The following is a 57,155-nucleotide window of genomic DNA, read 5'->3' as shown; positions in this document are numbered from 1 at the left end:
CGTTCGCTCTCTTTATCGATCACACCTTCAGAAATATACACCTGTTCAACTTGAGCAAAGATAAGGCTTTGCGGTACTTCACCGACTTCTTTAACTTCATACAATGTGCAGCCAAAAGCCACAGCACACTCCTTCACTCTAGGTAAAGAAAAGCCTTCAAACTCAACCAACTCGATATTATTCGCGGTTACTTCAGACTCACCATGATCGAGCGTGGCTGCTGTCGCTGTCATCACCTCGGCAGAACTGGCTGACGCGATATGAATGACCAACTTACCGGTTTCAAGGGCATTACGAGTGGTATCTTTGATTTCGCCCGATGGCTTTTTCCCAACTGATAACATCAGTAGCGGCGGATTGCTAGAAACAGGCGTGAAATAAGAGAAAGGCGCTAGGTTGTACTCTTGCTCAGAAGATTCCGTCAATGCCCATGCAATAGGTCGAGGCACGACAGTCTGTGTCATTAGATGGTAGATCTGAGTAGGAGCAAGAGTATCAAGCTTGAGGTTCATAGCACGTCCTTGGTCTATGTGAATTACGACTCAGTTTACGTGTTAAGCAACCCGGTATCTATGGTTATGTAACAGAAACGCAGAGAGTGTTCTTAATTTAAACAGTTCAGCTTCTTTTCTGAACAAAACAATCACAAAACATAAAATTCATGCCAACTAACCGCAAATCTCAATCGCTTACCTTTGTCACTTTTATCTCTGATACAAACAGCTCGCATGAATCATAATATCTCTATTAATAAGCACTCTATAAATAAGCTCGAGATTAATAAAAGCTCACACCTTAACTCCCGGCAGTCTTTTGGCTTTCTATCTCACCACATTTTTTAAAATCTGGTTTACTTATTAAGCAACCTTCAAAAACTATCTTTAAATTTTATTCGCTTAAAATTAAAACACTGTTTATATTAAACAAGCACTTGCAAGCAGGTTAAGGATAGCTATGAGCATTTCTGGAGACAAAACATCGGTCGTTGTAGCTGGCGCTACAGGGCTAATCGGCCGTCATGTAATGAGCTTGCTCATCGATGAACCCGCGGTTGACCATATCTATGCCTTATCCCGAAGAGCATTAGATTCACAGTATAACTCCGACAAACTTCACACACTCATTCACAGTGATCTGCAAGTCACGAGTTGGGACGATACCAAAGCAACGCCTAATCTCGGGGTTATCTGCTTAGGTACGACCAATAAAAAGGCAGGTTCAAAAGAAGCACTACGCAAAGTCGATGTTGAACTTGTCAGCCAAGTAGCCCAATCCATGAAGTTTCTCGGCGTCCAACGAGTTGCAGTGGTGTCAAGTTACGGCGCGTCGCCAGATTCTTATTCACATTACCTTCGCTGCAAAGGGCAAATGGAGCAAAACCTAAAACGTATCGGTTTCAAACAACTTTTTATAGCGCGCCCGGGGCCACTGGTTGGTGATAGAGATGAACCAAGGGCCGATGAAAAACTCCTACACAGTGTCTTTCCTCTGCTGTTGCCATTGATGTTTGGCAAATTCAAAAACCTTCGCCCGATTCAATCAAAAGATGTGGCACAAACCATGTTGTTCCGATTATTCGATAATAACTTCCAAAATGTCGAAATTTATTCTTCAAGTGACATGCTCAATTTATTAGCAAAATATCGCTAAAAAGCTCATCTATTAATCACAATGTTGGATATCCATGCTCCCTAATGTGTGGATATTACTTATCGTTCTAATAAATTACTTTTCCTTATTTTACGTTTTGTTACAGAACGTTATCTTACCCTGCAGTATTCGCGCTAATACCTTAGCGCTCTATTAATTTGAAGTTATTCATAAGGAAATTAAATGTCATTCCCAGCTATCGCTGCCCTAGCGATATTCATTGGTATTCTCTTCTTTCTATATGGACAGCAGAAAAAAGAAAACACTCTTTCTCGACTTGTTTTACTCGGCTTAGTTTTTGGTAGTGTATTCGGCTTAGGCCTACAGCTATTATTTGGTGAAGGTAACCCTATCATCAAAGAGACGTTAGACTGGGTAAATATTGTTGGTCGTGGCTACGTTGGCCTACTAAAAATGGTGATCATGCCGTTAGTGTTGGTATCAATGATTGCCGCTGTTGTGAAGCTTGAAAAAGGCGGTTCACTCGGTAAAATTTCTAGCATCACAATTTCAGTATTGTTAGCAACAACTGCGATTTCTGCAATCGTTGGTATCGCAGTGACTCAAGCATTTGGGCTTTCAGCGGAAGGCTTGACTGAAGGTGCTCGTGAAACTGCACGTATTGCAACACTAGAAAGTCGCATTGGCAGTGTAGCTGATCTGACGATTCCACAAATGCTGGTTAGTTTCATTCCAACAAATCCATTTGCAGACTTAACGGGCGCTCGATCTACTTCTATTATCGCGGTAGTTATCTTTGGTGTGCTAACCGGTATTGCAGCACGTAAAGTGATGGTAGAAAAGGAAGAGCTAGAATCACCAATCCGTACATTTGTTGAAGCTGCTCAGTCTATCGTTATGCGTTTAGTTAAGATGATCATGGCGCTAACGCCTTACGGCATCGCAGCGTTAATGGCGAAGGTTGTTGCAACGTCTAGCGCGTCTGACATTCTAAGCTTACTAGGTTTCATCGTAGCGTCTTACGTAGCGATCCTATTGATGTTCGTGGTTCACGGCGTGTTAGTTTCTTTTGTTGGTGTCAACCCGAAAGAGTACTTCCAAAAAATTTGGCCTGTACTGACTTTTGCTTTCACATCGCGTAGCTCTGCTGCATCGATCCCACTGAACGTAGAAGCTCAAATTACTAAGCTAAACGTACCACCAGCGATTGCAAACCTATCTGCGTCTTTTGGTGCAACGATTGGTCAGAATGGTTGTGCGGGTATCTACCCTGCAATGCTAGCAGTCATGGTTGCGCCAACAGTCGGCATCAACCCTATGGATATCAACTTCATTCTGTCTCTGGTTGCGATTATCACAGTAAGCTCATTCGGTATTGCCGGTGTGGGTGGCGGTGCTACTTTCGCGGCACTTATCGTACTGCCAGCGATGGGCCTTCCGGTAACTATCGCAGCATTGCTTATCTCTATCGAACCACTTATCGATATGGCACGTACGGCACTTAACGTTTCAGGTGCGATGACGGCAGGTACCATTACAAGCCGTCTATTGGGTAAGAAAGACAAAAAACAGGATTTAGAACAAGCGAACGCTTAATAAATGACTGTCTGATTCTCCACTCTGAAACAGAATAAATAAAAAGACCGATGTTCGTACATCGGTTTTTTGTTTACCCCTATAAGCATAATTTCCTACCTAGTTCACTAAACAGCTCATCAACGACAATATTAGACTTACCCTTGAAACGAATTACCCTTAAAACAAATTTGCGAACAGTGCTCAACTGGTAACGAACAACAAAGGTTTCTTCTAGTTGATTAATACCAACAAAAAATGCAGCGACAACCTAAGGTTGTTCGCTGCATTTTACTGTACTTTCTTCTTTACTATAGCGGCTCTTGACGAAAGCTATGTAAAAGAACTACCACATTAGATCATCAGGGATAACGAAGTCTTTATACGGGTCATCTTCGTCCACTTCATCAGAGCTTGCTGCTTGAGTATCAACAATAGATTCTTCATCACGCATCGCAATCTTGTTCGCTACCGATGTGGGAATCACAACATAACTTTCGCCTTGACGAGCAATACTCAGGATACCTTTACTTAGTTGCTTTTGAGTCAGCTCTTCTACGTATAAGTATTTGACCAAAGTACCGTCAGTGAAGTTGTATTTGATATCACCATCTTTTTGTTCGATCTTGTTCATCTCAATCAGTTGCTTTACCTGAGCTTTAATCTCTTTGCTCAGTTGCTGTTCTTTCAACTGTTGGTTTAACTCTTTGTCTTTCGTTTGCTGCGCCAGTTTCGTTTCTTCTGCTGCCGCTTTTGCTTCACGAGCTTGAACGCGAGATTTTTTAGAGCCTTTCTTCGCCTTCTTTAATTTTTTCTCATTTACCAAGCCAGCTTTAAGCATCTGTTCTTGGAGTGTTAACTTTGCCATGACTTTCCCAGTTAAGGATTAAAAACGGCACTATCATACCTGTTTTTATGGTTTCTGTTTACTGAACAATCGCAAAATATACGCCTATCACTCACACACTTCTATATCGCAGTCCAAACCTCATCATACATACACCGTCTAGATCAAGACCGCCGCTCATTGATCATACGAATAGCACATGGTAAACAACGAACCATAGACACATATCTACATCTGATTACCATACTCAGTTTCAACCAATAAACTTAACAAACAGAAGTTTGGCATATCTCTCATATTTGAACAAACGCCTAGAGTTATCACTCCAATGTCATAAGTTTTGACTACGTTATTCTAAACATCAATCAGTAAGGATAACGTAACACATGAAAACTCAATGGACTTGGTTAGCTGCACTAATGGCATCAACATCAATCGCCTCGACGTCCGCAATGGCAGATACAGACGTATACCTCACCAACAACACCAATCAAATCATGACCATTCAAGCTCGTCACAGTGGTACAGACTTACTTGAACTCGGTAACGAGTGGCAGCAGCATGTCGAACAAATAGGGCCTTGGGAGACCAAAAAATTGATCAGTTTCAATCGTTGGACTGGCGTAAAATCTGGGGAAACGTATGAGTTTGACACTGTGGTTTCAAATTCCATTGGCGAAAGCGTCACGTTCAATCAAACCATGAAGGGGCACTGGTACAACTCCACCCTGCAACACGGTTTGAGCGCGGCAGACGTGAATTTAACACTGCATGATGATCGCAATATTCATCGTAGCTCGACTAACGCTTTTGATGTGAATACTGAACTCGCGCTTAAAGCCGATTCAACCGCCCGCTACGATGATATTTACTACACCATCACCCCACAGAAAGTGGACGAACAGCCAGAGCCAGACGCCAACACGCTGAAAGTCATGACCTACAATATTTGGGCCCTGCCCGCTATCGCTTCCCATATTGGAGACCGTTATGATCTCATCCCCCAATACGTTAAAGGCTACGACGTGTTGGCGCTTCAAGAAGTCTTTGCCAACGGACGAGGCGAGTTTTTGCGTGAACTCGCGAAAGAGTATCCTTATCAAACCAAAATGCTCGACAAAGATGGTATCAACATCTATGACGGTGGCGTGATCATCGTTAGCCGCTATCCAATTGTTAATGAAGCACAATACGTTTTCCCGGATTGCACGGGAACGGATTGTTTCGCGGATAAAGGCGTGAATTACGCTGAGGTCATTAAGAACGGTCAGGCCTACCATGTGTTTGGCACTCATACTGCTTCGTTCGATACGGACACAGCTCGTGATTACCGACAGCGCCAGTTTAGACAGATGCGAGAGCTTGCACAATCACTGGAGATACCAACATCAGAAACGGTGATTTACAGCGGTGATTTCAACGTGAACAAGCTTAAGTTCCCTGGCGACTACCAACAGATGTTCGCTAACCTGCAAGCCGTTGAGCCAGAATATTCAGGTTATACCGCTTCAACCTTTGATCCTCGCATCAATAACTTTGCTGGCGAGCCTATGTCTGGCGGGGAAAACGTTGAATACTTGGATTACGTGGTGGTGAGTTCAGAGTACGCGCAAAAAGCTCACAACAATAACCGCGTTGATATTCCTCGCTCGACCAGCAGTGAATTATGGAAGCACTACAACCTTTCAGATCACTTCCCTGTTAGTGCTGTCATCAAGTAACGCGGTGAACAGATAATGCATCGAGTTATATTAATCCTAATGCTCGTCGTTGTGACGAGCATTGTTGGCTATTCATGGTCATCAAAATCGATTGAAACACCGCAACCTTCTGTCCAACACACAGAAGAAAAACAGCACGTTTCTAAAGCGACTGATGGCAATCGTCCCATATCCAATACAGCAGGCCGTTCAAACAATTCGGTCTCGCGAGGTAAACAAATCCAAGCGAAAAAATCACACGAAAAAGCGTATGCAGAGAACTTAACTGAACTTAAAGGTAAGGCACTGGTGAATCAACTCGATGAATTTTGGAAACTTTGCCAACAAGTTGATAACTGCACTGAACAACTCGCCCAGTTGAAATCTGACTTACCAGAAAAATGGCTGAAGTTATTGAGTGACTACCCGCAACTTTCTGCCGACTGGCAAGTAGCAGAAAGCGCGATTCCACTCGAATCCATCGACTCTCTGGAAGATCGTGTTGAGCTGTTTAAGCAGTCTGCAGAACAGATTTGGGGAGAGCTAGCCCAGCAGATATTTGCTGATCAATTTACGCATTTGGACTTTACGCTCAGTGCAAGCACACTAAAGGAAGTTGAAGCGACTGATTTTGTGTTGCACTACCAAAAGCTAATCGCTGAATGGGAGAATGAAACAGAAACATTAAACGTAGAGACTCGGTCTCAAAAATACGAACTTGCTGTCTCCTTGCTACCAAACAGCTACAGCTCTAGCGAGTTAGCAACTATCAAGTCAAAACTTCAAGAGACATATTTAGATGAGGCACAAGCCGATAATATTGCCGTGCGCGAACAGCAAATGGCGCAACAACACCAGGCTGTGAGGGCTTATCACGAGCAGCTTGATCAGCTCAAAGCGACCTTAGACTCTCAACGCTCATCAAATTATGCAACTTGGACTCAACAAGAATGGGACAGTTACTATCAACAGCAAGTCACCAATTTCCGGGAGCAGTTTTTTAGTAAGTAACGCTTTAACTTAAACCGTCACGAAACTGCGTGGGCGTTTTGTGCAGCCAGCCTTTAAACGCCCTTCTGAAGTTTGCAGGATCACTATAACCGAGCCTTTCACCGATATCGTCGATGCTCATGGTTGTACCGAGCAGTAGTTCTTTGGCTAACTCAACTCGAACTTCGGTAAGTAAGCCTTGATAGCTCGAACCATGATTTGTCAACTCTCGCCTTAAAGTACGGGAACTACAGCCAAACTCATCCGCGAGTTGTTCAATGTTTGGGAAGTTGCCTGCGGTTTGATAGAAGATCGTTTTGATCTGACTCGTCAGCAGATGCTTTGAATCGAGAGTTTCTACTATCGACTGACAAGAAGCGAGGTAGCGTTTGAGCGTTGTGGTATCACGCGTGGCTAATGTTTGTAATAAAACCGAGGCGTCAAAGTGCAGCTCACAGGTGGTATGCCCGAACGTCACCGGACACTGAAAGCATTCATCATAGAGCTTGGCATAACTTGGTTCAGCATAAGGGAAAGACAATGTTTGAATGGCTAATTGGTCCCCCGTTAACTCCTTGAACAATGAAACAATCGAACTAAGGAAATACTCGTTACAGAATGGAAGTAGCTCTCCTACCTCCAAGGTGTTTTCAATTTGAATTACCGCGTGTTCAGTATCAACAATCAGCTTAACCGAGAATATAGGCCCATTTAATCGCAGGTATTTAAAGCCAGACTTAATAGCTTCGCCTACGTTGTGGCAGGTCGATAATGCATAGCCCAACACACCAAAATGGCTCAAGCTGGCATGTTCTCCCAACCATAGCCCCAAACCATCATGTGGAAAGCTTTGGCTAGCCACACTGAAGATAGACAGTTTATCCGCGTAAGTCAGCTTCCCATTTGGGTTTTGCCAATCTAGGCTTTCTAACCCAGCACTAGCAAGCAGCGTGTCAATGTCGGCGCCTCTTTGCGCTAGTGTATTCAGCAACAACGCAACATCCAATGTGCCTAATTGGTGGCGATGCTCCGTTGGCATGTATTCAACGATAATTTCCAATTGTCCCTCCTTATCAGAACGTGCGCATCACTAATGTGTCGTTGCAAAGTCGTGATTCACCGCAATTTTTGTCCGAATATGACCTCCAAATTTTACGTTACCCGTCGCACAATGCTGTTAATTGTTAAATTTATGTGAACCATCGCAATGATAAAAACGAATCCAGCCCCACACAGTTTGATTGATTTTAATGGTCAGCCGACAATTGGACATTTTGATGGTATCCCTAAACAACTGAATATCGATAACTTTGACTACCGAAATACAATGGATGCAAAAGCAACCCCTTGGCAGAAGCACTTCCATTACAAGCAATTTCAATTTGTAAGCATTGTTACCGAGACACACATCATCGGTGTTGCTATTGCAGATATTCGCTACTTGGGCTCGGCATTTTGTTATCTGTACGACATCGAAAATAACCACCTAGAAGAGTGCTCTTGGTTAAGGCCGTTAGGGTTTGATAAACAGGTGGCTACTTCGCCATTTGACGGTACAACGTCCATTGCAAACCAACGCATCACCTTTGATATTGCAGAAGGACAATGGAAAGTTCGCTTGAGTACCAAGCACATCAAGGCCGATATCACTTTAGAACCTGAGACGAATAGCTTACCCATAGCGATGTGTAGCCCAACGGGTTACTCGGGTTGGACCTACACCCAAAAGCATAACGCATTAAAAGTAATGGGCAGCCTTGAGATTAACCAACAACCTCTTTCCCTAGAGCAAGCTCGTGCTGGTTATGATTTCTCTGCGGGATACATGAGGCGCGAAACCAGTTGGCGGTGGGCGAGCATCAACACACAATCCAATAATGCCGACATTGGCCTCAACCTCGCGGCAGGTGTCAATGAAACTGGAGGATGCGAAAACGTATTGTGGGTGAATGGAACCAGACATCTGCTTAACTCAGTACAGTTTACGTTCAATCGCCAATATGCGGATTTACCTTGGCAGATAACATCACAAGATGGACGCATTAACCTGACCTTTACGCCCCTTAATAACCGCAGCGAAAAGCTCAACTTATGGCTGCTCAAAAGTAACTTCCGCCAGTTTATCGGTCACTTTTCTGGCTCAATTAAAGACAGCGACGGTATAACCCATGAGATCGACAGTGTAATCGGCCTAACGGAAGATCATTTTGCTCGCTGGTAGAAGCAACACTCCAGCTCTGATTCTCAAACACGAGTATACGAATAGGACCCAGAAATGAATTTCGACGCATTGACCAATCACCCGGAATGGCTACTGCTAGTATTAGCCCCTCTATTCGGAATCTGTATGCTGGCCGAATATTTTATTGGTCAGAAGCAAGGTCAATTACCAGACAATTCGAGTTACAAGCTATCGGAAGTCATGTGTAACTTCACGTTAGCAGGCATGCATCAGCTATCCGATTTGTTAACCGGGTTGCTGATCGTTCAGCTCTATCTTTGGCTATTTGGTTGGCGCTTAATGGATATTGAAATGGGAGTGTTGAGTTTCGTTGTATTGATGGTTCTACAAGACTTTTTTTACTACTGGTTTCACAGAGCAAGCCATCGAGTTCGCTGGATGTGGGCTGCACACGTAGCGCACCACAGTTCAGAACGCATGAATTTCAGTACCGCATTTCGTCAGAGTTTCATGTACCCAATCGCGGGAATGTGGTTATTTTGGGTGCCACTAGTCATCATAGGTTTTGATCCTAAATGGGTGGTGTTTGTGGTGCTGCTTAACCTTGGACTGCAGTTCTTTGTGCATACCCAGTGGATACGAAGCTTAGGCCCGATGGAACATCTCTTCAACACGCCATCACATCACCGGGTTCATCACGGCAGAAACCCGCAATACATCGATAAGAACTATGCTGGCGTGCTTATTATCTGGGACAAATTATTTGGTACGTTTGAGCCGGAAGTTGAAACGGTTCGTTACGGCGTCACCAAACCGATAGAGAGTTTCAACCCCATAACGGTGACCTTTCAAGAATGGAAAGCCATATTCAAAGATTTGAGGAACCGAGAGTTAACCATGAAACAGAAAGTCAAATTGATACTATCCCCTCCGTCGGATTAAACGAACAATAGACAGATTGTGTTGACTAAGAAACGGTCTCAACGGAACTCAAAAGCATACCCACGCGACTCGATTGAAGAGTAAAGCACCGTTTTCCGGCAATTTATTTGTGATCTGGGTTGCACGCGTACCACATCCTGTCAGATACTGAGCAAAACTAACCTTTAGCCACAGTAAACGGCCCCCGCTTGCTGTTCAGGAAATTCAATGAGTTCAGATAATCAGCCAACCTACTTCTTTTTCGATTACGAAACATGGGGCGTGAGCCCGGCAAAAGACCGTCCAAGTCAGTTTGCGGGTGTTCGTACCGACCAAGATTTCAATGTTATCGGAGAGCCTTTGGTTATCTATTGCCAGCCTCCTGCTGATTATTTGCCTGCACCTGAGGCCGCATTGATCACTGGTATCACGCCACAAAAAGCAATGACTCAAGGCCTACCTGAACCTGAGTTTATCGCTAAGATTCATGCCGAACTTGCTAAGCCAAACACCACAAGCCTTGGCTACAACAGCATCCGATTCGATGACGAAGTAACGAGATACACCTGTTACCGTAACTTCATTGATCCGTATGCATGGAGTTGGCAAAACGGTAACTCACGCTGGGATCTACTCGACGTAATGCGCGCCGTACATGCACTTCGCCCTGAAGGTATTGTTTGGCCAGAGAATGACGAAGGCTTCCCAAGTTTCAAACTGGAACACCTCTCTGTGGCAAATGGCATTGAACACGAAAACGCGCACGATGCGATGGCCGATGTTATCGCGACTATCGAATTAGCGAAAAAGCTGAAAGCCGCACAACCTAAGATGTTTGATTACCTCTACAACATGCGCCACAAACGTAAATTGAACGAGTTAGTCGACATCGTAAACATGACACCTCTAATGCACGTATCAGGCATGTTCGGCCGTGATTGTAATTACACCAGCTGGATTGTGCCTATGGCTTGGCACCCAACCAACCAAAATGCCGTTATCGTGGTGGATTTAGCAAAAGATCCAACACCTTTATTTGACCTAGATTCAGAAGCTTTACGTGACAGGCTCTATACTAAGCGCACTGAACTTGCCGAAGACGAGTTACCAGTACCAATCAAATTGGTTCATTTAAACAAGTGCCCTATTCTTGCGCCAGCAAAAACGCTGACCGCAGAAAACGCGGAAACTATTGGTATCGACCGTCAGCAATGTTTGAAAAACTTGGCACTGTTACGCGAACATCCAGAAATCCGTGAAAAATTGATTGGTTTGTACTCACACGAAAGAGAGTACGAGAAGAGTGACGATGTCGACACTCACCTTTACGATGGTTTCTTCTCACCAGCCGATAAAACAGCGATGAACATCATTCGTGAAACAGACCCAAACAACTTGGCGGCTTTAGATATTACTTTTAGTGACGAACGAATTAAGCCTTTGTTGTTCCGTTATCGCGCTCGCCACTTTCCATGGACGCTCGACGAATCTGAACAATTGAAATGGGCGAACCATTGTCGTGAGTTTTATGAGAGCCGCTTAGAAGAGTACATGCTGAATCTAGAAAATCTCGCGCACGAACATGAAAGTGACGAGAAGAAAATGGTGATCTTAAAGGCGGTTTATCAGTACGTTGAAAAGTTAGCTAGCTAATTCCATTATCAAGGGGCATGACACTTTGAAAGAAAGATTGATCCAACTGGTTTACTGCTTAATCTCCTTCACCTTAATCATAGGTGCTCTCACAGCAGGAAACGCATTACAGCAATTTTTGGAAACCTCAATTCCCGGTAGTATTTTTGGCATGTTGATTCTGTTTTCCGCCATGGTGATTGGTATTGTCCCTCCACACTGGGTACAGCCCGGTGCCAGCTTGATTATTCGTTTGATGATCTTGTTGTTCGTTCCAATCAGTGTTGGGTTAATGGATCACTTCGAATTGCTTATCGCCAATGCACTGCCAATCATGGCCAGTGCCGTTGGTGGAACGCTCATCGTCTTGGTTTCGTTATCTTGGTTCTTAGACCGCTTACTTTCGAGAGGTAAATAGTCATGTGGATTCTACTGACTATTGTGGTATTTCTTTTTGCTCGTTGGGTAAGCCAAAAAGTGAACTCTCCGCTGTGTAATCCTTTGTTAATCAGCATTGGCATCATTATCCCAGTTCTAATGTTCTTCAAAGTCCCCTTTGAAGCCTATTACGCAGACAACACTTGGATTACTTACATGCTTCAACCTGCAGTTGTTGCACTTGCTTACCCTTTGTATGAACAGTTACCTCAAATCAGAGCTAACTGGCGTATTATTACCTTTGCCTGCACATTGGGCAGTGTGATGTCGATGACTACAACCGCATTAATTGCTGTGGCTTTCAAAGCGGATTTAAGCTTGATTGCGAGTTTATTGGGTAAATCAGTCACCACACCTATCGCGATGGAAGTATCGAGCCATTTAGGTGGTGAAGCAGCCATTGCGGCAATTTTGGTCTTGATTGTCGGCCTATTCGGGGCGATTTTTGCTTACCCTATTTACAACCTGATTGGCATTAAGAGCCCAGTTGCCAGAGGTTTAACCATGGGTACGGTTTCTCACGCGTTGGGCACCGCGACTTGTGCAGAAAAGAACCAAGAAGATGCCGCATTCAGTTCATTGGCATTGGTACTTTGCGGGGTTATCACTTCAATCATTGCCCCTAGCGTGTTTTCCGTCGTGGTTTGGCTCTATTCTTAACGAGCCAGATGACAAGATACGAGCATAAGCCTCCACCAAACAACACTTGCAAGCTCTTTTAATCGCTTACAAGTGTTTTCAAGACCAAATCAGCCCAAGCAGTACTCTGTTTATTTCAGAGTCTGTTTGGGCTTCTTATTTTGGACAATAAATGCGATATCACGTGTTGTTTTCAATCTTGCAATCGATTTCATTTGTGACCTCACTCTAATTATGCAAGGCAATGTAACAATGGGATTCAAATAGTGATAATAATCACAGAAATATCCTGAACATTGCATAAAATTAAAGTCTAAGGTCAATTAAGGATTCAACATGAACAGTCGTATTACCCTGGCGCTGGAAAGTGCTCCCTCTTCAATTCAAGTACTTTTAAGCGACATCGTATTAGCAGACAACTTTGACGCAACATTCTCTCCAGAACAATTTGCCAGCCTACTACAAGCAAGTGGATTAGCGGATGACGAACTGCGTATTGCGTTGCTTCCTTTTGCTGCAGCCTATGCTTACGTACCGCTCTCAAACTTCTATGTTGGCGCAATCGTGCGTGGTTTGTCTGGTACTTTGTATTTTGGTGCAAACCTTGAAATCGCCGGAGCTCAACTTGGCCAAACCGTACACGCTGAGCAATCTGCGATCAGCCATGCTTGGATGAAAGGTGAAGAAGGTATCTCGGATATCACAATCAACTTCAGCCCTTGTGGACACTGCCGCCAATTCATGAACGAACTGACGACAGCAAAAGAGCTCAAAGTTCAGCTTCCACAACGTGATGAAATGTCACTACAAGAATACCTGCCAGATTCATTCGGCCCAGCAGATCTAGGCATCACAACGGGATTAATGGCTAAACTGAATCATGAATATCAGTCGGATGAAACGACCCCGCTTGTCGTCCGTGCCTTAGAAGCGTTAAACCGCAGCCACGCACCTTACACGAAGAACCTAAGTGGTGTTTCACTACAACTGACAACGGGTGAGATCTTCACCGGTGCTTACGCAGAAAACGCGGCATTCAACCCAAGTCTACCGCCGCTACAAGTAGCCTTGGTTCAACTTAAGATGGCTGGCTTCGATTTCGAACAAATTGCAAACGCTGCCTTAGTTGAGATTGCTGATGGTAGCATCAGTCACCTAGCCGATACTCAGTCTACGTTAGAAGCAGTTAACCCCGATATTCCAGTGACTTACTTAGCAATCTAAGTACATCTGGTTAACATTATTTTAAATAAGCAGCCCTACTTTTCGGAGCTGCTTTTTTTATGCCTGTAATGAACGGAACAACCAAAGCAAACGTTTGCTTTTGTCATGCAAATCAGTATGATCACCCCGTTTTCAATCAATCGTTCATAAGGTCGGAAGGAATTTCTATGTTTGGTACTGCTACTCGTGAAAATGCTACTCGTGTACTTCTATTAGGTTCAGGTGAACTCGGCAAAGAAGTTGCTATCGAGTGCCAACGTTTAGGTTTGGAAGTTATTGCATGTGACCGTTACGCTGATGCACCCGCAATGCAAATTGCACATCGTAGCCATGTATTAGACATGTTAGATGGCGATGCACTGCAAGCAGTCATTGAACTCGAAAAACCAGATTATGTGGTTCCAGAAATAGAAGCTATTGCCACCAGCAAATTGGTAGAGCTAGAAGCACAAGGCTTGAATGTTGTTCCAACGGCTAATGCGACGAAACTGACAATGAACCGAGAAGGTATCCGTCGTCTTGCAGCTGAAGAGCTAAAACTGAGCACTTCACCTTACCGCTTTGCAGACACCTTCGAAGACTTCGCCGCTGCTGTTGAATTCGTGGGTATGCCTTGCGTTGTTAAGCCTGTAATGAGTTCTTCAGGCAAAGGCCAAAGCATTATCAGAACTGAAGAAGACATCCAGAAATCTTGGGACTACGCACAAGAAGGTGGTCGTACTGGCGCAGGTCGTGTGATTGTTGAAGGCTTCATCGACTTTGATTATGAGATCACTCTGTTAACCGTTCGCGCTGTTGATGGTGTTCACTTCTGTGCCCCTATCGGTCACCGCCAAGAAGACGGTGATTACCGTGAATCATGGCAACCACAAGTGATGTCAGACAATGCCTTGAAAGCGGCGCAATACACGGCAGAACAAGTGGTTAACGCACTAGGCGGTCACGGTATATTTGGTGTTGAACTGTTCGTTAAAGGCGATCACGTGATCTTCAATGAAGTCTCCCCTCGCCCACACGATACTGGCTTGGTGACTTTGATGTCTCAAGACTCATCAGAATTTGCACTGCACGTTCGTGCCTTTACTGGTTTACCGATCAAAACAATCACTCAGTATGGTCCTTGTGCCTCTGCGGTTGTCCTAGGGCAAGGCACTTCAACGAATATCCGCTTTGAAGGCCTTGCAGAAGCGCTAGACGCACCACAAACGCAAGTTCGTCTGTTTGGTAAGCCTGACATTGATGGTCGTCGTCGTCTTGGTGTGGCGTTAACTCGTCGTAGCAGCACAGAAGCAGCAATCGAAGATGCCATTAAAAGCGCTGCTAAAGTAAAAGTGATTTATTAACCCGCTATTCAATTCTGAACAATAAAAAAGACGGGCTATCGAGCCTGTCTTTTTGTTGGTGTTATCTTTTTATTTGAGCGCTCTTTTCGCTTGAAAGCCCATTGAAATTAAGCATCTGACTCAATCAAATACACTTCTTCACAGAAGCGAGACAAACCTTTCTTCGCAATCTTAGGATGTTCATCATCTGCGATGTCCTGATTCAACAATGTGATCTTATAACCTGCAAACAACTGATCGATTTCTAGCTTAGGCACGCTAAACGGAGGCCCTGCCATCTCGTTTTGATCATAATCCAGAGTCACCAGAAGAATCTTACCACCTGGCTCCAGTAGTTGTTTCAAACGCTCTACATACTGCACTCGCATCTCAGCAGGCAGAGCCACTAAAGAAGCGCGGTCATAAATAATGTCGACAGGCTGAATTGGCGCTGTGAAGTAATCACCCGTGTAAACATTCAGTTCGTCGAACTGGTAGAGCTCATGCTGGCCATTAATTTGAGTCACAGTCGGTGTGTAAAAATGCTCTGAGAAAAATGCGCGAACCGCGATCTGGCTTAATTCAACCCCTTGAACCTCTTCATGCTTAGACGCTAACCAGATCAGATCTTCGCTTTTACCACAAAGTGGAACAAACACACTCTTCTCGTAATTAGGGTTAGTTTTTTCCCAAAATTCAATCAGAAGTGGATTTACATCTTCAAGGTGGAAACCAATTTGGTTGGCTGCCCATTTATTGTGCCAAAATTCAGGATTATTCATCTTTCGTTCATGTTAAACAGTCATACTGCAAGGGTACAGTATAGAGAAGTAAGAGCAACCTTCGCTTGGTTTAAAATTACCAGTTAGACTCGTTAAAAATTAAACACTGACTGAGTTCAACATTCTTAAACAGAAGGGGCAAATGCTTGAATTATTTGTCTATATGTTCACATTTTAAAGCAATATTAAACGTTAGAGTTGGTTTCTACCTTAACTAGCCCCATTTAATACATAGTGAGTTTAGTTAGGCTGTTTTCACTCTTATGCGTTACTGGTTACCCCTTTAGACTATCCGTTTTTGTAACCTTGTATTTTGGAGTTTGAATGAGTGTATTTCTCCGTACGACGGCCCTAATGCTTCTAGTATTGAGCCGAGCGCCTGCATTCGCAGCAGCACCTGTTTCAACGAGTTCAACTGATCAATCGCGCACACCTGCGCAAAACCAAGTTTCATCTAACGTATTCCGCCATAGCCTAAGTGGCCTGTACGGCATTAAAGCATTCGACTCACGTCCGACTCAGCCTTACACTGACTTCGACATTCTTTACAGCAAAGCTCACCAAGCACAAGCTGAGCTAGAAACGATCTGTAAAAGTACTGCCCTACTTACTAATTCAGAAGCCCTATTCGCAGGCGTTAAATCTCAATCTCGCGCCCAAGAAAAGATTGACCTTGAGCTTGATGGCGATGTAACAAGAATTACCGACCTAGCTCGTGCAACGATCATTGCAAACGACGTAGAGAGTTTGGTTGAAGTGTACGAATCACTAAGCCGTGAAGCGGACGTAGTGAAATTGAAAAACAAGTTTAAGTCTCCTGCTGATTCTGGCTACCGTGACCTTAACCTGTTAGTTCGTTTGCCTAAAACCAACATCATTGCTGAAGTTCAGCTTCACTTAAAAGCAATTGCTGATGTGAAAAGCGGCCCTGAGCATGAACTATATGAAATCATCCAAGGCATTGAGCGTCACGCGATTGCAGAAAAACGCCCGATCAATGACATCGAAGCAGCACAAATCAATAACTTGAGACGCCAGTCTCTGGAGCTTTACCAACAAGCATGGCAGCCGTATATCACAACTCACATCAAAGCGGCATAACGCGTCTACAACTGTAATCTAATAGATACTAATAAGGGCTGAAGTCACAGCCCTTTATTTTCTCTTTGTTCTAGATACAAAAAGACCACGCTTGGCGTGGTCTATTGCTTGGCTACTTTTCGATTTTAATATTCTCGACTCGGGCCTTTAGTTTTTGTCCCGGTCTAAAAGTAACAACACGTCGAGCAGAAATTGGAATGTCTTCACCAGTTTTCGGGTTACGACCTGGTCGCTCGTTTTTTTCGCGAAGATCAAAATTACCAAAACCAGACAGTTTTACCTGTTCGCCATTTTCAAGTGCTTTACGAACTTCCTCGAAAAACACTTCAACCGTTTCCTTGGCATCCCGCTTGCTGTATCCGAGTGTTTCAAACAGGTTCTCAGCCAAATCGGCCTTCGTGAGTGCCATAAAACTTTCCTCAAAGCTGTGTTATACATTGCTACCATCACCAGTAGCGCCAAAGCATTTACCCTATTCAATCAAAGAGATAAGGTCATTTACAAGGAAAGTGTATGCCAAGCTTCTGATTTTCGCCAACTTTTTTATTTGAACAATTGATTTATTCTTTCCAATCAGAAAGATAACCCACTTCGAAACTCACACATATAGCTAAAAACACGCTACTCCCGACAAACAAAATAGCACTTAAACCCAACAAAACACAATATAACAGAGTTTAATACTTTAGTTTTCTAAATGTTAATATCTGAGACTTTTATCGTATATCCAATTAAATCAGCCACTTGATTTGATATCAAACTCAACAAAGCACAGTAAACAATCACCATTCAATATGAGATTAGTATCATCTCAGTATTTTATTCGTTCAACAATCTAGAACTTTACAACCATTGCTTACGTATCAATATTGGTTATTCGATCGAAGGGCAAGTAAAGCAGTAATTAGACGACTTAATCGGAATTACCCGTCAATGTGTAAACTGAATTTATGATTTCATGTCCTTTGCTTATGACTATTAAGTCACCAAGTTGTTCATCGCTTTTTGTCATAAAAACACTGACTATTATGCTCATTACAACGAGCGTAGTTCCCCGGGACTGTAAGGAAAAACACTTACCTTAAAACCCTGAAATGCTGAGTTTGCAAGGGGGCGCTAAATTATGCAACTCGGCCAATGACAGCTCATTTATTTTTTCTAAGTATATACCCGTCAGCGCTGGCGTTTTCCTGTATTCGAAGAGAACTTATTATGAGTGATAAATTTGAAAATAAACCCTTACCTTCCTTTATCGAAGAACGCTTGAACTTTTATGTTCAAGACCTCATTACCCCAAACAAAAACCAAAGGCACTTGGTATTAGGGAAACGCCCCAAGTCGAACGCCGTGGTTATGCAGAGTAATGACTACCTATCACTATCGCATAACGTGAACATCCAAAAAGCACATAGGGATGCGATCTCAAAGCACGATGATAATTTAGTGATGTCTGCCATATTTTTGCAAGATGAACAATCTAAGCCAGCGTTTGAAACCGAACTCGCAGACTATGTTGGGATGGAAAGCTGTTTGCTGTCCCAGTCTGGTTGGGCTGCGAATATTGGGCTGTTGCAAACTATCTGCCCACCTAATACTCCGGTGTATATCGATTTTTTTGCACACATGTCCCTATGGGAAGGAATTCGTGCTGCTGGAGCTCATGCTTACCCGTTTATGCACAACAACATGAATCACCTACGTAAACAGATCCAACGTAATGGATCAGGCGTGATTGTGGTCGACTCTGTTTATAGCACCATTGGCACTATTGCCCCACTACGCGACATCTACGAAATGGCGCAAGAGTTTGACTGTGCTTTGGTCGTTGATGAGTCGCACTCGTTAGGTACTCATGGTAAAAATGGGGCGGGTTTGGTTCAAGCTTTAGGGCTGACCAACAAAGTGGATTTCATTACCGTGAGTTTAGCCAAGACTTTCGCTTATCGTGCCGGTGCCATTCTTGGACCTAAACGGCTGTCAGAGACGCTTCCATTTGTCGCTTACCCCGCGATTTTCAGCTCTACCGTGCTGCCACAAGAAGTCATTCGCTTAGAAAAAACGTTAGAGGTAATCAAAAACTCTGATGATAAGCGAGACACCTTATTCAAACGAGTCAAAACGCTCACAACAGGCCTAAAACAAATAGGCTTTAACATTCGTAGCGAGTCACAAATCGTGGCCTTAGAATGCGGTAGCGAAAGAAACACGGAGCATGTGCGTGACTTCCTCGAAGAACGGAATGTGTTTGGTGCTGTATTTTGTCGCCCTGCCACGGGAAAAAACAAGAACATCATCCGATTCTCAGTGAATGCTGACATGACTTCGCAAGATATAGACCATGTTCTCAGGGTGTGCGATGAAGCATTCAATCACCCTGAATTAGAGTTCATTTAATAATACCGTTCATGTAATCAATAAAGACGATTGAACGAAACGCACTCTATCATGTCGCAATATAAAAGAGCCCAGCATTTAACTGAGCTCTTTCTTGTCGCCTGTTATGTATGAAAAACAGCAAACAGCCTTGTAACGATAAACTAAATCCAATGTGCAATTTTATCGAATAATCGGTTCTTGTCCGCCGGCTTAACAATAAAATCAGACATGCCTGAAAGATCCATCTTCTCCAGAGTGACAGGAGAGCTATCCCCCGTATGCGCAATAATAGGTACAGATGAGAACGCTTTGTTTGCACTTCGGATACGACGAGAGGCTTCAACACCATCCATAATTGGCATCTCGATGTCCATCAGAATTAAATCGATATGATCAGTATCCAAAGCATCGAGTGCCTGCTGACCATTTTCTTTCTGAATAACATCAAAGCCTTGTTTTTCCAACAGCATAGCGGTAAAACGACGTAAGGATTCATTGTCATCGACGACCATAATTGTACGCTTGTTAGTCGTGTTTAACGGTTTCACGGACGTGGTAGTTATCGCATAACTGGAGTCAAATAGCAGGCGATCAACTGTCGTTTGGGTATTCAAAAGCCACACTTGAGTTTCAACCCAAATAGGTTCAAAAGATACATTGTGGACACGTTTTAGCGGGGAATGTTCATACAAATAGACGATTCGAGATTCCGTGAATGACAGTAAAGATTCCATTCTCTCCAGGCAATTCGCTTTTAAATCTAAGCTCTCTATATCAACAAAGATCAGATCGAACTCAAATTGGTACTCTTTTCTGTTGAGTGTTGAGGCAACGTCTAGAACCGTTAATTCAAACCCCCTAGTGCGAGCTAATTCCCTAACTTTAGCAGTGAGTATGTTTTGTTCACTCACCATCAACACATTCTTTAATTTTGTCAGTTCACTCTTGATCTCTTTTACTGCGTTCGAAGTAAGCTGCGGGAAAGTCATTGTAAACTGTGTCCACTCATTGATTTCAGACTGGCATTTTATTTCGCCACCAAATGACTTCATGACCTTTTGGCAAAATGGCAATCCCAAGCCATAGCTTCCCGATTTACCCGTCGTATAGAAGTCTTGGAATATGCGTCGAATAACATCACTTGAAATACCAGAACCGTTATCGGAAACCACTATTTGATTAGCGATATCATCACTTTGTATAGAAACATGAATATGGAAGTCTTCTGGGCTACGGTGATGGAACGCATTTTTTAACAAATTGTACATCACATACTTCAATAAAGTATCACTGCCTAAGAAACTGAACTCCCCCTGTATGTCCAGAGATATTGCTTGCTTATCTGACGCACGTTTATAATTAAAACTATCTATCGCATCACCGACCACCGTTTTCGCCGAATGCTTTTTAAAGGTAGAACGAGATACACGGTTTTCATCAATTGAGGTCAGCAACAGATCAATGGTTTCGTTGCCTGAATGAATGATATTCATCGCCTCATCACTCACTTCTCGTAGCTGTCTCACTTCTTCATCGCTCAGAACATATTGCCCTTGGTGATGACCAGCTTTTGGATTCGGCAATATAGACTGCATGACATCAATTGAGGTCAATAGGCCACTAAGAGGATTTCTCATCTCGTGTGCAATACCTGCACCAAACGACTTAGCCAAAGACACCTTCGCTTCATGCTCTAGCTGATTACGGAAATAGAATAAATTACCAAACAAGTAAATGAACAAAAAGATAGGCACGTGCGTCCAGTTCATTGTGAGTTCAAGATAAAAGCCCTGCGCCGCCCATGCACCTATTGTAGCAATGCTGATTCCAGCAAAGGTCTGCGCGAACATAACCCTCGTTACATGCACTAGTAAAATATGAAGAAATATAGCGGACATGAACGACATAACCCAAACATTGGACCAATTGTTCATTAGCAACATGAAGAAAAAGAAGCACGGTAGACAGAGTGTGATTGCCACTTGATAATAAACTGGAAGGTATTTTCTCCACTCACTCGGGATGTGATTACGATAAATGATCCCGAAGAACAATACAGAGCATAACAAGCGCAACGTTAAGTTTTCATAAGGTTGGGGGAACAGAAACTCCCAAACAATATAATAGATTGGGAAGCCGACAAAACCCATCCAACCAACGAGGGAAAGGTTTGGTTCTGCATACTGATAAACTTTACGAATAGCGTTCATACGAAATTATTTGCACTCTAAGCCCTGACATTGACTAATTATATGGTTGTTTTTATATGGTCCTTATTGAGTATATTATACATCATTCATGAGCAGTGAGGTTTCAATCATATAAGTAATAAGACTTTGTACTCGATTAAGCATATTTGGCTCGCAAATATACATGATTTACCCGTTAGGAACACTCACTGACAAAGAACTTAATATCGTAAATTGACACATATATAGCCCAAACACATACACGCTACCCGTCATACCAATTCTTATGCAACGACTATTTCATGATTGGCACTATCATCTATCAACTCAACCGTCGTCGCTCCAGTTTTGACTGCATGATCAAATACAAAACCGCACGCTCAGGAAACAAAAAATGCCCCTAAATAGGAGCACTTATGTTACTTACTGTATCAATAAAATTTATTTTAATGCCACTGCATCTCGCCGCTAAGAACCTTAGCACCAAGCTCAAGATCACCTTCAGTTGTCGAAAACTGCGGGTAAGCCTTTTTCATATAACGACTGATATCACCGGATGTTGGGTTGTTTTTACTTTCCAGAGCCTTTTCAATGTCAGCCACGTAATCAATCGTAAATTGAACACCGTTAACGCCTGATGGCATCTTACCAAGGTAATGACCTGGAATCACAACCTCTGGTTCAAGTACCTTCATTCGTTCTAAAGATTGTGACCATTGATGACGAATCTCTTTCGACTGCGTGTCTGCCATCCATACATGCACTCCGCTATATACCGAAACCCCACCAAACACCGTTTTTTCCGACGGCACCCATAGGTAAGCTTGATGCGTGTTTATTTCTTTCACTTCGATGGTTTCGCCTTCAATACTAATCGTTGTGTCGTTTAATACTGTCGGAACAATCACTTTAGAGGGTGAGTTTTCACCTAAGATTGGGCCCCAATATTCTAGTTTCGCATCTTTAGTTCGTTTGATATGCGCAACTACCGCCTCACTGGCAACGACATCAACACCTGGGAATGCATCCATCAGAGGCTCTAAACCAAAGTAAAAGTCTGGGTCACCACTGCTGATGTAAATCATCGACAATTCTTTACCCGTTGCTTCGATCTGTTCCACCAATTTCTGTCCATCAGCGACGCTAAATTGAGCATCGAACAGAACCACTTCCTTTTCACCAGAGACAAGTACTGAGCTTGCTGGGAATATCGCATTTTCACCCGGATTATAGTGAGTGATGTTTAAATCAGCAGCAGAAGCAAAACTCGATACTGCCGTTGTTGCTAAAAATAGTGCAGTTGTTGAAAAAACGTTTGATGACTTGTTCATTACTTTATTCCGTAGTTAAGAGCTGAAACTATATAGGCTCGTTGAATATGTAACGCATCTTATTTGATTAAATTTAGATTAAATAGATATCAAATTAACTTTCACTGTTGCGATTTTCGGACATATACTGTGATTCACTCGCTTTCTTTAGGTGGTAAATACAATGGATAGACTTGAGGCCATGAATGTCTTCGTCACAATAGTTGAGCGTGGCAGCTTAAGCGCGGCCGCAGAGCATCTTGAGCTCTCTCGAACCAAAGTGACACGTTATCTAGGAGAGCTGGAAGGTTGGATGGACACACGCTTGCTTCACAGAACCACTCGCAGCCTGAGCCTAACCAATGCGGGCAAAGAAACTCTTGAAATAGCCAGAGAACTGCTCGCACTTGAAGAGTCTTTAAGCGGTATCAGAAATCAGAATCGTCAGCAGTTAAAAGGACAACTACGCATTACAGCAAGTTACTCCATTGTTGATAGCTTTTTAATTGATGCTATTAGTCGCTTTATCGATCAGTGGCCTGAAGTCTCTATTGATATCATCTCGACAGACGAAACCGTCAACCTTGTGGCATCACGGATTGACCTTGCCCTTCGAATCACCAATGAACTGACACCGAATATCGTTGCCAGACAGCTCGGTGAATGTCGCTCCGTGATTTGCGTGTCACCACAGTACTTACAAAACAAAGGGACACCGTTAGACGCACAAGATTTAGCTCACCATAATTGTTTATCGTTCAGTTACTTTGGTCGAACGACATGGACATTCGATGGCCCTAACGGCCCTGAATCCGTGCCAATTAAAGGGAGCATCAGCGCTAATACACCCGAAGTTTTATTGTCTGCAACGCTCAAAGGCAATGGCATTAGTTTACAACCCTTCCCCATGGTTGAAACCTTATTGCGTGACGGTCAATTGATTCAACTACTACCAGAATGGAACCCTAAAACATTAGGAGTTCACGCCATTTATGGAACAAGGAAACAAGTGACTCCGCTCTTAAGAGCTTTTATTGACCACTTATCCAGCGAAATGGAAAATTCAACGAGTTGGTGAACAAACGCTCTCTCCCTCACGAGTCAAGTGCTCGCAGCACTCCATTAATCAAACTGATGTGGAATAAGTATTGTTCATTTTACTTATGACACATTAGTTCCTATCGTAGTTCACACCGTTCAAACTAAGCAAAGCAAAGCATGATAATCGAAACAATGTTGACTCAAATAGGACAATAAAGCATGACTGCCATTACTGATTTAGACATTCTGTTGACATCCATGTCACCAGAATTGATTGAAGGGAACTACGTATTTTGCACTGTAAAAGGGGCGCAATCGGATTACGTTCAACTTAACCCGATAGCGACTTTTCGAGAACAAGAGGGCTTAACTTTAGTTCTTGAAGAATTCGTAGCTACCAAATTTCAACTAGATTTCGATGGTGTATTTAGCCTCATCACACTCTCCGTACACTCTAGCCTCGAAGCTGTCGGATTAACCGCTGCTTTTGCTACTAAGCTTGGATCATATGGCATTAGCGCCAACGTTATTGCAGGCTACTATCACGACCATATTTTTGTGCAAAAAGAGAAAGCTGCAACCGCGATGAAAGCGCTACAAGAATTCTCAGAGTAAAAATAACGAACCCGTTAAGGGGCTAAGTACAAAAAAAGCGACGTAATCTACGTCGCTTTGGGTTATTGCTCACCGCTCTCTAACTGATCAGGCATCAGCTAGCTAGCCAGTTAAGCAAGTTTAAATGTCGCTACTTTGTCACTTAAGCTAGCGGCTTGATTCTTAAGTTCATTCGACTCAGTTAAGCTATCTTGTGAGCCTACCACCAACTGATCGGTCACATCTTTAATAGACGTAATGTTTTGAGTGATTTCACCCGTCACATGAGTTTGCTCTTCAGCTGCAGTCGCGATTTGCGTCGCCATGTCACTAATTAAAGCGACGGCAGTGTTGATTTCTTCTAACGCATGAGAAGCTCTGTCGGCATCTTCCACAGAATGTAATGCCAGCTTAGAACTGCTCTCCATAAGCTCAACAGCTTGACCCGTTGTACGCTGTAGAATATCAATCGTTGATTTTATTTCTTCTGTTGAAGAGTGTGTGCGCTGTGATAGAACACGTACTTCATCGGCAACCACCGCGAAACCACGCCCCTGCTCACCAGCGCGAGCTGCTTCAATCGCAGCGTTCAAAGCAAGTAAATTCGTTTGCTCTGCAATGCCTTGGATTGTCGCTAATACGGTTGAAATCTCTTGAGCGTGCTTGTTTAGCGCACTAATCACATTACCCGCTTCGTTAACTTCATTTGCTAAATTATTGATTGAACCTTTAGTATCAACCACTAACGCGTGGCCATTATTCGTGCTTGTTGCTGAATCTTGTGCCGCTTTTGCGGTTTGCTCTGCATGCGATGCAATTTCTCGTGTTGCGCTGGCCATTTCGGTTACAGCCGTCGCCACCATAGTGATTTCTTGTTGCTGATGATTAAGCTCGCTCACCGAAAGGTTAGCTCGCTGTGCGCTTTGTTCTGATTGGCTATTCAGTTGTTCTGATTGCCCACGAATATGCCCAATTAACTGCTGTAAGCTGCCAACAAACGTATTGAAATTCTGCGCTAACTCGCCGACTTCATCTTGGTTCTCTACATGAATACGTTGAGTTAAGTCACCACTACCATTCGCAATTTGTGCCAAAGCGTTAGAAACATGATTAAGTGGACGGAATAGAATGGTACATAACAGGTTAAACAGCACCGTACATACAATCACTACAAATAACGTCACTAAAATTTGGCCAATCACAGCATCAAATAACGGTGCAACCAAAGAGTCATGATTAACAACGCTGACGGTAATCAGGTTCGTCCCATCAATAGAACGCGCGTAAAGAACATAATCGCTTCCGTTCAACTCTATTGTTGTGTTTTTTCCGCTAGCTAGCGCTTTCTGGACATCAGAAAAGTCCAATCCAAGTGAACTGATATTCTTATTCAATAGCTTAGTATCAGCGTGTGTGTAAACCGTACCCTTACCAGTCGCGATAAACATGTAGCCTTCCCCAGGAAGGATCACTTTCTCTAAACTATTTAAAATATCGGTAATCTCAACATCTGCCCCTAGGACAACCTGATCGCCATGCAATTGCATCGCTTTACCTAACGATACAACGTTTGCACCAGTGGCAGCCGCAACCGTTGGGTTATCCATAAACACTTTGCTTGGATTCGCTACCGCATTGGTGTACCAACCCCATTGGCGAGGGTCATCATTACCTGCAGGAAGTACAACTCCGTTCGCGTTCTTTTGCGAACCATCAGGAAACGCCAAGAAGACATTATCAAACGAAGCTGAATCACGAACTTGTTTAAGGTGAGTAACCAAACTTTCTTTTTTGGACTCTTTCGACAGAGACGTCAACGCACGCTCTTTAGATAAAATCCAATCCGATACGTATTGGTTATAAGAAGCCGATGTCCCTTCTAAACGTTGTTCAACTTCAGTATCTAATCGTTGCAATGAAGCTCGGAAAGAAAGAGCTTCGACCAAAATCCCCCCCAGGATAATGGCCATGCTGGCAGAGATAGCCAATTTATTTTTAAGCGAGAGTTTCTTTAACATAGGAAACCTATAATTTGTAAGTAAAAACCGAGGCGAACAAATTCGTTGCCAAGACGGTTGCAAGCTGAATATATTTTACGCTTTAAAATAAATTAAAAAAACTAACCAACCAGTTGTATTACCAATATCTGTGAACTAGAAATTAGATCCAGATCAACTCACAAACTAGAACGACATACGTTAAGAATAAATGACAATGTTCAGATGATTAAAGGCCAAGCCTTTTGCTTCATTGATAATAATCTACTCAACAAAAAAGGCTTTAAAATTACGAGGCCTCTGATTAACATCCTCCCCCTGAAGAATGATTCACATTAACGACATGAGTTGAGGTATCACTTAACAACAGCTAGCGACTTTTAGCTAAAGTTTGATTGATAAACAATGCGGACAAAATGACCACCAACGCTAGCCACGTTGTTGTTTGAACAGACTCATCCGCAAGTAGTACACCAATCAAAACACCCACTGCAGGTACAAGGTAGTTAGTCATCGAAGTGAATACCGCTCCCGCATTTTTTATACTCATCATATAAAGATAATAAACAACACCTGCACACAGAACTCCCAAATAAATCAATATTGCTCGAAGCGTCCCTACCCAAACAGGAGAAAAACCCTCAAGAGAAATTTCCTGAAAAACAAACTGTGAGCCCCAAATAAGCCCTATTGCGATTAACGTTAAGTAATTTTTTAGCATGTTTATATTGCCTAAAAGATTAAAGCTCAATGTTTTACATGACATTCTGTGACCTATTAAGTTGTGTTTTTTGAACGTTTTAGAGTGTAAAACTTCAAGCTAACTTTAAGTCAATGGACATTTTCAACTATCTAAAGCTAAATCCATAATATCTTTTTAATCAGGATATTAAGTATAAAATTCGCCCCTCTGAGTCAGAGCCCACGCCTACTCACTAGCTAATTATTAAGGCACTCTAGCGTTCACATTTTCAATACATTAATCTTATAAGTTGTTATTTCACCAGAGTGTCCTTATGTCCCGAAGCCAACGCCTCTTCGACCTGCTCCAATTATTGCGCTGTCATAAACACCCAGTGTCTGCCGATCACCTCGCTAAAGAGCTAAACGTGAGTACTCGCACCATTTATCGCGATATCGTGACATTACAAGCGCAGGGCGCTGAAGTTGATGGTGAAGCCGGAGTGGGTTATCAATTGAAACCCACCTTCACTCTCCCACCGATGATGTTTTCAATGGAAGAGTTGGAAGCGCTGCGGCTTGGCGCAGAATGGGTAGCCAAGCAAGCCAATGGAGAATTCAGTAAATCGGCTAGAAATGCCATCGCCAAGATTTCTGCCGTGTTACCTGCCGACCACCACGCCAAACGCAATGAAGACATTGTGCGTGTTGCTTCAATCATTGAGGTTGCAGAGTTAGCCATCGAACTGTCAGATATCAAGTTAGCAATTAAGCAGCAGAACAAAGCTGAGATTCATTACACAGACGCAAAAGCTAATGTGAGTTTAAGAATCGTTTGGCCAATGTTGATTGGTTTATTCGAACAGCACTATGTTTTGGTCGCTTGGTGTGAAGCGCGAAATGCGTATCGTAATTTCAGGCTAGATAGAATGGCTGAATGGAAAATGCTTGAAGAGAAATATCAGCTCCCGCGTCATGACTTGATCAAAAATTGGCAGAACATAGAAGGCATTGCAGATAAAGTGATTCGCTACTGACAAAAACTGTCACTGGTACACGCTATAGTTCTCTCAACCCAATCGAACTCGATGCAAATCGAATTGACCAGCCTAGGAGCTATTATGTTTACCATTGATTCATTTGTTCTTTATGTCGCAGACATTCATCGCAGCATGGACTTTTACGCCAAAGCATTTGATTGCGAGCCAAAGCTTCTATCACCGACCTTTGCTGCCCTAGACTTTGCAGACAACGTTAAAATCACACTCAAACAGGCTGACTTTCTAACACCAGCAAGTACTGTTAAGGGCGGCGGTACTGAGATCTCTATGCCTCTCGCAGACAAAGAAACACTGGAAAACCTCTATGAAGCATGGACAGAAAAAGGAATCCAGTTTGAGCAAGCGCCAAAAGAGTCCGTTTACGGCATCAACTTCCTTGCGGTTGACCCAGACGGACACCGTATCCGCATCTTCGCTTAAATTGAGACGAGCAAGCTGCACCTAGCAGCTTGCTCATCTCATCAAAAAAGCTTACTAGCCGAAATCTAACGTCAGCAATAATCGAGTCTCGTCAGATGAAGTAACGGGAGAGCGATGCACAAGGCCCGCATTTTCATTGCCACTCCAACTCTCTCCTTTCAATAACGCCACATCACCACTCGCCATTTGCTGAATATCAGGTTCATGAGCGTATAAGCCTGAAGCCGAATCTGGCTGTCCGTTGCTTCCGCGACCAAGCTTCGAACGATCGACCACGTAATTTGGCAACCATTGAGTCGCGACACCATGATAGGTAGTCACTAAGCGGCAAGGTACTTGGTCAACATGAAAACGGGGGCACATCGCTTTATTCAGAACCGCTAGACGCAGCCCTACTTCTTCAAGATCGAACAAACAACAGAACATATCCACCAACTCCGCCATGTTTTCTAATAGCGCTTTAGAAGCCGTTCCGTCGGTCGCGAATTCCAATTTCTCATAAGCGTTGTTGGGTGAAAGGCTAATAGACTTACTAAAGTTGGGGTTAGACGCGATAAACTCACCGATGGCACCTGTTAAATCAGCATCAAATGTACGCTGCCAAATTGTAATATTAATATCGTTTTGATAGATATCTGCCAGTACCGTTGGCTGCTCAGAAGCACGAAAGCATGGCTTGTGACTCACCTGGTCCTTGATACTCACGGCGGAACTAATGTTAAGTGGCTGATTACTATTGGTCGCCAAAGGCTTCGTTAACACGGCATTCATTACGTCATCTCCTTGATACATGCTTATCGTCTTCCTCTTACCGATACGATCGTTAGTCACAGCAAGAGTGATTTTTGGTTATGTTATAACATAACCAAAAATACACAAGTAACTTAGCCGATCATGGTTCCAATAATATGTCGATGCTCTACTTTCCTCAGGTAATTTGGTGGATGCTAAACTAAGCTTTTATCGATCTTTCTTTTCCAAAAGATGTGTCAAAGAAGTTCTTCAAGCGAACAGCTCAATAACGTTAAATCTATAAATTAATCAACATGGTGACAACTTATGAAAAAACGAATACCTACGCTCGGTCTTTTTTGCATTCTCATTTCTGCGCCATCTTTTGCAGAAACGGGCTACACGTTAGATCCGAAGTTATCGAACGTTACATTCGCAACCATTAAGAAGCAGTTTGTTGTCGAGTCCGCATCCATAAAACCTCTATCGGGCGGGCTTACAAAAGAGGGTCAGTTTTCCATTTTATTAGATTTGAAGACCGTCAACACCGGAGTCTCGATTCGCGACCAGCGACTTAATGAGCTCTACTTTGAATCGATGACTTTCCCTGAAGTGAAGATTTCAGGAAAGGTTGACCCTTCAATGCTATCTGGCAACCCGAAAAATACGACCATCGAAACTGAAGTCACCTTACACGGCGTAACCAAAACCATCGACTTCCCGGTTATGGTTGTTCCGTCTGAAGGTTTTGTTATGGTCAATTCAACATCAACCATCATCGTCAATGGCGCTGATTTTGGGATATCGACTGAGAACCTAAACAAGCTTTCAGCAACTGTCGGCGGGCTAGCGATTTCTGACAAGGTTCCGCTAAACTTCAATCTACTCTTCGATAGATAGTGGAATCGCACCTCCCCTATTGGTGGGCCGTATCTGAACCTAAGCATTCAAACACATGAGCTATTATGCCTGGCTAATGGACGCTTTAGATTCAGATTGGTATGACTAACAGCGTAATGATATTGATAGGAAATCATGTCAGTATTAAGCGTAATACAAAGCCTAAACTGAAAATCAAAGGCATACCAAAAACCTTAACTCGTTGCTAAAACACCTAACGTTACCAAAGAGAACTTCTTTTCTATGCTGAATAAAAACATTGTTAATCAAGACAGTTTAGCCGGAATGGGAGCTACCCTGATAGGCAATGGAATCGGTAGGTTCGCGTACATAGCCTTAATGCCAGCTTTGATCCAAAGCGGTTGGTTTAGCGAAAGTGATGCGTCTTATCTTGGTGTGGCAACGCTTTTGGGATACATATTAGGGGCTCCTGCTGCCAACATATTATTGCGTTACTTTAGCGCAGGTCAGTTGATTCGTGCAGCCATGTTAGTAAGCAGTTTTAGTTATCTTAGCTGTGCAATGCAGGATGCACCTTTATCATGGTTTTATGCTTGGCGCACTTTAGCTGGTGTAGCCGGTGCTATGTTAATGGTTGTCGCCCCACCGGTTATTGTTCGTAAATTCAGTTCCGATGTAAAAACTAGAGTCAGCGGCGTCATATTTTCGGGCATCGGTATCGGCGCGATGTTATCGGGTACATTAATCCCAATACTGATTTATTTCAGCCTAATATCTGCTTGGATCGGAATGGGAGTCATAGCACTAGTAACGACTATGCTCACTTGGAATGCATGGAAAACCCAGCTTAGCTCTTCAAAAGCGCACTATATTGACGCGTCTTTCTCTCAACTTTCGAGACCTAAATTAGTGAGCGTATTGCTTATTCTAATCGCGTATACCTTCGACGCCGTTGGGTATCTTCCTCACACCCTGTTTTGGGTCGATTACATTGTACGAGAACTAAACATGTCGTTTACTAGTGGCGGCTTGTTCTGGGCAACCTTCGGGATAGGCGCAGCCATTGGCCCACTGATTACCGGCATCCTAGGAGATAAGCTCGGCGTTAAAACCTCGCTCTGCATAGCATTTAGCTTAAAAGCACTAGGCGTAGCACTACCGCTATTAAGCTCCCACCCGGTTACCCTTGCTATTTCTTCATTATTGGTTGGTATTTTCACTCCGGGAACCGTAACACTGATATCGACTTACACATTGGAAACCGTGGGTTATGAACTGCACACAAAAGCATGGGCTGGGATGACCCTATCTTTTGCGATATCACAAGGAGTGATTGGCCTGTTAATGGCGTACTATCTGAACCACGCAGCGTCATACAATTTGCTGTTTGCGATAAGTGCGCTCGCTTTAACGTTGTCTGTGGTTTGTATTTTGTCGACATCAACTTGCCCTACTTCTAAATCAAGGTTTCAGTCGGTCAAGTAACTCATTAAATAAGGGATTATCATGCAACTTTACCTCAACGAAACGTCGCCTTTTTCACGCGTCGTAGTAGCAACGGCACTGCTATCACGCAGCTCACCACTATCATTTGTTTGGGTTGACCCATGGAGTTCTCCAGAGAACCTAAAAAGAGTCAACCCGTTTTGTCTAATCCCTGCGTTAGAGCTTGAAGACGGCACATCGCTCACCGAAAGTTTGTGTATTTGCCAGTACCTCATTGAAACCTATCAACCTCAAACACTACGCCAAGTGACGTTCGGTGATACCAATGAAATGCAACAATTGGGAACAGCCAAAACATTAATGGAGATAGCGTTTCGAACCGCAGCGATCACTCGCTATTCAGACAACGATAATCCACTTATACAAAGAGGAAAAGAAGGCATTCTTGGTTCATTAAAGCAACTTGACCAAATGATAGAACAACACGGACTAGACGCTCACCTTACTAATAACCTCTCTACTCTGTACCTCCATGTTGCTCTAGATTATGTGAAATTCCGTCATGCTACATTGTTTGGTGAAGTTGATAGCCGCAACATAATCGATTTCATGCGACAGTCCCCCTTTGGGAGCATATTGTCTCAAATCAATATCGACGCTTTAGCTCAAAAGCCCACCTATGATCAATTATTTGTGGCCTGTAGCCTGTAGCCATAAAATAACAAGTATGACTAACGTAGAGAAAAGCACAGTTAGAATGGGTTATACTTAGGCTGACATTAATATATTTCCATTAGTGTCACATGTCGTTACATAGCATGAAGCCTTAGTGCTTTACATCTAGGACTGGGTAAAGAACAATCCCAGAGAATAAATCCATAACATAATGTATTTAGAATTATGAGTAACACAGAAAACAAACAATCGAGCCCTCTATTCGAGATTCTTTTTAACGTATTTCTCCCTTCTTTCATCCTAATGAAGTTCAGTGGAGATGAACACCTTGGAACGGGTTTAGCATTACTTGTCGCGCTAGCCTTCCCTATCGCTTATGGTGGTATGGAGCTCATACGTAACAAAAAGTTTAACTTCATCGCGGCCCTTGGCTTTGTTAGCGTACTATTAACGGGCGGCATCGGTTTCTTCGAGCTGGACACTCGTTGGTTAGCGTTAAAAGAAGCCCTGATCCCAGGCTTAATAGGTTTAGCGGTTCTTGGATCGACGTTCACTCGATTCCCATTTATCCAAAAAGTCATCTTCACGCCTGCGCTACTAAACACTCCTCTGATTGAAGAGCGCTTAAGGCAGTTCGGCAACCAAGCGCAGTTTTACCGTTGTCTGATGACATCAAATTACCTGTTCGCCAGCACTTTCGCATTCTCTTCTGCGATGAACTATTTTCTAGCAACTTGGATTGTAACAAGCCCTACAGGAACACCAGCCTTTAATGAAGAACTTGGTAAGTTGACACTTTACAGCTACCCAGCGATTGCCATACCAAGCCTTTTAATGATGCTTGGTATTTTCTATTACATCTGGCGCCAAGTCCGCTCCATGACCTCGCTAGAAACAGAACAAATTTTTGTTACTAAATAGTCTAGACACTGTTCCTCACTGTATGACTGAAAGCCCAGCTTATCGCTGGGCTTTCAGTCTCTGTCGCCTCGTTAGGCTGCGGCTTACGATTGAACTTATGAACCAAACGATAAGTTTGAGGTCACATTTCTCGAATAAACTTAGATAACCAAACTTTAAGCGACTACTAATTAAAGGGTTGCAATTAATCGAACTGAAAAGGGTTTTATCATCAATCTTGTTGATTACTTTACAAAAACCCTACTCAAGCGTTAACACCATTTCAGTCCCTATTGCTAAGATAGAACAAGCTCGGTGTAAGAATAAGCACCTGCCGTACTCAATAAGGAATATAGAATATGAACAAATCTCAATTAGTTGAACACATCGCTACTTCTGCTGATATCTCAAAAGAGCAAGCGGGTTCAGTGTTAAGTGCTCTCGTTGAAGGTATCTCTGGTACACTAGCTAAAGGTGATGACGTAGCGATACTAGGATTTGGTAGCTTTAAAGTTAACACCCGTGCCGCCCGTACTGGCCGTAACCCACGCACAGGAGAAGAAATTCAAATATCCGCATCAAAAGCGCCAGCCTTTAAAGCAGGAAAAGCACTAAAAGAGGCGTGTAACCTTTAACGAAGCAAACAAACAAGGAAATTTACGATGACTACGCCAAAGGAAAAAGCGAAAACCAGTCGTAGTAAGAAAGCAGGCAAGTCAACCAAAGCACCCGCTGAAACGCCTAAAGTCCGTCAACGCATTGAAGTGCTTCTTGAAGAGCGTGAATTAGCCAAACTGTTAGCGTTATAGTTTATTCTACTTTTAATGCCACTGCAGTCTTGCAGTGGCATTATTCGTTAGAAAACAATGCTTATAAACTGGCTAAATGATGCTTATTAAAATCGCGCTACCCCTTTTCTTAACTCATTCAAACTGGACACACTTTGCTCATATTGCTTTTTACTGTCTTCCATTAGAGTGTGCGAAGCTTCTGCTTTACTGTGAATAGAAAGAATATTCTGGTTAATCTCTTCTGATACATTGACTTGCTCTTCAATAGCTACGGCTATCTGATTATTCCTATCAACCACTCCCTGTACTTTTTCACTCAATGAAGTGAGACTTTCTAGGGTTGATTGAATCGTACTTTGAGTGCGCTTCGCTTTTTCAGTACCATTGTTAACGGCAATGACTGACTGGCCACTTCCCGCGCATAACTTTTCAATAACAGCTTGGATCTCTGTTGTTGCTTCTTGCGTTTTTTGAGCAAGCACTCTTACCTCATCTGCCACTACCGAGAACCCTCTTCCTGAATCGCCCGCACGTGCGGCTTCTATCGCGGCATTAAGTGCTAACAGATTGGTTTGGTTTGCAATCGCGTTGATCATCTCTATAACGGAACTAATTTGCTGCGTCTCCCTTTCTACAGAAAGAGATATTGTCGATATGTTATCTAATTCATTAGTGAGGTCGACAAAATTTTCTTCGACTTGGTTTAACTCTTTCTGACAAGATAAAAGCTCTTGCTGCGTACTAAAAGTGGAATCCAACGTACCTTGCGCATTTTGAGAGATTTCACTTGAAGCCGCCTGCATTTCGTTGATAGCAGTAGCTGCCATATCAATTTCTGTCTTTTGGTTTTCCAGGTTTTCAGACACAGTAGCGTTCGATTCTGCCGTTTTATTCGCTTGCTTGAGGGTCATTTCGCATGAGTCACTCACCGAAATCCGTATTCTACCCAGCAATGCTTTTGTATATTGCTTCCGCGCTTTCATTCCCAAAGCAATTTCAGATAGATCATCCACCTTACCAAAATAAATATGCTCCATCAGAGGGTTGTTAAATTCCTCTTTTGCTATTTTACAAATACTTTCTAAACGGCGCGTCAAAATATAAATTGAGATTGCCCCCGCCAAAAATAATATAAAGAAACTTTGCAGTACCGTTATGGCTTGATTAAGGTGAAGCGCATAAACACCTCCCATTAACAATATCGAAATGAAAGTTTGACGCTGCCAAAGCCTTGTTTTAGGTAATATAAGCTTAAGCGGTGTTTTTCCCTTATTCAAAGTACTATATGCTTTATCTGCTCGTGCAACATATTCTCTTTTTGGTTTAAACCGAACAGACTGATACTCAACAATCTCATTGTCTTCTTTTAAAGGAGAAGCAAAAGCATCAACCCAATAATAACCGCCGCCTTTTCGTTGGTTTTTTACCATACCCATCCAGTTATTGCCTGACTGAATGTGCCCCCACAAGTCCTTAAATGCGGCTTTAGGCATATCACTATGACGAACCACATTGTGATACTCACCTATTAGCTCTCCTTCTTTATAGCCTGCAACTTCATTAAAATGGGGGCTTGCATACTTGATTTTGCTAGAAGGGTCCGTCACTGAAATTAAATTATACGAATCGGGGTAATCATACTCTTGCTCTGCCATAAATATTTCCCTATTTAAACGAGATAACAGCCAATTTATTGTGCGACCCGTCCATGTCACACTGTGCTAAAATAGAGCGTGATTCACCACCTCACCCTAGCAAAAACCACTAGCCATTGATTTGATATGATTTTTCATTGAGTAAAGTCGATATCAGAGCAGCCCAAAGGTTACTTAACAAATCCAAACGGCATACTCACTCACATTAATTCAATCTATTTCATATCAATATGAAATAAGGTTAGCTTATGGAAAATAAAACGGGATTGCTCAACATCACATTCCGCAAGGTCATAGCGTATCGCCCCAAACATTTCGCTATCTTCAATTTTTATCACTAAAAACCAATAAGATTATACAATTAAAGTCTAATATAAACTTGAAATAAAAATATCATCTTAAAATGGCTTAATAGATCCCAAAGATAACCACTTTCCCGAAAATCAAGGCACTGTTTTTATCTCGTTAGTAATAAGCAAATATACTGGCGTAAAAATTTTGGTTCTTTTGGCACTCTTATTTATTTCTTAAGCTAACTCCACCTTGCAGTACAACCCACTTCCAAAAACGAAACTTTAGCTTACTGGTTTTCAACTGATATCGCGTTGACGGTTACGTTTGAGAAGCGCATGCTTTTATTTCCGAGCAAGGCCGTTCTTGGTGGCATTAATAACTTAACCCGCCGATAACTGGTTCTGTGTAACGTACCTAATGAAATGGCAGGTCACATGAATAAAGTTATTATGTTAGTGATGGGGCTGCTTTTCACCAGTCGATTGTTTGCTAGTATCGTGCCTCACGTTAGCCAACTTGAGCATGATGCGCCGATTCTCCTTCGCTCAGCATTGATTGTGGGTGTTGCCGCTTATGTTGTTTGGACAGCGTTCAAATACTTCAAGAAAAACAAAGCCTCTGGTTCAGACCAGCAGTAACGAAACACCACCAAAAATCCTTGGCGTATGTCGCAGATGTCGATTGCTTGTCCGCAAAGTATTCGACTAAGATTTTACGTCACTTCCAATACTCCCGAATTTGCAGCAGTGCGCGGTTTATCTCTTCTTCATACGGGTTATATTCCGTGATGATGAAACCGTAGTTGGACTTTTATAGCTGATAAAGCAACACCGTTATGCCAAGCTTAAGCTTGATAGCTAGAAACTGACATAAACTGGCTTTGTGCTGACGAACACAGCCTCCCATTCTGAGTGATTTTACTCTCTAAGAAATGAATGTTGCGTCTGCTTTTGACCCAATGTGCGCGAACTTCTAGCTCCTGTCCAATCGCTATTGGGTGATGAAAGCGAGACGCTAAACTCACCGTCATCGCATTGATACTGTTTTGGAACAGGCAATGCAGCATCGCGCAATCGTGTAACGTAGAGACTATGCCGCCCTGCATAATGCCATCGTAGCCCTCAGCTTTATCTGTTGGTACAATCTTGGCGATAGCTTGATACTTAATTAACGTTTCATATTTAGCTAAAAGTTCTTTCATAGCTAAAGGTTCATTCTTTGCTAAGGACTCGTGCTCGCTAACTGCTTCAAAGCAAATTGGGCTGTCTGAAAAGAAGTTTTGGCTGCATACTTGGCAGCGCCGATGGTTGTGAGGAATGAAAACTTTCATACTTACCCTTATTCCTTTTACCCTTAGATTCCTAGAGATTGATATGGCTCGACCAAAAAAACATCGCCAGTTATGTACCCGTGCGGCTTACTCTTGTTTCAAGCCCAATGGTGTTCCTATGGATGAGCTTCATAAGGAAGAACTGCTGTTAGAAGAATTGGAAGCCTTGCGCTTAGCGGATCAAGAAGGTCTGAGCCAACTTGAAGCCGCCGAGCAAATGCAGGTGTCTCGCCAAACGTTCGGCAACATCATTAAACGTGCACGAACCAAAGTTGCTAAGTGCATCGTCAACGGCTATGCATTAGTGATTCAAGGCTCATAATCCGAAGCTTTAACTTTGTTTATCTCGAGGCTCTCAAAGAATATTAATGTGATGGCTCAGTAATCTGATACAGCTTTCGGCTTGGTCCTTCACACACATCTTTGCAATTGCATTCGCGCTCGATATCTAAATGCGCGAGTCCTCCACAACTGCCTTTGATTGGCTTACGTGAAAAAATCACGCCTGTCGCCATCAAAAAAATGATTCCAACAAAACCCAATAGTGTCAGTAAGAAAGTCATTTACGGACACCTCGAATTACACTGAACCTGTTCAACTGGGGCGTGAGAATCGAGGCTTTGTTCTTGTGTCCTTTATCACCGCACGTTCTATGACCGCACCCGCCATTTCGCGGCTCTCGACCATAATCGATATCGGTGACTTCTTGCAGATTGTTGAAGTCCAAAGTCGCCACTTCCGCCTTTCCTTTAGACGAAAAAACACGAATATCGTTATTGAATAAGTGCGCCAACATCTTCTTCCCAATGTGTCGAACCACCACAGCGTTCACATCGTAAGATTTAACGACAGACATCCATTGCTTCTTCTTATTACACGTGCTGTCGGACTCACCCAAAGGGATAAGATGCTTTATTTGTTGTTGCTCATCGACAATCGCTATCTGCGGAGAACGAGCAAAGTGGTTGCCGACATGGAGATCGCGACAAGGTACTGCGTATAACATGGTTACTTCCTGTTATTGATGATTAGGAGTTCAGAATACGCCTCATTATTAGCATATGCCAATAACTATTGTGTGAAAAATTAGATTGCATACCTAGCGTCGTGTATTTATCTCAACGAGTAATCCACTACGGTATTATTGATTTACAAAATAGAATCAAAACCGCTAAAGAAAAGCACCGAGAAACGATACAATGCTCGAGTTGCGAGAGCACGGTGTAGAATACCCATTTACAGAAAGCCCATTCACAAAGAGCATTAAAGTAGCCACACATGTCTAAAGAATCCGGTTTCACCACAGAATACACCCTCGACAAGGCGTTTTTCGCAGAGTGTTATGATCAAACTAGCGTTCCGACTCAATTTCCAAAAGCCTATTTAAAAGGAATACTGTTTCTTGTTTTTGGTGTGGTTCTATTAGAGTTTGAACTATTACCGAACGGTTACGTTGGCTGGTTCTTTATTGTTTTGAGTGTGATTGAAGCGTTCAGTGTGTACTGCAAGAGAACCTGGTGGTTATGGCGACAAAGAATCAGCTCAGGTGCTGGTAGCAAAGTCGTGTTTCAAGGTGACACTAACGGTGTGGGTTACAAAAACCATAAAACCACGAATACTATCGCGTGGAATCAAATCGACGAACTTCAACAAACTGATTTAGGGTTCATCCTTCATATCGGTAAACAGCGCCAGTATGTCAGCAAGTCTTGTTTAAGCGATGAAGCAATCGCGTTCATGATTGAGCAGCACGAAGCATCAAAGTAAGCCAGTTTTTTTTGCTTAGCCCCCTTCTAACGCTCTCTGATTTAGGTTTATCAATATATGTGTAAAATAAAGAGAAGGTTAGGAGGGAGCCTGTTTGACCATGACTTGAGAGCCATTCATCAAGACTCATGATGAATTCAGTTTGATCATTTTATCAACGCCATTTTTGATTTTTCTGTAATAAGGCCCAATTAGCTCTATTTGAATAACCCTAATTGAGTGCCTGTATTAACATTTTAAAACTTAGAAGAACACACAGGATACCAACTATCTTCTTAAGTGTTTTACTCGGGAAATAGTCAGCGCAACGAACGCCAAGGCTAGTCGTGAAATAACTACTAATGGAGAAGCTAATCATAGCTGGCAGATATATGTACCCTAAAATTAAACTGTCCCAGTCTGTGTTTCCCCAGCCATTTAACATGTACCCGAGGCTTCCAGACAGCGCAATAGGAAAACCTATGGCAGCAGATGTGCCGATAGCACGTTTTACCTCAAAATTTTGCTGGACAAGATAAGGGATGATCAAACCCGCACCACTTATTGAGACAAGTGCTGAAACCGAACCAACCACGGAACCAATAGCGATATTACCAACGGCTCTATGTGGATTTTGGTTGTACTCATGCTCTGTGTTTCGAAACATTTTATAAGCAATGTACAACATAAATACGCTGAAAAAACCCGCTAAATAGGCCCCCTGTAGATAGGATGCTACGAATGTAGCGCAAAATGTACCAACTAAAACTCCACATAACATTTTGATCACCATGATTGAGTCAACATTCTTTTTTTTGTAGTGAGCGCGCATGCTCCCCAGTGTTGTGATAATCATAGAAGCCATGGACGTTCCTAATGCTAGGTGAATCACTTCATTATTAGCTACTCCTTGTATTGAGAATAGAAACGCAAAAATAGGAACAGCCATTCCTCCCCCTCCTACTCCAACGAGCCCTGCAAGGAAACCAACCCCTAAACCTGCAGCTATGTAATATAAGATAAAGATAGGTTCGCTCATAATGGCTCCGCTTTTAATCAGTATGTTAGTTGCGGAAATGTTACGTGAAAGCTAACCTGTCATGGTAACGTTAATTGGACAATAAACAATGAATAGTGGCCAACCGTGAAGTGCGAAAAGCAAGGAACAAACTGTGATTACAGTGAATGGGAAAATGGTGCAACATTAATAGTCAAGGAGTGGCAACATGAACGAAGTGATTTTAATCATTTAGATAAACGGCCGCATAACTGGCACACGCATTATCGAGGCCAGCTACTCTGTATAGATCAAGGGCTGATACAAGTTAAAACTGATGAAGGGACTTGGGTATTACCGCCCCACCGTGCTGGATGGATACCACCAGGTGCGATGCACAGTGTGTATTTTTGCGGGTCTTTAAAGGGGCGATCACTGCTATTTACCCCTGAGAGTTGCAATCAGTTTCCAACCAAACCTTGCGTGATCGAAATGAGGGATGTCTTGAAAGCCCTGTCGAGCAGAGCATCCACCTGGAGTAAAACCGAGGAACTTTCTGCTCAAAATTTACGAATCCTTGCCGTTATTTCTGATGAAATCTGCAAAAGCCCTCACGAATCACTTTATTTTCCACAGCCTAAAGATCCACGGCTACAAAAGGTAACCCAAGCGATTTTAATTGATCCAAGCAGTAAGAACCCTGTCGAGCATTGGGCAAGTATAGGAGCTATTTCATCTCGAACATTAAGAAGGTTGATTCGGAATGAGTTAAATATGAGTTTTAACGAATGGCGGCAACAAATACTGCTAATACATTCGTTAGAAATGATGGCGCGCGGGGAGTCAGTTGGAGATGTTGCGTATGCTCTTGGTTATGCAACGCCAAGTAATTTTATCGCAATGTTTCGTCGGGTTTATGGTGAATCACCCACGCGTTACTTTTCCAACCGTGGCATATAATGACCACACCCATTTAATTCATGGCAACTTCCATCTCAAAGCACCTTCTATCTAAATAGAGTCCTTTTTATCAACACTTTACCATTGATGACTAATCATTCGATTCTCCTATGACAAGTGCCTGAGCAAGTGTGCCGTTCTAAAGCCATTACAACAGATGATCTCGCAGCTCTTTTTCAATCTGTAGGCTCATAGCCTCCGTATTTTATGTTATTTTTGCACGTCTAGGTTTGCTTGACGCTGTAGGTGTTCAATGAATATTGGCACCTTTTTCGCTATGTGTTTTCTAGAAGCATAAAAGGCATACAACACTAGGTCTTCAGGTTTGTATTCAAGTTCCATAACTTCCAGATAGCCAGCATCTATTTCATCGCGACAGAATTCGGCAGGGAGTATCGCAAACCCCAATCCAGCCAATGCGCCTGCTTTAGCAAGCTGCCCACTGTTGACCTTAAACGCAGATTGCACCCTTTGCGTGATAAGTTCACCTGTTAAGGATTTGAAAACCCAAGGAGTCCCGTTCAATGCGGTAAAACTGTTAATGCAAGGTACGTGTTTCAAGTCGGTAATCTTGAAAGGTCTAAGGGATGTTTTCAGAAGTTTAGGAGCCACTACAACAGCACTTGGCCAGCGTTTGATCTCCTTGGCTATCCAATTATTGTCTTCGAGCTTCCCTCGGTGAAAACTCAGAATAACGTCAAAGCCGTCCACAAAGTCTTCTTTAGGGCTGATGTTCGTATCACAACACAATGAAATGGAAGGGTGCTGGGTACAAAAAGAAACGACAGCTTGGGCTAACTCCGGTGAATCTGGCATGAGTACGTTGAGCTGCCCCATCACCTCACGAGAATGTTGTGTGACCTCCTCAAGCGCATCATTGAGTTTATCCAACAGAGGCTGAGTTCGCAGATAGAGGTGTTCCCCTGCTTCTGTCGACGCAATTCGGCGAGTCGTTCTATCGAATAATCGAACGTCTAGTTGCTCTTCTAACAAAGCGATGTGGCGACTGACGTTTGAGGTCGGCAAACATAAAAACTCCGCCGCTTTTTTAAAACTATTGTTCTCATAAACACAGTGAAAGCTTTTAAGCCACTGTTGGTCAATTTTTTCAAGCATTACATCAACTCCTCCTATCTCACCAGCCCCACACATCCCATTAAATGGGATTATAAAGTCAATATTAGACACTTTATTACCAATAACAGGCTTATACAATGCTAATCACTAGAGCGATTAGAATAAGGTCTCGCCATGAGCTGGTTAGAAAAACTGTTAGATAAAAAGAAGTTAATAAGTACACGTAAGACATCAATCCCCGAAGGGGTATGGACCAAATGCCCATCCTGTGATCAGGTCCTTTACCGCATTGCCCTTAAGGAGAACCTGGAGGTGTGCCCTAAATGTGAACACCACATGCGAATGACAGCACGTCTTCGTTTGGATACATTTTTAGATAAAGGCGAAAGAACTGAGTTAGGCAAACAACATGAGCCGAAAGATTTACTCAATTTTAAAGACAATAAACGCTACACAGAGCGCCTTGCCCTAACCCAAAAAAGCACAGGCGAAAAAGATGCATTAGTCGCAATGCAAGGAGAGCTGCTCGGAATGCCTGTTGTGGCGTGCGCTTTCGAGTTTTCTTTTATGGCAGGATCTATGGGATCGGTTGTCGGTGCTCGATTTGTGGACGCTGTTAATCAAGCAATTGCATCAAACTGTGCACTGGTTTGCTTTTCCGCGTGTGGTGGTGCCCGCATGCAAGAGTCACTGATGGCGTTAATGCAAATGGCAAAAACAAGCGCGGCTTTAAAGCGACTATCCGAAGCCAGATTGCCTTATATTTCAGTATTAACCGATCAAACCTTTGGCGGTGTCTCGGCCAGTTTAGCAATGCTTGGTGACATCAATATTGGTGAACCCAAAGCGCGAATTGGGTTTGCAGGGCGAAGAGTGATTGAACAAACAGTACGAGAAAAATTGCCTGATGATTTTCAACAAAGTGAATTCTTACTAGAGCATGGCGCTTTAGATATGATTGTTGATAGACGTGATATGCGTAAACGTGCCGCCAGACTCATCGCGATGATGACCAACACACAAATTCAAGCTTAAGATTAGCAAGCTATTCCGTAATTTATCTTTGCTCCTTTTTGAAGTAAACCGTATCCTATTACATGTCATTAGATTACTGTACTTACACTAGCCTCTTATGGTTAAAATGCCTTTGGGTACACACGATAAAATTATAAATACTCGCGGCCGTTGTCAGAGAGACTCTCCATTTAAAACGAAAAGACTTACTATGAATTTTGATATCAATGCACTGAAACACCACCAACTAGTCGAAGATGGTCAACTAGAAGGGTGTTACATTCATCAGCCAGTACAAGGCAGTCAACAAGACGATAAGGCGGTTTTAGAAGAGCGCCAAGCGCTGGAAAGCCAAGGATATAAAGTCGTTCAAGTTAAAGCAAAAGGCGGAACAACTACGTTTGCCGAGGCTATGCAAGAGCTTGCGAAAAAGACAGGCCACCAGCCAAAATAGTAAGCAACTTGGTAAACCAGTATGGTCACTAGGTTCTATATCGAGAAAGCACCCTACCGACGATTGAGTCAGCAGGGTGCTTTTTTATTTACGGCCTTTTAACTGACTGAGCTTACAAGTTTTTCTTACTGACCTAAGTCATTGAGTAAGCTGACTGAAATTCGGCAAGCTCTTCACAAACCTTTGGTGTACATCCATATAGGTTTGCATATAGATTTCATCGATACTGTCACCACTCGGGAAACTCGATGAGAAGTCGGCATGCTTGTGGTCAATCGACAATTTAGCAGCCTCGATAATATGAGCAATGAACATTCGAGGGTCTTCCAAGCCAATCGAGATACGCATTGTAGTCGGTTTAATGCCAGCTTCATTAAGCGCTTCATCACTGAGCTCTGAATGCGTGGTCAGTGCTGGGCACAAGGCCACGGTGTTGGTTTGCCCTAAGCTCACTTGCATACCGATTGCGGGCTCAAGCATGTCGAAGAACTGTTTGAACCCATCTCGATTGATTGGCGCACGATTGCCGTTACCTTCCATATCGATAGTAAACAGCGCTGCTGGTAGCCCTAAGTACATGTTGTTCTGGCAATGTTCATAGTTATCACTGTCTGGCAAAGCTGGACACGACACATTGATGTCTGGGTGAGCATCAAAAATCTTCGCGAGAGTCAGGGTGTTGATGGTCTTTTGCACCACACGCATCTCATAGGTTTTCATACCATTGAGCACTTCAAACGCTTTGTCTGCGTCTAAGAACGCGCCTTTAATGTAATACACATTCCAAAACAGGGTTTCCTTCCATGGAATGATTGCCTCATCACCGTTAGGTTTAGTAAAGGTGACCTCCTCCCCTTTTGGCACAAACATGGTCTCGTTACGGCCAATCACGACTCCAGCGGTTGTAATGCCTGAACCCGCCAGTTCTTTGGTGTAGGAATGAATGACATAATCAGGTCTTTCCATCACATCATCACGTTTTAATATTGGGTGAAGTAATGGCGTACCCACAGTCGAGTCGACAATCACGTCCCAACCACGAGAGTGACCAGCTTTACTGATGCTAGCAACATCTAACACGTAGCCATGTGGGTTACACGGTGACTCTAGGTATACGTAGATTTTCTTACCTGCGGCGAGGCGATCAGCGTATTTTTCGGCAACCTCATCAAGTCGAGTAGCAAACTCACTTCCGGAGTAGCCATCGACCCACTCTACCGCGACATTCAAGTTCGAAGGCTTGCCAAACCAATCTTCCAATAACTGATAAGAACCGCCGTAGATGTTGCGTGAGGCCAAAACAATGTCTTCATGCCCAAGTAAATGGCTCAACAACCCATCAATGGCCGCCATACCCGAGTTAAAGTTCCATGCGAGGTACTCGTTGGCTCTAGAACCGGCCTCAATATCAACCATATGATTAGCCAGTGAAATCGAGGTTGGGTTAAGCAGTCGAGAGTAAATATCGTGCAGCGGCTCTTTACCGTTGAAGGCGTCTTCAATCCACTCTGTACACGCAAACAAATAGGTCGCGGTGCGCGTAATCACAGGGCTTGCCGAGAAGATAGCCGCCACATTATCGAAGATAGGATACGCACCTTTAGAGGCAAAGTTACCATTGTTAGTAGCGATAGATTGGTAAGTGGCGCGCATTGGGTTTTGCAGATTATCAAGGATCTTCGCGATCTGGAATGACAAAAAACGTTTGGCGTTAAACCAAGCTATTCGGTCGCTTTTGTCGAGTTCTGAAAGTCCATCAACCGTCAATGCCCAAAGGTCGTGTGTCTTGGTGTTGGCTTGGTACAGCGTTGTAGCCAGTTCAATCAGCGTGATACCGTAATCACTATCTGGGTCGATACCAAAGTGTTTTGCTTGCTCAATGGCAAGGGCTTCTGCTTGTTCGTGTTTGGTCGTTTTACGCAGCGGGCTAAGTTGAGTTGACGTGTTCATAGTTCAATCCTTTGTTATACCTCCTTTAATTTTAGTGTTGTGCAGATATTGAAAATTGCGATTTGCGAAGTAAGACCTACACTTTGAGCAATAATATTGCTAAACAAATTCCAATATTGATGGAACATGCCAATGGACGAGATCGACAAGAAAATACTGGCTGAACTGCAAAGCAACGCACGGCTGACTAATCAAGAGTTGGCCGATCGAGTGGCGCTATCACCCTCTCCTTGTTTACGCCGAGTTCGAGCTCTGGAGAAACAAGGGATTATTCGCGGCTATCACGCCAGTGTTGACCAAGAAGCGTGTGGTCTGCCTGTGAATGTGTTTGTGTTGGTAAAGCTCGAAAAGCCGACTGAAGAAAACATGCGAGACTTTGAGCAACACATTGAGGTGATTGATGAAGTGTTGGAGTGCTTTTTGATGACAGGCAATCACGACTACCTGTTGCATGTAGTGAGCGAGTCACTCAAAAGCTACGAGCAGTTCATCCGTAAACAATTAACTCGCTTGCCCAATATCGCGTCTATTGAATCCAGCTTCGCCTTTGGCCAGGTAAAAACAAAGACCAAGCTGCCAGTGAGGTAAATGGAATGCCAGTATGTTATGGCTGGCATTCGTGTTAATACGACTACCTATGTATTACTGAGCATGAAATGTAGAACAAAGCTCCACACTCCCTAGTTACCGTACCACTTAGACGAAATGCAATAGATAACTAAAACCAAGAGCAGTCATCGTCGTCAAATAGCAAACATCATCCAAGTTGAAGCGCAAATTCATAAACGTAAATAGAGTCATAATATCCCCTTACTGTTAGTTCCCAGGAATAACTATTCAATCAATATGCCACTTATTTAAGCTTTTGATATAAAAGGATTAGGGCTTAGTTAGACCTAATCCTTCGAATCAGATGCACACCTTTGATGCAGTGGTTTCACCATTTTATAACGCAGATCACATAAAAAGCATCTCATCCGAGCTAGCCGACCAAGTTTCACTTAATCGCCATCATTGCCTTAGTGCGCACACAAAAAATTCACTAAAGAAGCGTATTTTTATTTTATCTTCCTGCCATTAAAAGGGTACATAGCTGATCTTCAACGCGATTTGGACGTATAGGCTCCTTAAAAAGGAAGGAAAACTATGGCCAACGTCTATGTCAGCATCGGAAGTAACATTAACCGAGAACACCACGTCACAGAGTCTCTCAAGGCATTGCACGACCGCTTTGCACCTCTGAATATTTCTAACTTCTACGATTGCGAGCCTGTTGGGTTTGAAGGGGATAACTTCCTTAACCTAGTCGTTGGATTCGAATGTGACCTGACTGTCGCAGAGCTGGTTAAGGTTCTACATCAAATCGAATCAGAGAACGATCGCCAGCGCCAAACCAAAGCGTATGCCTCACGTACGATGGATATCGACATCCTTCTTTATGGCAATCAAGTAGGCATTATCGATGGCGTAGAACTGCCGAGAGGCGAAATCACCGAGTACGCATTTGTGCTCAGGCCATTAGTTGATATTGCCGCGCAAGAACGTCACCCCACCCTAAATATCTCGTTTCAGCAACTCTGGGAAAGCTTCGATCAGCAGAGTCAGAAAACCGAACCCATCTCTTTCGAGCTCAGTTTCACTTAGCCTTTACACGACTAAAAAAAGAACGACTGCAACAGGAACAACTGTAAAAGGAACGACTGAAATCTTAATCGCGTGACTTTACTGATCTTTTCTTAAAACAAGTACGTAACTGACTTCACTTTCTAAGGATTGGACACTGTTATGAATCACAACGCCATTATCACCATTACGAACCTGAGACTAAGAACCTTCATCGGTTTCAACGAAGAAGAAAAGTCGAAGCAGCAAGACATCGTTATCAATGCAGAAATCCACTACCCCGCTAACAACCTTTGTCTCTCTGATGATGTGGACAACGCGCTTAACTACAAAAACATCTGTAAGAAGATTATTAAACACGTCGAATCCGGAAGGTTTTTGCTTTTGGAAAAGCTAACCAGCGACGTCCTCGGCATTTGTATCGACCATCCATGGGTGCGATACGCTCAAGTGAGAATCGACAAGCCTCATGCACTACGTTTTGCCGACTCTGTCTCGCTCACCCTGAGCTATGAAGCAGACAACGACAAGAATTCTTAAGGAGAGAGTCATGCTGAATACAGAAGCCGAAAAAGTAAGAGAAGCTTTGCTCGCAAAAGGACTTGAAACCCCAATGACTGCGAGCGAAATGAACCCCAACCAAAAGTACAACCGCATCAAAGGGCTTTTAACGGAAGTGGTGAGTACGCTTGGGTTGGATTTAACCGATGACAGCCTTGCTGAAACACCTCATCGCATTGCAAAGATGTACGTACATGAGATCTTTTCAGGGCTAGATTACAACAACTTTCCAAAAGTCAGTGTGATAGACAACAAAATGTCGGTTGATGAAATGGTTAAGGTATCAGACATCAACTTAACATCGACGTGCGAACATCACTTCATTACCATCGATGGTTTAGCGGAAGTGGCCTATATTCCTGAAAACAAGATTCTTGGGCTGTCTAAAATCAACCGTATTGTTCGATTCTTCGCCCAGCGCCCTCAAGTTCAAGAACGTCTTACCCAGCAGATCCTGGTCGCGATACAGACTTTGGTTGAAACAGAAAACGTGGCCGTGACGATTAAAGCAACCCACTATTGCGTTAAATCCAGAGGCGTCATGGATGCAAACTCTGAAACCTCAACAACCGCGCTCGGTGGCATTTTCAAAACTAATCCTCAAACCAGAGCTGAGTTTTTACGATGAGTGAAACGATACTAATAACCGGCGTGGGAAAAAGACTCGGCTTCGCACTGGCGCAGCAACTTTTAGCGGATGGATACAAAGTGGTTGGCACCTACCGCAGCGACTATCCTCACCTGCAACGATTGCGTGACACTGGAGCCGACTTGCAGCAGGTCGACTTTTATCAACAAAGCAGCCTAGAGCGTTTTCTTCATTATGTCGGCCAAGAATATAAGACACTCAGAGCCGTCATACACAATGCTTCCGACTGGAAACCCGAGAACAAGCAAGATCCCAGCGAAAATGCCTCACAAATCATGCATCAGATGATGACGATACACGCTACCGTGCCTTATCTGTTCAATTTAACACTCAAAGACCAACTGATGTCTGGTGATCAAACTTCAGACATCATCCACATCAGTGATTACGTTGCGGAAAAAGGCAGTAAAAAACACATCGCTTACGCCGCCAGTAAAGCGGCGCTCAACAACCTGACGTTGTCGTTTTCAGCAATGCTGGCTCCCAAGGTGAAAGTAAATACCATCTCCCCAGCCATGATTAAGTTTAATGATCATGACGATGAGGCATACAAAACCAAAGCACTGCAGAAAGCTCTGATACCCGCAGAAGCGGGCTTTGAGGAAATAATAGAGGGCATCAAGTTCGTTTTAGCCAGTCACTACATGACAGGAAGAACCTTGCACCTAGATGGCGGCAGGCATTTGAAGTAAAGGTATTGCATTTTCTTCTATCTAAAACGGCTGTAACCTGCCCATTAAAGTCGGTTGCCCAGTTTAGCTTGCGCCAAATGGTAACCTCTATCTATCATCTCTTGTGAGCGATAAAACTCTAAAGTGCCACAGGCATTACGTGGGATCTCAAGCGTGATATCGGCGGGGTAAGCGGCCAACTTTTGGCGAGCAATGGTCGATTGCATCGCATCAAATGCTTGGTTGGCAATATCGTAAAAAGCAAAGTTGAAGCTCATTTTGCTTTTTACACTGCTACCGAGATTATCGATAAAATGAACCACCTTCTCATGCAGCTTGCTCTCTTTTGTTGGCAGGGAAACCGGCATCACTTCCTGTTTAACCATTTCAGGTTCACCCCCTAAATTCACAGCCAGTGTAAAGTCTGTATTATCACCAAAGGTAGGCGCAATCGGTACGGGATTGAGAACGCCGCCATCAATCAGCACTTCTCCATTGATAACGTGAGGGGTCAAGAACAGTGGTAACGAGATAGAGGCACGAATAGCATCAAACAGAGAGCCTGATTGCAGCCAAACCTCTTTTTCATCGGCGACGTTAGCGGCAACGGCGGTATAAGGGATAGGCAGATCTTCAATTGAAATCTCACCGATCAGTCCACGCAGAGTGTCGATGATCTTGTCCCCTTTGAACATACCACTCGATTGCCATGAAAAGTCCAACAGCATCGCCATATCCCCTTGGTCGATACTGGTGACCCACTCTTCAAACTCATCCAACTTGCCCGCCGCGTAGACACCACCGATAAGTGCGCCAATTGAACAGCCAGAAATGGATTTTATCTGATAGCCATGCTCAACTAACCAACGGATGACTCCAACATGAACCAAGCCTCTTGCGCCACCACTGCCAAGTACAAGTGAGATCGTTTTTGCCATCGTATTAATCCTTTAGTTTTTAATTTTAGGGGAGCTAACTCGCCGATTTACCAATTCGCCAATCTCAATTCACTGAATTACTCTCAGTTCATTCGGGTAATAAAGGTTTGCTCGTCATCGACAAAAGCCACATAGTCGCCGTGGTAGATAAACACCCGACCACGCCCTTCAACGATACACGCAAGCTGTGGGTTCAAATCTTCTTCAAGATCTTTACTTTGATACGTGCCGGTATCGGTGATCACACCGCGGAGTGTCGGTAGAAATCCATAGCTGCGCTTGGCTTGATCAATCAGGCTCAATTCACTGGTGGTAGAAAAGTAAGATGGAATTGGACCAGCATCTTCGATAAACATCGGTTTGAGTTCTTCAAAAGCTGTAATCACCAGCCAGTCGATGCCGTTAACATGATGGATAAACATTGTTTATAAATACCTAGTTTCTCGATAATTCAGATGCGGGGATTCTATCATTATCAAGTACAGAACGTGGGAGAAATTAAGGAGCGACAAATAATCAGACACACACTATCTACAAAGCCTAATACTTGTCGACTTACTCTACGACTAATGTCTAACTGTCTGAGACTGTTTGTTTTTTTTGGTTTGATATAAGGTACTAACAACTAAATGTTAATGAATTTTTAATTATAAGTTGACGCATTGTTTGCGCTTCTGCGTGAGTCAATAACGTTTGTTGGAATAACACATCTTAGATGTGTGAGCGAAAGGAATCAGAATGAGCACTACTTTAGAGTCCGTAAATATACGACCAGATAAGCCTCAAACCAACGAGGACGAACTCACTTATGAACAACAACACAAACCAAGATCGGAATTTGAATCCCGCGAACAATATTTAGAGCATGAGTTACAAATCATGGCGCCTAAACGCTGGCGTCCCAATTTGCCGTTTAAAGATTATCGATTTGAGATAGAAGACACCATCCCAGCGATGGCCGCTACCATTGGTAAAGTGGTTATGGTGGGAGCGATTGCTGCCACCTTTGCCGGGGCGCTCGGGCTAAATGAAGGCTTTATTTTAGAAAACGTTCGTTATGAACTACTCATCGCCTCTGTTTTCATCATTCTATTCTCTGGCTTTTTATTGCCGACTGCTAACCTCGCCGGTACACACGGTCCACTCATCCCTTTAATTCCAATTGTCGTTGCAGCTGGCGGACACCCCATGGCCTTTGGGTTACTGATTGGCGCTTTTGGCCTCATCTTAGCCATCAGTAAAGGTGGCAGCATGTTGGCCAACCTCACCAGTAAAGGCGTGTGTGGCGGCTTATTGCTCTACCTCGGTTTTGTTGGAACCGCCTCTCAAGTTAAGAAACTGTTCGCTTGGGCTGAGGGAATCGGTATGAGCCATATCGCGTTTGTCGTGATCTTTTGCACCATTATCTTGTACGCGCTATTGGAACACTTCCGCAAACGTTGGTTAGCCGTCCCTCTTAGTTGCTTACTGGGTGGTACGATTGCGTTTGCCATGGGTGCGCCATTTGCTTTCCACACTGAGCCAGGCTTACCTAACATGAACCCTATGTATTGGTGGGGAGAAGATACAGGTTGGATGCTAGGCCTACCGACGATTGAACACTTCATGGTGGTATTGCCGTTTGCGATTTTAGCCGTCGCGATGTGGTCGCCAGATTTCTTAGGGCATCAAGTATTTCAAAAAATCAGCTATCCAGAACGTACCGAAAAAGTACATATGAACATTGACGACACCATGACCACGGCTTCGATTCGTCAAACGTTCGGTTCTCTGCTTGGCGGTACTAACTTTACGTCTTCATGGGGTACTTACATCGTACCGGCGGCGATTGCGAAACGCCCTATTCCTGCTGGCGCTTTGCTGACGGCTCTGTTCTGTATCATCGCCGCAGTTTGGGGCTACCCAATGGATCTAGCGATATGGCAACCCGTACTTTGTGTTGCGCTCATTGTTGGGGTATTTGTTCCGTTGCTAGAAGCTGGAATGGAAATGACGCGTGAAGGAAAAACCACGCAATCGGCAGCGATTGTTGTATTTTCTTCAGCGCTCGTTAACCCCGCATTTGGCTGGTCTCTCACCATGCTGTTAGATAACTTAGGCCTGATAGGTTGTAAAGAACGTAGCGGTAAACTGAGTAAAATGAGCCGTTGGGTGTTGCCTGGCATTATGTTTATTGTACTAAGTGGTGTGATGGCGTTGGTTGGTCTTCTACCAGGAGTACCAGCGATTATCCCAAGTTTTCGTTAACCTCTAAATAAGAGTTATTGAATATTTGGCCCTTGCTTTTATTAAGTTTTGGTCGGAATACAAAAGGCCTCGCACGCGCGAGGCCTTAGTTTAATAAAGATATATCTATTGCTGAATAACTTCGCACTTGGTTTCATCTAAACCAAGCCCTTTTGCAGTTAACTGACATTGCTCTTTAATGTCTGTTATCTGGTTCTCCCACTGCTGATCAAAAGATGGAAGTGAATTACTGTTGATAGTTGCGAAATACTGATCGCGCATTAATAAAAAGTTTGACCTAATAGCCTGTTGATCAGCATAAACCTTAACAGCCTTAGTGAGCAGCGTTGCGATATCTTTCGGGTCGTATGATATTGACTGTCGACCATCCTTATCTGCCCCACCGAGGGTAATTTGATACAAGATGTCATAATAATCACGCTGAATACGATGCACTTGTTTCTGATATCTATCGTAACTGGCTTCTTTTACGGCCTTGTTTAGCTTATCAATATTATCTTCCGTAAATTCATTAAGTATTTCAAAGGTATTGTTTTTTATTATTTCCGATTTGTCCTTCTGCGATTGCACAATAATTGAGTATGAAAGCTCATTGAGACGCAATGCCCTGCTCAATGCTAATTGTTTTGCTTGCGGTGAAATAACAAAGTTGATGATATCGTCCGCATTAGGCTTGGTGTTGGCGTACACTTCTTTAATATCAGTGACCTGTTTCACTTGAAAGTCGGACATAAGTGTTGAGTTAGTTAGTACATCTCCTTGTACAAATTTAGGTAAAGGCCTTGGAGCACACCCGATAACGGAATCTAGGGCTCTCGCGCCTAACGTAAGTTCGTTGCTAAAAACTTCAGTAAGTTGGTCGTTGTAAGGTTGGCACCAAGATTTGTCTGCAACTTCGTTTGTAGACACACACCCAGCGAGTAATAAAACGATTAGTGTTAGATACTTATACATAAGAAATCTCTTTATCTGACGTTGAATTTAAAGCCTCCCCACATGATGAAAGGTGCTGTTAAAGTTATTTTTATCAGTAAAGAGGTCATTACAGGTTAGATTAACCATTAACAGACAAGTGTGATACCTGTTGTACATTTAGCAGTGAAGATATAAATATTTCGTATGTTCGATACCTAGTTTGTATGTGACGTACATACCCCTCGAATGGAGTGACCCGATCTCTTGAGATATAAAAATGAGGGGGAGAACATTCTTTGCCGCTGAACATATAGCAGCACTTGTCACGATCGGTATTCAGTTCCTCCTTCTTTCCCGCTACCAACAAGAGGTTGGAGATGTAAACCAAGGGAAGGTTAGGAGGGGATTATCAGCCTACTCTCACGTACGACCGCCCTACCTCACTGACTTAACCGCTTTCATCAACGTTGTGTTGAACTGCTGTGGTTGCTCAAGCATTGGGAAGTGGCCTGAGTCTTCAATGTAGTAAATGCTGTAATCCTTGATGTGTTTCTTGTTCGCTTCTGAATCCGTTGGCCATAGGCGAGCGTTAACCAATATTACTGGCACATTCACGTTCTCATACACGCGGTGGGCTTCGCCTGTTACGTATTGACCTAGATAATGGCGGAACTGGTTTATCGCGATAGCTGGCGGTGCTGATGCCGTACGTAGTGACAACAAATAGATTATATTTGCCAATTCTATGACTATTATCAGATTAACAGCCTGAAGAATATACGAAACATTGCGCTATGCAATTGATTTATGCACATTGATTACCAGTACGATTACCAAGGTTAATCTATAGAATGAATCTAACTGACAAAACAACTTACGATATGTCTTCACACGGCTGTACAGCAAAAGTACATTCGATTTTGATTAACATAGAAAACATACATACCAGAGCAACAGAAATGATTTCTGTAATACAAGACGTGTGTTGGCTTAACGACCTTAGCCCAGTAGCAAAGCATTCGTATGAAGCTCGAGCAGAAAGAACCATTGCCAAAATGGTCAACAACATCCTAAATATGGTTGAAGACGAATTAACCGAGGATTTTGGGGAGTTCATGGTTTCAGCTTCGGCTCAAGATGCACTCGTAGAAGCTTTCGGGCATATAAAAGTACCGTTGGCTGAGTTATTAAAAGAGAAAATCTCGGGGAATCCCGGCTTTGACTTTCATACGGAGACTAATACCGAACTTGTCGCGTTCGGCGAAGCGAAATTTAGCGGAGGTAGTAACCCTTATAGAAATGCACTAGAGCAAATAGCAAAGTTTATTTCATTAAAAAAGGGAGATGCTGAGCTCGTTGATCTTCAAAATTTCGTATCTGAGGGGGCTATCAACAATGCTTTATCTAAAAGGTCTGCCTTCGTTGCTGCATTTTCTATAAACGGTAAAAAGCCTCAAGCTATAATGTCTAATGCCTTTAAAAGTCAATATCTAACTAACCTTTTACAGCAAGATGAAATCTATTTAATTGGAGTAACTGTCCGTGATAAATGATTTAATTAGAGGCGAATCTATTGAAGAAATTCTTAAGCACGCTTTATATGAGATCCATACAAATGGGCCAATCTCAGCTCTTACATTCGAGAAGCTAGCATACATTAAAAAATTCCATTCTGAGCAGTTCAAAAAGTACGAAAATAAGCTTATTTCAGCGACAGGATTATTTTATAAAACTGAAGAGCCCAAAAGTGTTCTTGAGGAGTTTTACTCAATTTATTCAAAATCAATCTATGATGAAGTTGGCCATACTTTTACAGCTACTCAAGCTAGCGCCTTTAGAGAGATAAAAAACAATAGATATTTTTCATTTTCTGCACCAACAAGTAGTGGTAAGTCATACTTATTTAGAGAACTAATCCGAAGTACTGAAAATGACATATTAATAATAGTCCCGTCTAGGGCTCTTATTGCTGAATATTACAATGAGGTTGTCAGTTTAGTTGACAAGGAAACTCTCGTACTTCAGTTTATTGAAAATATAAACACTTCAAAGTCAAACCGAAGAATATTTATAGTTACGCCAGAAAGAGCGTCAGAGATTCTCAAGTATAGTAATACTTTTAAGATAGACTTATTTCTAATGGACGAAGCCCAAATTTCAGAAGAAGATATTCGGGGAATGACATTTGATGCTCTAGTACGTAGGCTTGATAGAGCATTCCCGAATGCAAAAAAAGTATTTGCTCATCCTTTCGTCAACAACCCTGAAGCTCAGCTCAACAAGCATGGATTTTCACAACTGTCCTTGGCAAAAAATTATAATTTATATACAGCAGGAAAAATATTTATAACAATTGGACCTGACAAGAAATTTCAGTTTTTCTCACCTAATACTAAGTCGGAAAAAGTTAAAGTTGATGAAGATCTAGTAGGTAAAACTGTTGAGAAAGGAGGTTCACTTTTAGTTTATATATCAAAAAATAAAATATATGAAGGTCGACATTTAATTGACTTCCAAAAATATATAGACCTTTGTCCAATACTGACCGATCCTGCTGCAAATGTATTAATAGATAAATTAAAAAGTTTTATAGGAGCATCTACAGCACCTCGAAATGAAAAATACTCACTACTAATTGACTTAATGTCACGAGGGATCGTAATACATCATGGTTCGATGCCACTTAAAGCTCGCCTAATGGCAGAAGACTTTATACGAAAGGGCCATGCGAGAATTTGTTTTGCAACCTCTACCCTAGTACAAGGTATTAATATGCCTTTTGACGTGGTGTGGATTGACAACTTCAATAACATGACCCCTATTACTTTAAAGAATTTAATAGGACGCTCAGGCAGAACAACACAAACAAAGGGGCTATTTGATTTTGGATATACCGTAGTAAAACAATCAAATGTTGAAACATTTTCAAAACGATTTAGGGAAGCGGTAACTTTAAACGAAAGAAGTAAACTTGATTTAGAAATAGATGATATTGATGTCGATCTACGTGATTTAGCCGAATCTATTAAAAATGATACGTTTGATGGGGAGTTGCATCTACCAAGTGCGCAAATTGAACGAATAAAAAAATCAGACTTAGATAAAGAAATTAAGTATATCTTGAACAAGTTAATGAACGTCGACAAACCAATCACCGGGGGAGAATACTATTCACTGTCAGATAGCGTTAGAAAAAAAGTCAAGTCAAATTTTAAAAAGCTATACTCAATACACCTTCGAAGAACATCATTAAATAAAGCTGAAGCCTCTGTATTAAGTGCTGCTATCCCAATTATGCTTTGGCATATCCAAGGAAGATCATTTGCGGAAATAGTATCTCTAAGATACAGTTTTCTATCTCAAAAAGACAAACAAAGACAAATATTCTCCCGTATAAAGAAGCAGGAAATTAGCGCAGAGCAAGGGAGTGCTGAGATAAAAGGACTTAAAGTTAGATATTCTCCAATAGCAGCTTCAATACCAAATACTAAGCTAAAAGGAGCATCTCTATTTGGAGAGTATCAATCAGTAAAAGATATCGATTACGATATCGTTATATATGACACTTACGACTACCTAGATAAGGTTGTTTCATTATCAATGAATGATCCTATCTCAGCGGCACTTGAAATTCATTTTGAAAAAACCAAAGATTTACGGGCGATTTATTTACAAAACTATCTTAGATATGGCACTAACGATGATACGGAAATCTGGCTTATTAGATATGGATTTTCATTTGAAGATATTTCTTGGTTGAAGCCTCATATTGAAAGTATCGATTCATCTAGTATTGTATTTAAAGACTCCATAGAAAACCTTTCTAAAGAACAAAACGAGCTAATTAAAAGATATATTTAGTTAATACCTATAATTTTTACAAAAAGGCCTCGCAATGCGAGGCCTTTGATTCTTCTATCTATCAAAAGAGATTAGTCACGAAGTGCTGCGCCGAATTTCTCTGAGATTGAAGCTACGATAGCATCTACTGAACCAGCGATGTCTGCACCTTCAAATGTATACCCTAGTGCTCGAT

57 protein-coding genes and 1 pseudogene (1 of these 58 cut by a window edge) are annotated in these 57,155 nt (G+C 42.7%); 37 read left to right on the top strand and 21 right to left on the bottom strand.

The genetic code is table 11. The annotated features are described in order from the left end of the window. Positions 1–512: the 5' portion of a flavin reductase family protein gene (locus tag OCT63_RS07685; protein WP_269983501.1), read on the bottom strand. Its footprint begins 100 nt before the window's first position; the window shows 512 of its 612 coding nt (coding positions 1–512); it begins with the start codon at positions 510–512; its stop codon lies off the left edge, out of view. Between the two features lie 442 nt (positions 513–954). Between OCT63_RS07685 and OCT63_RS07680 the strand changes: the two genes are divergently transcribed. After that, positions 955–1,650: an NAD-dependent epimerase/dehydratase family protein gene (locus OCT63_RS07680; protein ID WP_269983500.1), complete on the top strand. Its 696-nt coding sequence runs from the start codon at positions 955–957 to the stop codon at positions 1,648–1,650. A 183-nt stretch (positions 1,651–1,833) separates the two neighbouring features. Next, positions 1,834–3,207: an L-cystine transporter gene (locus tag OCT63_RS07675; RefSeq protein WP_269983499.1), complete on the top strand. Its 1,374-nt coding sequence runs from the start codon at positions 1,834–1,836 to the stop codon at positions 3,205–3,207. 325 nt (positions 3,208–3,532) lie between these two features. Here OCT63_RS07675 and OCT63_RS07670 read toward each other — a convergent pair whose 3' ends face one another. After that, positions 3,533–4,054 carry a DUF2058 domain-containing protein gene (locus tag OCT63_RS07670; protein WP_060467826.1) on the bottom strand — a complete coding sequence of 174 codons (522 nt, stop codon included), beginning with the start codon at positions 4,052–4,054 and terminating at the stop codon, positions 3,533–3,535. 365 nt (positions 4,055–4,419) lie between these two features. Between OCT63_RS07670 and OCT63_RS07665 the strand changes: the two genes are divergently transcribed. Continuing rightward, positions 4,420–5,754, top strand: a complete 1,335-nt coding sequence (locus OCT63_RS07665) for a sphingomyelin phosphodiesterase (protein WP_269983498.1) — start codon at positions 4,420–4,422, stop codon at positions 5,752–5,754. A gap of 39 nt (positions 5,755–5,793) precedes the next feature. After that, positions 5,794–6,744 (top strand): chromosome partitioning protein ParA, encoded by a 951-nt coding sequence (locus tag OCT63_RS07660; protein WP_269983524.1) that lies wholly within the window; start codon positions 5,794–5,796, stop codon positions 6,742–6,744. Positions 6,745–6,748: 4 nt separating this feature from the next. Here the strand turns inward: OCT63_RS07660 and OCT63_RS07655 are convergent, their stop codons facing one another. Next, on the bottom strand, positions 6,749–7,783 hold the full coding sequence (locus OCT63_RS07655) for an AraC family transcriptional regulator (RefSeq protein WP_269983497.1): 1,035 nt from the start codon (positions 7,781–7,783) through the stop codon (positions 6,749–6,751). Positions 7,784–7,930: 147 nt separating this feature from the next. On the opposite strand from OCT63_RS07655, the gene OCT63_RS07650 reads away from it, so the two are divergent. The 7 genes from OCT63_RS07650 (at position 7,931) to purT (ending at position 15,102) form a co-directional block, all read left to right on the top strand. Next, complete coding sequence (locus OCT63_RS07650) at positions 7,931–8,944, top strand: DUF2804 domain-containing protein (protein ID WP_269983496.1); 1,014 nt, start codon at positions 7,931–7,933, stop codon at positions 8,942–8,944. A gap of 54 nt (positions 8,945–8,998) precedes the next feature. Beyond that, a complete protein-coding gene (locus tag OCT63_RS07645) occupies positions 8,999–9,847 on the top strand; it encodes a sterol desaturase family protein (RefSeq protein WP_269983495.1) in 849 nt (282 codons plus the stop codon). 207 nt (positions 9,848–10,054) lie between these two features. Continuing rightward, positions 10,055–11,479, top strand: a complete 1,425-nt coding sequence (sbcB, locus tag OCT63_RS07640; RefSeq protein WP_269983494.1) for an exodeoxyribonuclease I — start codon at positions 10,055–10,057, stop codon at positions 11,477–11,479. A gap of 25 nt (positions 11,480–11,504) precedes the next feature. Next, entirely contained in the window at positions 11,505–11,876 is a 372-nt protein-coding gene (locus OCT63_RS07635) for a CidA/LrgA family protein (protein WP_017057447.1), read from the top strand. A gap of 2 nt (positions 11,877–11,878) precedes the next feature. Continuing rightward, positions 11,879–12,556 carry an LrgB family protein gene (locus OCT63_RS07630; RefSeq protein WP_046224077.1) on the top strand — a complete coding sequence of 226 codons (678 nt, stop codon included), beginning with the start codon at positions 11,879–11,881 and terminating at the stop codon, positions 12,554–12,556. A gap of 315 nt (positions 12,557–12,871) precedes the next feature. After that, positions 12,872–13,759 carry a cytidine deaminase gene (cdd, locus tag OCT63_RS07625; protein WP_269983493.1) on the top strand — a complete coding sequence of 296 codons (888 nt, stop codon included), beginning with the start codon at positions 12,872–12,874 and terminating at the stop codon, positions 13,757–13,759. 167 nt (positions 13,760–13,926) lie between these two features. Beyond that, a complete protein-coding gene (purT, locus tag OCT63_RS07620) occupies positions 13,927–15,102 on the top strand; it encodes a formate-dependent phosphoribosylglycinamide formyltransferase (RefSeq protein WP_269983492.1) in 1,176 nt (391 codons plus the stop codon). A gap of 107 nt (positions 15,103–15,209) precedes the next feature. Here the strand turns inward: purT and OCT63_RS07615 are convergent, their stop codons facing one another. Then, positions 15,210–15,863 (bottom strand): thiopurine S-methyltransferase, encoded by a 654-nt coding sequence (locus OCT63_RS07615; protein ID WP_269983491.1) that lies wholly within the window; start codon positions 15,861–15,863, stop codon positions 15,210–15,212. Between the two features lie 324 nt (positions 15,864–16,187). Here OCT63_RS07615 and OCT63_RS07610 point away from each other — a divergent pair, with 324 nt between their 5' ends. Next, complete coding sequence (locus tag OCT63_RS07610) at positions 16,188–16,964, top strand: RelA/SpoT domain-containing protein (protein WP_161679275.1); 777 nt, start codon at positions 16,188–16,190, stop codon at positions 16,962–16,964. A 112-nt stretch (positions 16,965–17,076) separates the two neighbouring features. Here the strand turns inward: OCT63_RS07610 and ihfA are convergent, their stop codons facing one another. Next, positions 17,077–17,373 carry an integration host factor subunit alpha gene (gene ihfA, locus OCT63_RS07605; protein WP_004734853.1) on the bottom strand — a complete coding sequence of 99 codons (297 nt, stop codon included), beginning with the start codon at positions 17,371–17,373 and terminating at the stop codon, positions 17,077–17,079. Between the two features lie 803 nt (positions 17,374–18,176). On the opposite strand from ihfA, the gene cqsA reads away from it, so the two are divergent. Next, the gene (cqsA, locus tag OCT63_RS07600) at positions 18,177–19,358 is read left to right on the top strand and encodes an alpha-hydroxyketone-type quorum-sensing autoinducer synthase (protein ID WP_269983490.1); all 1,182 of its coding nucleotides are present in this window, start codon (positions 18,177–18,179) and stop codon (positions 19,356–19,358) included. Between the two features lie 143 nt (positions 19,359–19,501). On the opposite strand, the gene OCT63_RS07595 is transcribed toward cqsA, so the two are convergent. Continuing rightward, the gene (locus OCT63_RS07595) at positions 19,502–21,550 is read right to left on the bottom strand and encodes a hybrid sensor histidine kinase/response regulator (RefSeq protein WP_269983489.1); all 2,049 of its coding nucleotides are present in this window, start codon (positions 21,548–21,550) and stop codon (positions 19,502–19,504) included. A gap of 425 nt (positions 21,551–21,975) precedes the next feature. Further along, the gene (locus OCT63_RS07590) at positions 21,976–22,860 is read right to left on the bottom strand and encodes a Vmh family MBL fold metallo-hydrolase (protein ID WP_060467838.1); all 885 of its coding nucleotides are present in this window, start codon (positions 22,858–22,860) and stop codon (positions 21,976–21,978) included. A 163-nt stretch (positions 22,861–23,023) separates the two neighbouring features. Here OCT63_RS07590 and OCT63_RS07585 point away from each other — a divergent pair, with 163 nt between their 5' ends. After that, a complete protein-coding gene (locus tag OCT63_RS07585; RefSeq protein WP_060467839.1) occupies positions 23,024–23,917 on the top strand; it encodes a LysR family transcriptional regulator in 894 nt (297 codons plus the stop codon). 182 nt (positions 23,918–24,099) lie between these two features. Beyond that, on the top strand, positions 24,100–24,495 hold the full coding sequence (locus OCT63_RS07580) for an ACT domain-containing protein (protein ID WP_269983488.1): 396 nt from the start codon (positions 24,100–24,102) through the stop codon (positions 24,493–24,495). Positions 24,496–24,605: 110 nt separating this feature from the next. Here the strand turns inward: OCT63_RS07580 and OCT63_RS07575 are convergent, their stop codons facing one another. Together OCT63_RS07575 and OCT63_RS07570 are read right to left on the bottom strand one after the other, a co-directional pair. After that, positions 24,606–26,492 carry a methyl-accepting chemotaxis protein gene (locus tag OCT63_RS07575; RefSeq protein ID WP_161749261.1) on the bottom strand — a complete coding sequence of 629 codons (1,887 nt, stop codon included), beginning with the start codon at positions 26,490–26,492 and terminating at the stop codon, positions 24,606–24,608. A 349-nt stretch (positions 26,493–26,841) separates the two neighbouring features. Beyond that, on the bottom strand, positions 26,842–27,237 hold the full coding sequence (locus OCT63_RS07570; RefSeq protein WP_443088546.1) for an EamA family transporter: 396 nt from the start codon (positions 27,235–27,237) through the stop codon (positions 26,842–26,844). A gap of 250 nt (positions 27,238–27,487) precedes the next feature. On the opposite strand from OCT63_RS07570, the gene OCT63_RS07565 reads away from it, so the two are divergent. Together OCT63_RS07565 and OCT63_RS07560 are read left to right on the top strand one after the other, a co-directional pair. Further along, entirely contained in the window at positions 27,488–28,189 is a 702-nt protein-coding gene (locus tag OCT63_RS07565) for a helix-turn-helix transcriptional regulator (RefSeq protein ID WP_161749263.1), read from the top strand. A gap of 84 nt (positions 28,190–28,273) precedes the next feature. Continuing rightward, on the top strand, positions 28,274–28,633 hold the full coding sequence (locus OCT63_RS07560) for a VOC family protein (RefSeq protein ID WP_060467844.1): 360 nt from the start codon (positions 28,274–28,276) through the stop codon (positions 28,631–28,633). 54 nt (positions 28,634–28,687) lie between these two features. Here the strand turns inward: OCT63_RS07560 and OCT63_RS07555 are convergent, their stop codons facing one another. Beyond that, a complete protein-coding gene (locus OCT63_RS07555; RefSeq protein WP_161749268.1) occupies positions 28,688–29,404 on the bottom strand; it encodes a DUF1826 domain-containing protein in 717 nt (238 codons plus the stop codon). Positions 29,405–29,692: 288 nt separating this feature from the next. Here OCT63_RS07555 and OCT63_RS07550 point away from each other — a divergent pair, with 288 nt between their 5' ends. The 6 genes from OCT63_RS07550 to OCT63_RS07525 all read left to right on the top strand — a co-directional run bounded on the left by OCT63_RS07550 (position 29,693) and on the right by OCT63_RS07525 (position 34,056). Continuing rightward, positions 29,693–30,265 (top strand): YceI family protein, encoded by a 573-nt coding sequence (locus OCT63_RS07550; protein WP_161749264.1) that lies wholly within the window; start codon positions 29,693–29,695, stop codon positions 30,263–30,265. Between the two features lie 243 nt (positions 30,266–30,508). Then, positions 30,509–31,711 (top strand): YbfB/YjiJ family MFS transporter, encoded by a 1,203-nt coding sequence (locus OCT63_RS07545; protein ID WP_269983487.1) that lies wholly within the window; start codon positions 30,509–30,511, stop codon positions 31,709–31,711. Between the two features lie 21 nt (positions 31,712–31,732). Then, a complete protein-coding gene (locus OCT63_RS07540; protein ID WP_269983486.1) occupies positions 31,733–32,383 on the top strand; it encodes a glutathione S-transferase N-terminal domain-containing protein in 651 nt (216 codons plus the stop codon). A 189-nt stretch (positions 32,384–32,572) separates the two neighbouring features. Continuing rightward, positions 32,573–33,268, top strand: a complete 696-nt coding sequence (locus OCT63_RS07535; RefSeq protein WP_161679265.1) for a VC0807 family protein — start codon at positions 32,573–32,575, stop codon at positions 33,266–33,268. 338 nt (positions 33,269–33,606) lie between these two features. Continuing rightward, complete coding sequence (locus OCT63_RS07530; protein ID WP_161686555.1) at positions 33,607–33,882, top strand: HU family DNA-binding protein; 276 nt, start codon at positions 33,607–33,609, stop codon at positions 33,880–33,882. Positions 33,883–33,909: 27 nt separating this feature from the next. Continuing rightward, on the top strand, positions 33,910–34,056 hold the full coding sequence (locus tag OCT63_RS07525; RefSeq protein WP_017057472.1) for a hypothetical protein: 147 nt from the start codon (positions 33,910–33,912) through the stop codon (positions 34,054–34,056). Between the two features lie 86 nt (positions 34,057–34,142). On the opposite strand, the gene OCT63_RS07520 is transcribed toward OCT63_RS07525, so the two are convergent. Next, entirely contained in the window at positions 34,143–35,693 is a 1,551-nt protein-coding gene (locus OCT63_RS07520) for a methyl-accepting chemotaxis protein (protein WP_161686553.1), read from the bottom strand. Positions 35,694–36,421: 728 nt separating this feature from the next. Here OCT63_RS07520 and OCT63_RS07515 point away from each other — a divergent pair. Continuing rightward, positions 36,422–36,625 (top strand): hypothetical protein, encoded by a 204-nt coding sequence (locus tag OCT63_RS07515; RefSeq protein WP_017057474.1) that lies wholly within the window; start codon positions 36,422–36,424, stop codon positions 36,623–36,625. Between the two features lie 206 nt (positions 36,626–36,831). Here the strand turns inward: OCT63_RS07515 and OCT63_RS07510 are convergent, their stop codons facing one another. Beyond that, positions 36,832–37,317, bottom strand: a complete 486-nt coding sequence (locus tag OCT63_RS07510; RefSeq protein WP_269983485.1) for a PaaI family thioesterase — start codon at positions 37,315–37,317, stop codon at positions 36,832–36,834. Between the two features lie 43 nt (positions 37,318–37,360). Between OCT63_RS07510 and OCT63_RS07505 the strand changes: the two genes are divergently transcribed. Then, a complete protein-coding gene (locus OCT63_RS07505) occupies positions 37,361–37,639 on the top strand; it encodes a DUF134 domain-containing protein (protein WP_269983484.1) in 279 nt (92 codons plus the stop codon). A 43-nt stretch (positions 37,640–37,682) separates the two neighbouring features. Here OCT63_RS07505 and nqrM read toward each other — a convergent pair whose 3' ends face one another. Both nqrM and OCT63_RS07495 read right to left on the bottom strand, forming a co-directional pair. Continuing rightward, positions 37,683–37,880: a (Na+)-NQR maturation NqrM gene (gene nqrM / locus OCT63_RS07500; RefSeq protein WP_269983483.1), complete on the bottom strand. Its 198-nt coding sequence runs from the start codon at positions 37,878–37,880 to the stop codon at positions 37,683–37,685. Beyond that, a complete protein-coding gene (locus tag OCT63_RS07495) occupies positions 37,877–38,323 on the bottom strand; it encodes a NifB/NifX family molybdenum-iron cluster-binding protein (RefSeq protein ID WP_269983482.1) in 447 nt (148 codons plus the stop codon). Before OCT63_RS07495 ends, nqrM begins: the two co-directional genes overlap by 4 nt. Positions 38,324–38,595: 272 nt before the next feature. Here OCT63_RS07495 and OCT63_RS07490 point away from each other — a divergent pair, with 272 nt between their 5' ends. Further along, the gene (locus tag OCT63_RS07490; RefSeq protein ID WP_269983481.1) at positions 38,596–39,084 is read left to right on the top strand and encodes a YcxB family protein; all 489 of its coding nucleotides are present in this window, start codon (positions 38,596–38,598) and stop codon (positions 39,082–39,084) included. A 211-nt stretch (positions 39,085–39,295) separates the two neighbouring features. Here the strand turns inward: OCT63_RS07490 and OCT63_RS07485 are convergent, their stop codons facing one another. Further along, entirely contained in the window at positions 39,296–40,102 is an 807-nt protein-coding gene (locus tag OCT63_RS07485) for a sulfite exporter TauE/SafE family protein (protein ID WP_060467863.1), read from the bottom strand. A gap of 105 nt (positions 40,103–40,207) precedes the next feature. Here OCT63_RS07485 and OCT63_RS07480 point away from each other — a divergent pair, with 105 nt between their 5' ends. After that, positions 40,208–41,020, top strand: coding sequence for an AraC family transcriptional regulator (locus OCT63_RS07480; protein ID WP_269983480.1), 813 nt, complete (start codon positions 40,208–40,210; stop codon positions 41,018–41,020). A 210-nt stretch (positions 41,021–41,230) separates the two neighbouring features. On the opposite strand, the gene OCT63_RS07475 is transcribed toward OCT63_RS07480, so the two are convergent. Continuing rightward, positions 41,231–42,136: a LysR family transcriptional regulator gene (locus tag OCT63_RS07475; RefSeq protein ID WP_269983479.1), complete on the bottom strand. Its 906-nt coding sequence runs from the start codon at positions 42,134–42,136 to the stop codon at positions 41,231–41,233. Between the two features lie 135 nt (positions 42,137–42,271). On the opposite strand from OCT63_RS07475, the gene accD reads away from it, so the two are divergent. Continuing rightward, positions 42,272–43,132, top strand: coding sequence for an acetyl-CoA carboxylase, carboxyltransferase subunit beta (gene accD, locus OCT63_RS07470; protein ID WP_060467866.1), 861 nt, complete (start codon positions 42,272–42,274; stop codon positions 43,130–43,132). Positions 43,133–43,322: 190 nt separating this feature from the next. Then, positions 43,323–43,565 carry a hypothetical protein gene (locus OCT63_RS07465; protein ID WP_269983478.1) on the top strand — a complete coding sequence of 81 codons (243 nt, stop codon included), beginning with the start codon at positions 43,323–43,325 and terminating at the stop codon, positions 43,563–43,565. Positions 43,566–43,703: 138 nt separating this feature from the next. Here OCT63_RS07465 and OCT63_RS07460 read toward each other — a convergent pair whose 3' ends face one another. Beyond that, on the bottom strand, positions 43,704–45,515 hold the full coding sequence (locus tag OCT63_RS07460; RefSeq protein ID WP_269983477.1) for a PLP-dependent transferase: 1,812 nt from the start codon (positions 45,513–45,515) through the stop codon (positions 43,704–43,706). A gap of 132 nt (positions 45,516–45,647) precedes the next feature. Between OCT63_RS07460 and OCT63_RS07455 the strand changes: the two genes are divergently transcribed. From OCT63_RS07455 to folM, 5 genes are all read left to right on the top strand, one after another. Then, complete coding sequence (locus tag OCT63_RS07455) at positions 45,648–46,103, top strand: Lrp/AsnC family transcriptional regulator (RefSeq protein ID WP_012604166.1); 456 nt, start codon at positions 45,648–45,650, stop codon at positions 46,101–46,103. A gap of 558 nt (positions 46,104–46,661) precedes the next feature. Then, positions 46,662–47,159 carry a 2-amino-4-hydroxy-6-hydroxymethyldihydropteridine diphosphokinase gene (folK, locus tag OCT63_RS07450; protein ID WP_269983476.1) on the top strand — a complete coding sequence of 166 codons (498 nt, stop codon included), beginning with the start codon at positions 46,662–46,664 and terminating at the stop codon, positions 47,157–47,159. 141 nt (positions 47,160–47,300) lie between these two features. After that, positions 47,301–47,678: a dihydroneopterin triphosphate 2'-epimerase gene (gene folX, locus OCT63_RS07445; protein WP_161686542.1), complete on the top strand. Its 378-nt coding sequence runs from the start codon at positions 47,301–47,303 to the stop codon at positions 47,676–47,678. 10 nt (positions 47,679–47,688) lie between these two features. Further along, positions 47,689–48,327 carry a GTP cyclohydrolase I FolE gene (gene folE, locus OCT63_RS07440; RefSeq protein ID WP_161679255.1) on the top strand — a complete coding sequence of 213 codons (639 nt, stop codon included), beginning with the start codon at positions 47,689–47,691 and terminating at the stop codon, positions 48,325–48,327. Next, positions 48,324–49,040, top strand: a complete 717-nt coding sequence (gene folM / locus OCT63_RS07435) for a dihydromonapterin reductase (protein WP_269983475.1) — start codon at positions 48,324–48,326, stop codon at positions 49,038–49,040. The genes folE and folM overlap by 4 nt, the downstream gene beginning before the upstream one ends. Before the next feature lie 44 nt (positions 49,041–49,084). Here folM and OCT63_RS07430 read toward each other — a convergent pair whose 3' ends face one another. Then, positions 49,085–49,957 (bottom strand): patatin-like phospholipase family protein, encoded by an 873-nt coding sequence (locus OCT63_RS07430; RefSeq protein WP_269983474.1) that lies wholly within the window; start codon positions 49,955–49,957, stop codon positions 49,085–49,087. 83 nt (positions 49,958–50,040) lie between these two features. Then, positions 50,041–50,379, bottom strand: a complete 339-nt coding sequence (locus tag OCT63_RS07425; RefSeq protein ID WP_161753617.1) for a cytosolic protein — start codon at positions 50,377–50,379, stop codon at positions 50,041–50,043. A 316-nt stretch (positions 50,380–50,695) separates the two neighbouring features. On the opposite strand from OCT63_RS07425, the gene OCT63_RS07420 reads away from it, so the two are divergent. Continuing rightward, complete coding sequence (locus tag OCT63_RS07420; protein ID WP_269983473.1) at positions 50,696–52,204, top strand: DUF3360 domain-containing protein; 1,509 nt, start codon at positions 50,696–50,698, stop codon at positions 52,202–52,204. 105 nt (positions 52,205–52,309) lie between these two features. Here the strand turns inward: OCT63_RS07420 and OCT63_RS07415 are convergent, their stop codons facing one another. Together OCT63_RS07415 and OCT63_RS07410 are read right to left on the bottom strand one after the other, a co-directional pair. Then, positions 52,310–53,158 (bottom strand): hypothetical protein, encoded by an 849-nt coding sequence (locus OCT63_RS07415; protein ID WP_269983472.1) that lies wholly within the window; start codon positions 53,156–53,158, stop codon positions 52,310–52,312. Positions 53,159–53,554: 396 nt separating this feature from the next. After that, positions 53,555–53,827: pseudogene (locus tag OCT63_RS07410) on the bottom strand (alpha/beta fold hydrolase); the annotation flags it as partial. A gap of 143 nt (positions 53,828–53,970) precedes the next feature. On the opposite strand from OCT63_RS07410, the gene OCT63_RS07405 reads away from it, so the two are divergent. Further along, complete coding sequence (locus OCT63_RS07405; protein WP_136993505.1) at positions 53,971–54,672, top strand: hypothetical protein; 702 nt, start codon at positions 53,971–53,973, stop codon at positions 54,670–54,672. Beyond that, entirely contained in the window at positions 54,662–56,980 is a 2,319-nt protein-coding gene (locus OCT63_RS07400) for a DEAD/DEAH box helicase (RefSeq protein WP_269983471.1), read from the top strand. Before OCT63_RS07405 ends, OCT63_RS07400 begins: the two co-directional genes overlap by 11 nt. Positions 56,981–57,155: the final 175 nt, after the last annotated feature.

The sequence above is a fragment of the Vibrio sp. RW genome, assembly GCF_027587105.1.
GTDB classification, from domain to species: Bacteria; Pseudomonadota; Gammaproteobacteria; order Enterobacterales; family Vibrionaceae; genus Vibrio; species Vibrio toranzoniae.
Note: the sequence above shows the minus strand (reverse complement) of the source record. Positions and strands in the feature narration are given on the sequence as shown.

What these genes read in the sequence shown, in the direction of transcription:
- OCT63_RS07455 (WP_012604166.1), top strand. Translation starts at nt 45,648, where the DNA reads ATGGACGAGATCGACAAGAAAATACTGGCTGAACTGCAAAGCAACGCA.
- OCT63_RS07555 (WP_161749268.1), bottom strand. Translation starts at nt 29,404, where the DNA reads ATGAATGCCGTGTTAACGAAGCCTTTGGCGACCAATAGTAATCAGCCA.
- OCT63_RS07610 (WP_161679275.1), top strand. Translation starts at nt 16,188, where the DNA reads ATGAGTGTATTTCTCCGTACGACGGCCCTAATGCTTCTAGTATTGAGC.
- OCT63_RS07415 (WP_269983472.1), bottom strand. Translation starts at nt 53,158, where the DNA reads ATGTATAAGTATCTAACACTAATCGTTTTATTACTCGCTGGGTGTGTG.
- OCT63_RS07535 (WP_161679265.1), top strand. Translation starts at nt 32,573, where the DNA reads ATGAGTAACACAGAAAACAAACAATCGAGCCCTCTATTCGAGATTCTT.
- OCT63_RS07665 (WP_269983498.1), top strand. Translation starts at nt 4,420, where the DNA reads ATGAAAACTCAATGGACTTGGTTAGCTGCACTAATGGCATCAACATCA.
- OCT63_RS07595 (WP_269983489.1), bottom strand. Translation starts at nt 21,550, where the DNA reads ATGAACGCTATTCGTAAAGTTTATCAGTATGCAGAACCAAACCTTTCC.
- OCT63_RS07585 (WP_060467839.1), top strand. Translation starts at nt 23,024, where the DNA reads ATGGATAGACTTGAGGCCATGAATGTCTTCGTCACAATAGTTGAGCGT.
- sbcB (WP_269983494.1), top strand. Translation starts at nt 10,055, where the DNA reads ATGAGTTCAGATAATCAGCCAACCTACTTCTTTTTCGATTACGAAACA.
- OCT63_RS07485 (WP_060467863.1), bottom strand. Translation starts at nt 40,102, where the DNA reads ATGAGCGAACCTATCTTTATCTTATATTACATAGCTGCAGGTTTAGGG.
- OCT63_RS07565 (WP_161749263.1), top strand. Translation starts at nt 27,488, where the DNA reads ATGTCCCGAAGCCAACGCCTCTTCGACCTGCTCCAATTATTGCGCTGT.
- OCT63_RS07560 (WP_060467844.1), top strand. Translation starts at nt 28,274, where the DNA reads ATGTTTACCATTGATTCATTTGTTCTTTATGTCGCAGACATTCATCGC.
- OCT63_RS07680 (WP_269983500.1), top strand. Translation starts at nt 955, where the DNA reads ATGAGCATTTCTGGAGACAAAACATCGGTCGTTGTAGCTGGCGCTACA.
- OCT63_RS07490 (WP_269983481.1), top strand. Translation starts at nt 38,596, where the DNA reads ATGTCTAAAGAATCCGGTTTCACCACAGAATACACCCTCGACAAGGCG.
- folX (WP_161686542.1), top strand. Translation starts at nt 47,301, where the DNA reads ATGAATCACAACGCCATTATCACCATTACGAACCTGAGACTAAGAACC.
- OCT63_RS07540 (WP_269983486.1), top strand. Translation starts at nt 31,733, where the DNA reads ATGCAACTTTACCTCAACGAAACGTCGCCTTTTTCACGCGTCGTAGTA.
- ihfA (WP_004734853.1), bottom strand. Translation starts at nt 17,373, where the DNA reads ATGGCACTCACGAAGGCCGATTTGGCTGAGAACCTGTTTGAAACACTC.
- OCT63_RS07550 (WP_161749264.1), top strand. Translation starts at nt 29,693, where the DNA reads ATGAAAAAACGAATACCTACGCTCGGTCTTTTTTGCATTCTCATTTCT.
- OCT63_RS07475 (WP_269983479.1), bottom strand. Translation starts at nt 42,136, where the DNA reads ATGCTTGAAAAAATTGACCAACAGTGGCTTAAAAGCTTTCACTGTGTT.
- cqsA (WP_269983490.1), top strand. Translation starts at nt 18,177, where the DNA reads ATGAGTGATAAATTTGAAAATAAACCCTTACCTTCCTTTATCGAAGAA.
- OCT63_RS07645 (WP_269983495.1), top strand. Translation starts at nt 8,999, where the DNA reads ATGAATTTCGACGCATTGACCAATCACCCGGAATGGCTACTGCTAGTA.
- OCT63_RS07650 (WP_269983496.1), top strand. Translation starts at nt 7,931, where the DNA reads ATGATAAAAACGAATCCAGCCCCACACAGTTTGATTGATTTTAATGGT.
- OCT63_RS07460 (WP_269983477.1), bottom strand. Translation starts at nt 45,515, where the DNA reads ATGAACACGTCAACTCAACTTAGCCCGCTGCGTAAAACGACCAAACAC.
- cdd (WP_269983493.1), top strand. Translation starts at nt 12,872, where the DNA reads ATGAACAGTCGTATTACCCTGGCGCTGGAAAGTGCTCCCTCTTCAATT.
- OCT63_RS07515 (WP_017057474.1), top strand. Translation starts at nt 36,422, where the DNA reads ATGAATAAAGTTATTATGTTAGTGATGGGGCTGCTTTTCACCAGTCGA.
- folK (WP_269983476.1), top strand. Translation starts at nt 46,662, where the DNA reads ATGGCCAACGTCTATGTCAGCATCGGAAGTAACATTAACCGAGAACAC.
- OCT63_RS07465 (WP_269983478.1), top strand. Translation starts at nt 43,323, where the DNA reads ATGAATTTTGATATCAATGCACTGAAACACCACCAACTAGTCGAAGAT.
- OCT63_RS07505 (WP_269983484.1), top strand. Translation starts at nt 37,361, where the DNA reads ATGGCTCGACCAAAAAAACATCGCCAGTTATGTACCCGTGCGGCTTAC.
- OCT63_RS07570 (WP_443088546.1), bottom strand. Translation starts at nt 27,237, where the DNA reads ATGTCATGTAAAACATTGAGCTTTAATCTTTTAGGCAATATAAACATG.
- OCT63_RS07615 (WP_269983491.1), bottom strand. Translation starts at nt 15,863, where the DNA reads ATGAATAATCCTGAATTTTGGCACAATAAATGGGCAGCCAACCAAATT.
- OCT63_RS07425 (WP_161753617.1), bottom strand. Translation starts at nt 50,379, where the DNA reads ATGTTTATCCATCATGTTAACGGCATCGACTGGCTGGTGATTACAGCT.
- purT (WP_269983492.1), top strand. Translation starts at nt 13,927, where the DNA reads ATGTTTGGTACTGCTACTCGTGAAAATGCTACTCGTGTACTTCTATTA.
- OCT63_RS07575 (WP_161749261.1), bottom strand. Translation starts at nt 26,492, where the DNA reads ATGTTAAAGAAACTCTCGCTTAAAAATAAATTGGCTATCTCTGCCAGC.
- OCT63_RS07630 (WP_046224077.1), top strand. Translation starts at nt 11,879, where the DNA reads ATGTGGATTCTACTGACTATTGTGGTATTTCTTTTTGCTCGTTGGGTA.
- OCT63_RS07520 (WP_161686553.1), bottom strand. Translation starts at nt 35,693, where the DNA reads ATGGCAGAGCAAGAGTATGATTACCCCGATTCGTATAATTTAATTTCA.
- OCT63_RS07580 (WP_269983488.1), top strand. Translation starts at nt 24,100, where the DNA reads ATGACTGCCATTACTGATTTAGACATTCTGTTGACATCCATGTCACCA.
- OCT63_RS07545 (WP_269983487.1), top strand. Translation starts at nt 30,509, where the DNA reads ATGCTGAATAAAAACATTGTTAATCAAGACAGTTTAGCCGGAATGGGA.
- OCT63_RS07660 (WP_269983524.1), top strand. Translation starts at nt 5,794, where the DNA reads ATGCTCGTCGTTGTGACGAGCATTGTTGGCTATTCATGGTCATCAAAA.
- accD (WP_060467866.1), top strand. Translation starts at nt 42,272, where the DNA reads ATGAGCTGGTTAGAAAAACTGTTAGATAAAAAGAAGTTAATAAGTACA.
- OCT63_RS07430 (WP_269983474.1), bottom strand. Translation starts at nt 49,957, where the DNA reads ATGGCAAAAACGATCTCACTTGTACTTGGCAGTGGTGGCGCAAGAGGC.
- OCT63_RS07675 (WP_269983499.1), top strand. Translation starts at nt 1,834, where the DNA reads ATGTCATTCCCAGCTATCGCTGCCCTAGCGATATTCATTGGTATTCTC.
- folE (WP_161679255.1), top strand. Translation starts at nt 47,689, where the DNA reads ATGCTGAATACAGAAGCCGAAAAAGTAAGAGAAGCTTTGCTCGCAAAA.
- OCT63_RS07405 (WP_136993505.1), top strand. Translation starts at nt 53,971, where the DNA reads ATGAATCTAACTGACAAAACAACTTACGATATGTCTTCACACGGCTGT.
- OCT63_RS07525 (WP_017057472.1), top strand. Translation starts at nt 33,910, where the DNA reads ATGACTACGCCAAAGGAAAAAGCGAAAACCAGTCGTAGTAAGAAAGCA.
- OCT63_RS07670 (WP_060467826.1), bottom strand. Translation starts at nt 4,054, where the DNA reads ATGGCAAAGTTAACACTCCAAGAACAGATGCTTAAAGCTGGCTTGGTA.
- nqrM (WP_269983483.1), bottom strand. Translation starts at nt 37,880, where the DNA reads ATGACTTTCTTACTGACACTATTGGGTTTTGTTGGAATCATTTTTTTG.
- OCT63_RS07510 (WP_269983485.1), bottom strand. Translation starts at nt 37,317, where the DNA reads ATGAAAGTTTTCATTCCTCACAACCATCGGCGCTGCCAAGTATGCAGC.
- folM (WP_269983475.1), top strand. Translation starts at nt 48,324, where the DNA reads ATGAGTGAAACGATACTAATAACCGGCGTGGGAAAAAGACTCGGCTTC.
- OCT63_RS07420 (WP_269983473.1), top strand. Translation starts at nt 50,696, where the DNA reads ATGAGCACTACTTTAGAGTCCGTAAATATACGACCAGATAAGCCTCAA.
- OCT63_RS07495 (WP_269983482.1), bottom strand. Translation starts at nt 38,323, where the DNA reads ATGTTATACGCAGTACCTTGTCGCGATCTCCATGTCGGCAACCACTTT.
- OCT63_RS07530 (WP_161686555.1), top strand. Translation starts at nt 33,607, where the DNA reads ATGAACAAATCTCAATTAGTTGAACACATCGCTACTTCTGCTGATATC.
- OCT63_RS07590 (WP_060467838.1), bottom strand. Translation starts at nt 22,860, where the DNA reads ATGAACAAGTCATCAAACGTTTTTTCAACAACTGCACTATTTTTAGCA.